Origin of the sequence: Polaribacter vadi (genome assembly GCF_018861005.1) — a bacterium.
Taxonomy (GTDB): domain Bacteria; phylum Bacteroidota; class Bacteroidia; order Flavobacteriales; family Flavobacteriaceae; genus Polaribacter; species Polaribacter vadi_A.
Genome location: NZ_JAHKQL010000023.1, coordinates 1 through 57,671, shown reverse-complemented (window position 1 = coordinate 57,671; position 57,671 = coordinate 1). Strand labels below are relative to the sequence as shown.

Genomic DNA, 57,671 nt, shown 5'->3' with positions numbered 1-57,671 from the left:
TGTGCCCAAACTTGAGATAAATGACTTCTTCTAGAATTATGAGTACAAATAAAATTGATTTTAATTGCTTCTTTTTTATTAATTTTCTCTTGAATATAGTCTGTTAAAGTCTGTAAAACTTCTTTACGTTCTTCAGAGATTGTTTTTGTATCTAACTTAGAAATAAAAGTCTCAATTTCTGTAAATAGTGTGGTTGCTGTAGTTGTCATTTTTATATTAATTTGTTAATTGCAATTTTTCGATTAATGTTTCTGGTTTTTTTAATCAATTCTTATTTTATAACTATTGATATAATTTTTCCTTCATCAATTATTATATTGCAATATTACGATTAATATTTAAATTGAAAAAAACATTTTTAATTTATTGACATTTAAATAACATTAAAATTACCCCATAAAAAAACTCAAGCCAATGCTTGAGTTTTTAAAATTTATAAAAAATAAAAAGCATTTTACATTGCTCCCCATTCTTTTAATGAAGCTGTATTCATTTTAATATAACCTGCGTTATTTGCTTTTTCTGCATATTTTAAAGATTCTTTTGCAGCTTTAATAGCACCTTGTTTATCTCCTGCTTTAGCATAAATTAAAGCTTGTCTACGTAAAAACCAAAATTTAGGAGCATCAGCAGTCATTTCTACAGCTTTGTCAATCCAAGTTTTTGCTTTCTCAATATCTTTATCTGCACTTAAATTATAAGCAGCAGCAGCATAATAATCATCAGCAGAAGGTCCTTGCATAATTTTTTCTATACCAGCAGAAACCATAGCATCTGTAGGCGTTTCAAATTCTAAACCTACATAAGTGTTTTCCCACATAATACCTAAAACAGCAGAATTGTTTGTTAAATCATCAAAAGAAATGGTTAACGTTTCAATTATCATAGGTATTTCTATAACAGGTACATTTACTTTTACAACAACTTTAGAATCATCCCATTTTCTAGGATTTCCCCAGTTTGTAGCATCAGAATATAACATAATATCCCAAGTTTTTTCTCCTGGAATTGTGTATAAAGCATAAGTACCTTTTTTTACTTTTGTACCAGAAACAGTTACATCTGTACTAAAGGTTACTTTAGTGTTTTCATTAGCACCAGTTCTCCATACTTTTCCATAATCTTCTAAAGATCCAAATATTTTTCTTCCTTTTACACCTGGTCTTGAATATGCAACAGTTACATCTGTTAAACCTACAATTTGTTCAATTTTTTGAAACGGACTTGGTGCTGGAGTTTTAATTTGTGCATTTACAGAAAATGCCATTGTAACTACAAATAATGATAATATAATTTTTTTCATAAATAAGTGATTTAGTTTTTAACTACTTTCAAAATTACAATTTCAAAAAGTGACTAATGTTAACAAAACCTTAAAAAGGGATTGTATATTTGTATAATTAATGATATAATTAAATGAAAAATATTAGCATTTTAGGTTGTGGTTGGTTGGGTAAACCTTTGGCTGTTTCTTTTTTAGAGGATGGTTTTTCTGTTAAAGGTTCAACTACATCCGAAGAAAAAATAGATGTTTTAGAGAGTTTAGATATTGATACTTATTTGGTTGATGTTTCTGAGAATGAAGAATTTGATGCTTTTTTAGATTCAGATATTTTAATTATTGCAATTACGTCTAAAGATATAGATGGTTTTGAAAACTTAATTGCTCAAATACAAGAATCATCAATTCAAAAAGTGATTTTTATAAGTTCTACTTCTGTGTATGGACGAATTAATAAAGTGATGACTGAAGAAGACGAAGTGCTAAAAAATCATCCTTTAGTAGAAATAGAAAATTTATTTAGAGAAAATACATTTTTTGAAACTACAATTATTCGTTTTGCAGGTTTGTTTGGTGGTAACAGACAACCATTTAATTGGTTTAAAAATGGTAGAAAAATTCCACAGCCAAAGGGTTTTGTAAATATGATTCATAGAGAAGATTGTATAGAAATCATTCACGAAATTATAAATCAAAATTCTTGGAATGAGACTTTTAATGCTTGTTCTAACCATCACCCAACAAGAAGAGAATTTTACACTTTAGCAAAACTGAGTGCTGGTTTTGAGTTACCAGAATTTGAATTTAATGATGTTTATGAATGGAAAATAATTTCTTCGGATAAAATTCAAAAAGTTTTAAATTATGAATTTATTCACGATGATTTACTTTCATTTTAAGTTTCAAAGTTTCAAAGTTTCAAAGTTTTTAAGTTTTTAAGTTCGAGTAATTTTTCATTTTTGCTAACAGCTAACAGCTAACAGCTAACTATACTTCCTTTTTCGTAAATAATTAAAACCAAAACCAAATACAAACAATACAATCAAAGGAAAAACAACATTTAAAAATTGCCAAAAAGTACGTTCTTTAAATGCTTTTTGCTTGTCTAACATTCTAATTTGTAAAGTTTTATTTCTAAGGTTGATTAAGCCTGAATCGTCTAATAAATAATCTACAGCATTAATTAAAAAATCTTTGTTTCCAAATTGTTGATTGGTCCATTTGTCTGTAGATAAATCTGTTGGTTGCCCTTTTAAAAGTTGATTTTTTCCAACATCACCATCAGCAATAACAATCATTTTATTGTTAGTTGCATTGTCTTTAAAAAGTGGGCTTTTAAAAGGTTTTACTCTGTTTTTATATGCCGATTTAAAATTACCTTCTAACAAAACACCAAATAATTGATTTCCAGAAATATAATCTTTTTCCTGTGGTTCATCAGCAATAGATTGTAACTCGATTATTGTTGGTGTTCCTACTTTTTGCGTTAAAGTAGAACTCATCAATAAAGGTGTTTTTTTAATATTATTTTTTAAAGTATCTATCTGATTTGCAAATTGCAAACGAACAGGAGCTACATTTTTGGTAATTGGATGATTTGGATTAGCACCAACCAAAGGATGAAAAAACCAATCGAAATTTTGAAATTGAGGCTGATTGCCAATATTACCAGTTGCTAAAGGAATTTGAGCAGCATATAAATCTTTAATTAAGCTTGTGTTTATTCTAATTCCGTAAGAAAATAGCAAGTCTGTTAAGTTTAAATCTCTTGGGTAAGCCAACATTTTACCTCCATTAAATAAACTGTCTTGATCTGCTTGTACATTGTCTAACATCCACAAAGTTTTACCTCCATTTGTAATGTATTGATCTATAACTAGCTTTTCTTTTTCTGTAAATTTTTGAGTTGGTTTTGCAATAATTGCCAAATCTAATGAGCTTAAATCTTGTAAAGTTTGCTGCGGATTTGTAGCAACAGAATCTAAAGTAAATTTTGCCAATTTGTATTTCTTAGCAACTTCACTTAAAAAACTATATTGATAAATGTCTTGTAATTCCCCATTTCCTGTAAGTACAGCAACACTTTTTTGCTTTTTTTGATTGATACTATTTATGGCATTAGAAAAACTGTATTCTAAATTTTCTATTGCTTTTTGCAATTGTTCTTCTTGGCTAGCAACAATTCCTGTTGGTAATAAAGAAACGATTTCTGATTTTTCTCCAAAAATGATTTCTGCCCAAGGAAAAATAATAGCTTCAGATAATTTACCATCTTCTTCTACTGTTAATTGGCTAGGCATCATTCCTTTTTTAATCAAATCTTCTCTTTGATCATCTGGGTTTTCGAAATGGATTTTAATTTGATTATTTTCTGCTGATAATTCTTCTAAATATTGACGCGTTTCAACTTGTAATCTTTTAAATTCTGATGGAAAATCGCCTTCTAAATAAACCGTTATAAAAAGTGGTTTTTTAACTTTTGATAAAATCGAATTCGTAGTTTCTGATAATGTATAACGTTTATCTGCAGTTAAATCGAAACGTTTGTAAAAAGATTGATTTGCAATGTTTAAAACAATTAAACCAACGATTAATAAACTTATATTTTTGATTTTTTTATTCATTGTCTAAACGTGTTTTAGTGATGAATAAAAAGAAAAACGTAACACTTAAAAAGTAAATAATATCTCTGGTATCAATTACACCTCTAGAAATACTTTTAAAATGTTCGTTAATACCTAATTGTTGAATGGTTAAACTACTGTTTCCAAAAGAAGTTGCAATTGCGTCAAATCCGTAGAACAAAAAAAACGTAATAAAAACACCTAAAATAAACGCAACAATCTGATTTTTAGATAAAGTTGATGTAAATAAACCCACAGAAGTGTAAGTTGCTGCTAAAAATAACAAACCAATATAAGAACCAATTGTACTGCCAAAATCTATATTTCCAACTGGATTGCCTAGTTGATAAACTGTATACACATAAATAAAAGTAGGAACAATAGCAATGCAAACCAATAGGAGAGAAGCCCAAAATTTACCTAGAACAATTTGCCAATCAGAAATTGGTTTTGTTTTTAAAAGTTCTATGGTACCTGTATTAAATTCATCAGCAAAACTTTTCATTGTTATTGCTGGAATCAGAAATAAAAACACCCAAGGTGCTAAATAAAAAAACGGAGTTACATCTGCAAAACCAGCATTTAAGATGTTAAAATCGTCGTTAAATATAAATAGAAACAAACCATTAATCAGCAAGAAAACTCCTATAACCAAATAGGCAATTGGGCTTGCAAAAAATGAGTTGAATTCTTTTTTTAGAATAGGATACATTTAGTTTATTTCTAATTTATAGATTCTATTAAAATCATAAGTATTACATTTTCTGTTAGGCTGAAAAACAAAATCTAATTTCTCTAACAAAGCAATTGAAGCTAAATTATTTTTATGCGTAAAAGCTTCTATGGTTTTTAATTTCATTTTAGATTTTCCAAAAGTTAAAACTGATTGCATTGCTTCTGTCATTATTCCTTTTTTATGAAATTCAGGTTTTAATTTATAACCAATTTCTGAGTAATTTTTATCAATATCAATTTGATGTAAAACAACACTACCAATCACTTGATTTTGATATTCTATTAACCAAAATATTCTTTTTTCTTTTTGATATAAACTTTTACAAACTTCAATAAAAGCTTTAGCTTCTTCTAGATTTTGTACTCTTTTTGTGCCAACAAATTTATTAATTTCTTTAGAAGAACGTAATTCAAAAACTGAATTTATATCCTTAAAAGTAGCTTCTCTTAAAAGTAATCTTTTGGTTTTAAATTCAGGAAAATTCTTAAAGTTGAAATTCATTTTTAAATTTGCTTTCTGCTTAATGAATACTTACTCTTTTATCTACACTCCAAGCTTCAGGTTTGGCATTAAAATAACCTTTAGTTTGTTTCCAAGTGGCTTTAAAAAAATCAGAATTTCTATAATTTTCTAAATCACTTTCATTTTCCCAATAAGAGTATGTAAAAAATATTTCAGGATTGTTTTTATCTTGATATAGTTCTAGCAACTTACATCCATCAGAATTTCTTATTGTAGCTTTTTTTTCATCAAACATTTCCTGAAATTCAGCAATATATTTAGAGTGTAAACTCATTTTTACAATTCTAACAAACATAAATAATTAAGATAAAGACGAGTATTCTGGTTTAGATTCTGTGAAAAAATCAATAATAATTGGATCTCTATATTCTAAACCTAATAGAGTAGAAGCACCACCAACTGTTTTTAAATTACTTCTATAAATGGCAATTTCTAGAAAATCTGCAGAGTTAAAAAGGGCAAGTTTATTGCCATCAAACTGTCTTGAGTCTTTAGAATTATCGCCAGTAATTTCGTTGTATTTATTATAGATTTTGGTAAATGAATAACGAGATGCATTAATTTTAAAATCTCGTCCTTTACCAATATCGCTAAACATTTTTTTACTGATGTTGGTTATTAAATTTCCATAATTATCAATATATAAAACTCCACCAATAATTTGATTTTTTGCTTGATTTACTTTTGGCTGAATTTCAACTAACTTTTTAAAATCAAAAATTTCTCTACCAATAACCGTTAAATTTCCACCTCTGGCAATAAAACAGGCTACTTTTACAAATACATCTAAAACAGGAAAACTGCTTTCAATTCTATCGTGAATATTAATTTCTACAATTTTTGTAGGATTAATTTCTGATGCAATCATTGAGATTAACCCATTATCTGGGCACACAAAAAAATGATCGTCTAAAGACATAGCAATATGCTTGTTATCTTTACTCAACTCAGAATCTACACCAATAATATGTATAGTGCCTTTAGGAAAACTTTTGTAAGAATTTTTTAAAATATACGCAGTTTCTGTAATGTTAAATGGAGATATTTCATGTGTAATATCTACAATTCTAGCATCTGCTAATTCTGAGTAAATAGCCCCTTTTACAGCACCTACAAAGTGATCTTTAGTTCCAAAATCTGTTGTTAAAGTAATTAAAGACATTGCTACCTACTGTTAATTAATTGTGTAAAAGTTGTTAACTATTTTAAGCAAATCTAATCATTTTAGTAGTTTTAATTACTACTTTTAGTTGAAATAAAATTGTAACAAACTATAAAATATAATCATTTGAACGAACGCATTATAGAGTTAACGGAAATTAACCCAAAAGATTTCTTTGGTACACAGAATAGTACAATAGAGCAATTAAAAAGATACTTCCCGAAAATTAAAATTGTTGCTCGCGGATCTAAACTTAAAATTTATGGAGAAGCAGATATTTTAGATGAATTCGAAACACGATTAGAACGTTTAATTAAATATTTTAATCGCTACAACAAGTTAGATGAAAATAGCATTGAGCGTATTTTAACATCTACAGGTAACGAAGAAAAAACAACTGCAGCAAGAAACGCAAAAGATATTTTAGTGCATGGTGTTAGTGGTAAATTAATTAAACCACAAACAGAAAATCAGCGAAAAATGGTATCATTAATGGAAAAAAATGATATGCTTTTTGCTGTTGGTCCTGCAGGTACAGGTAAAACGTATACTGCTGTTGCATTGGCTGTTAAAGCGTTAAAAGAAAAAGATGTTAGACGAATAATTTTAACTAGACCTGCTGTAGAATCTGGAGAAAATCTTGGTTTTTTACCTGGAGATTTAAAAGACAAACTTGATCCTTATATGCAGCCTTTATATGATGCTTTACGAGATATGATTCCGCATGAAAAATTAGAATCGCATTTAGAAAAAGGAGTTATTCAAATTGCACCTTTGGCATTTATGAGAGGTAGAACTTTAGATAGTGCATTTGTTATTTTAGATGAAGCTCAGAACACAACCCATAATCAAATGAAAATGTTTTTAACAAGAATGGGTAAAAGTGCTAAATTTATTATTACAGGAGATCCAGGACAAATAGATTTACCAAGAAAACAAGTTTCTGGTTTAAAAGAATCTCTTTTAGCGTTAAAAAATATTGAAGGAATAGGTCAAGTTTTTCTTGATGATAAAGATGTTGTAAGACACAGACTGGTTAAGAAAATAATTACAGCATATAAAAGTATAGAAACTGAATGATTAAGATAGAAAAAGAGAAATTAGGCTTACAAGACTACTTTTACATTGGATATTTATATCTAATTATTTTAGGTATTGTAAGCGATGCCATTTTTTATGGAATTTTCGGAGTTTCTTATTTAAACTATACCACAATTTTAGATGCTTTAATTTCTCCTATCAGTTTGTTAACCAATAATTGGAAAATATCACTCTTTTTAGGTTTTATGTTTTGGTTAATGTATTTGTACTTTACAAAATGGATGTTTAGTTTTTACGCTTATTTAAGAGAAAAAAAGTGGTACAGAAAAATGTACAACATAGAAAAATGGGATAAAAAGTACGCGTTATTAAAAGAGAAGAAAAATATAATTCCTGGTATGATGTTTATTTTCTTTTTATTATTTATTTCCATGAGAACTGGTATGGGAATAGGAATGAAACATAAATATACCAATAAAGAAATTATACCTAATTACACTTTAATTTTTAAAGATAACACTAGATTAGATGTTCGTAAAATAGGCCAAAATTCTGCTTATTTTTTCTATTTTATTCCTGGCGAAAAAGTAATTACAGCAACACCAATTACAGATAATTTAAAGCAAATAAAAGTATTACAAAAGAAAAAAGAATAAGTTAAGAAAAGCTTATTTTTGCAGCAACAACAACATAACTAAAATAATGAATACCATAAACGAAACCAATTTTAAGTTTCCAAAACAAAAGTCTGTTTACAAAGGCAAAGTAAGAGAAGTTTATAATATAAATGATGAACTTTTAGTAATGATTGCTTCTGATAGGCTTTCTGCTTTCGATGTAATTTTACCACGTCAAATTCCTTTTAAAGGGCAAATTTTAAATCAGATTGCAACCAAAATGATGAACGAGACAGCAGACATTGTTCCTAATTGGTTAATAGCAAATCCAGATGAAAATGTGGCAGTTGGTCATTTGTGCGAACCTTTTAAAGTAGAAATGGTCATTAGAGGTTACCTTTCTGGTCATGCAGCTCGTGAATATAAATTGGGTAAAAGAGAATTGTGTGGAGTAGTAATGGCAGAAGGTTTAAAAGAAAATGATAAATTTCCAGAACCTTTAATTACACCATCAACCAAAGCAGATAATGGCGAACATGATGAAGATATTTCTAGAGAGGACATTTTAGCAAAAGGTATTGTTTCTGAAGAAGATTACATCATTTTAGAAAATTATACAAAAGCTTTATTTAAAAGAGGAACAGAAATCGCTGTAAAAAGAGGCTTAATTTTGGTTGATACTAAATACGAATTTGGTAAAACAAAAGATGGTAAAATTGTTTTGATTGATGAAATTCATACTCCAGATTCTTCTCGTTATTTTTATGCTGATGGTTATCAAGAAAGACAAGACAATAACGAAGCTCAAAAACAATTATCTAAAGAATTTGTGCGTCAATGGTTGATAGAAAATGGTTTTCAAGGAAAAGAAAATCAAGAAATACCAGAAATGTCTGATGAAAAAATCATCGAAATTTCGAACAGATACATAGAATTGTACGAACAAATTACTGGAGAAACCTTTGTAAAAGCAGCTACAGAAAATGTGTTACAAAGAATTGAAGAGAATGTAAATTCTTTTTTATCAAAATAAGTAGAATTACATAGACCTTACAGGTTTTTAAAACCTGAAAGGTCTTCATAAATTAAAAAAATGATTATAGAACCAAGAACAAGAGGATTTATTTGTTTAACTTCACATCCAACTGGTTGTGAGCAAAACGTAATCAATCAAATAGAATATGTTAAATCTAAAGGTAAAATAGAAGGCGCAAAAAAAGTGTTAGTTTTAGGGGCATCAACAGGTTTTGGATTAGCATCTAGAATTACAAGTGCATTTGGTTCAGATGCAGCAACAATAGGTGTTTTCTTTGATAAACCACCAACAGAAGGTAGACCAGGTTCTCCTGGTTATTACAATACTGCAGCTTTTGAAAAACACGCTCACAAAGCAGGTTTGTATGCAAAAAGTATAAACGGAGATGCTTTTTCTAATGAAATAAAAGAGCAAGTTGTAAATCTAATAAAAGAAGATTTAGGTCAGGTAGATTTGGTAATTTACAGTTTAGCATCACCAGTAAGAAAACACCCAAATACAGGCAAAAGATTTAAATCAGTTTTAAAACCAATTGGCGAAGTTTTTACTAATAAAACAGTAGATTTTCATACAGGTAATGTATCAGAAATATCAATAAATCCTGCTGAAGGAGATGATATTGCAAATACAGTTACAGTAATGGGTGGTGAAGATTGGAAAATGTGGATGGATGCTTTACAAGCAGAAAACCTACTTTCTGAAGGCGCAACAACTGTGGCTTATTCTTATATTGGCCCAGAAGTTACAAAACCAGTTTACAGAAATGGGACAATTGGTGCAGCAAAAGACGATTTAGAAAAAACAGCTTTTGAAATTACTAATGATTTAAAATCGATTAACGGAAATGCTTATGTTTCTGTAAATAAAGCTTTGGTAACTCAAGCTAGTTCTGCAATTCCTGTAATTCCTTTATATATTTCGTTATTGTTTAAAGTGATGAAAGAAAAAGGAATTCACGAAGGTTGTATTGAGCAAATAGAACGTTTGTATAGTGAGCGTTTATTTGGTGGTGACTTATCTTTAGATGATAAAGGTAGAATTAGAATTGATGATTGGGAAATGCGCGAAGATGTACAAGCAGAAATTGCTGAACTTTGGAAAAAAGCAACTACAGAAAATTTATCAGAATTAGGAGATTTAGAAGGTTACAGTAATGAATTTTTTAACCTATTTGGTTTTAAAGTTGATGGTGTAGATTATAATGCTGATGTTAACGAGGTTGTAAAAATACCTAGCGAACAGTAAAAATATTTTCCTGCAAGGTTTTCAAAACCTTGTAGGTTTTTCCTTTTTTCATCTTAAACTTATTATCATAAGTTAAACAAAATTATATTTGAAAGCAGTAACTATAAAACAACTCAAAGACGAATTATCTCATAAATCTGCAGATGAGTTAAAAGAGTTGTGCTTGCATTTATCAAGATTTAAGAAAGAAAATAAAGAGTTATTAACTTATTTATTATTCGAATCTCATAATGAAGAAGGTTATATTCAATCTATTAAAGATCAAATGGATGAGCAGTTTTCTGATATAAATACCAAGAGTTATTTTTACATCAGAAAAAGTGTGCGTAAAATTTTATCGCTTACCAAAAAGTTTATCAGATATTCTAAAAAGAAAGAAACAGAAACTGAATTGCTTTTGTATTTCTGCAAGAAATTAAAAGAAATGAAACCTTCTATAAACAGAAGTCAGCGTTTGCAAAATGTGTTTGACGCTCAAGTAAGAATGATAAAAAAAGCGATTGAAAAATTACACGAAGATTTGCAATATGATTATCAATTGGAATTAGATGAATTGTTAGATAGATGAAAAAAGAAAGACCAATTTTATCGGATTTAGTTAGTGAAAGTACTACAGAAACAGAAACTTTTCAAAACACGGTTTTAAGACCAATTATTAAAATGCAACACACATTGTTAATTGCTTTTTTTAAAACGTATTTAATAAAAAGAAAAGTTGATTTTTCAATATTATCAGAACAAAAGAAAAGAGGAAAAATAAAATCTGTTTTAGAAAAAGATTTACAATTTAAAAATCAAATTTTAGGTACAATTTTAGGTCATTTTTCTATGGATGAATATGAAATTTATCAAAACAATTCATCCGAATTTAATAGAAGAATTAAACAAATCATCATAAAAAGACTACAAGATTCTATTGATGAAATACAATAAAAAAACCGTTACTAAGTAAGTAACGGTTTTTTATTAATTATTATTTTTTTTCAGAAAGTAATTTCTTTTGATATCTACCTTGTACAACATCTACAATAATTAAAATAGCCAACACAAAATAGAACGTTGTTTTACTCATTGGTACAATTTCGTTTCCGAAAAGTTTTAAATGTGCTAAATGGCCACCTTCTGTAACTAGCATAATTCCAACAATAAATAATATAAACAAACCTAAAACCTCATACATTCTATTTTTAGATAAAAAAGTAGAAATTCTATCAGCCATAATAAGCATTAATAAACCACTTATTACAATAGCAATAGCCATCACTATAAAAGCGGTTGTAGGATTTTCAATTTCGCTGGTTAAACCAATTGCAGCTAAAATTGAGTCGAAAGAGAAAACTAAATTCATAATTACAATACTAGTAATTACTGCATTTGCAGATTTAGATTTTTTTTCAGTAGCCATATCATCAACCTCTAAACCTTTGGTAGAAATCATATGCCAAATTTCTTTAATGGCTGTATAAATAATAAAACCACCACCTAAAAGAACAATAATACTGTGACCATTAAATGCAAAATGGATAATATCTTCAATTTCACCTGATAAAAAAGAAAAAGGTTCTTGAAAAAAGTCGATAATAGAAACAAGTACAAATAACAAAACAATTCTAAGAACAATGGCAATTAAAATTCCTGTTTTTCTAACTTTTTTTTGATCTGCTTCTGGTGCTTTTTTAGATTCTAAAGAAATGTACAATAAATTGTCGAATCCTAAAACGGCTTGTAAAAGCACTAGCATTAATAAGGTAAAAATAATTCCTAACATTTTATTTTTTTTTGATGCGTTAAATTGAGATTTCAAATATATTTAAAAACCTCTATAAATGAATTTTAAAGTGAAAGATATTTAAATAAAATTCTAAGACTTACAAAGGCTATCAAAATAGCGGTTGCTTTTTTTAGTTGAATAGGTGTAAAATAATTATTGCTCATTCTGCTACCAATTTGACCGCCAATAAAAACGGTAATTAATAAAACAGAAGTTAAGTGCCAATCAATTATAAAATCTGGGTTTGAATATTGGCCCAATAAACCAGCTATTGAGTTCACTAAAATAAAAATACTAGCAGTTGCTGCAATTTTTTTAGGAGTATCCCAATTTGTTAAATGTAAAAGAGGAGCTAAAAAAATTCCACCTCCAATACCAACCATTCCAGAAATAAAACCAATAATTCCACCAAAACTCGCATTTTTAATTGAGTTTGATGTTGATTTTTGTTTATCCGAAGTAAGAATTTTTTTAGAAATCCACATGGTAATTGCAGCAAAGAGCAAGGTGAATCCTAAAAGAATAAAAAATAAATTTTGATTGATTTTTAATTTTCCACCTAAAAAAGCAAGCGGAATACTTAATAAAACAAGCGGTATTATTTTTTTCCAATTAATTTTTCTTTGTTGATGGAATAACAAAACATTGCTAGATACCACAACAATATTACATAAAAGAGCAGTTGCTCTAATTTGTGTAAAAACGATGCTTGTTAAGGCTAAAATAGCTAAATAACTAGATCCACCACCAAAACCGACTGAAGAATAGAGCAGTGCAACTAAAAAAAAAAGTACAATAATATACCAGTATTGTACAAAGACATCAAAAATCAATAAAAAACTAATTATATTTATAATCTTCAATATAAAATAAAAAAAGTAGATATTTAAAAATAAATTAATAATTTAACCTTAATTAGAAGTAATGAATAAACTAAAAGAGAAAAAATATTGGAAAAAGAATTTAAAATATTTAACGATACTTTTAAGCATTTGGTTTTTTGTTTCATTCGTATTCGGAATTTTATTGGTTGATCAATTAAATAATTTAAGAATGGGTGGCTTTAAATTGGGTTTTTGGTTTGCACAACAGGGATCAATTTATGTGTTTGTAATACTCATTTTTGTTTATATAAAATTGATGAATAAGTTGGATAAAGAATTTGGGTTTAACGAAAAATAAAATTTAAAATTATGAGTATTCAAGTTTGGACATGGATTTTAGTAGGAATCACTTTTACACTATATATAGGTATTGCAATTTGGACAAGAGCAGGATCTACAAAAGAATTTTATGTTGCTGGTGGTGGTGTTTCTCCATTAGCAAACGGTTTAGCTACAGCAGCAGACTGGATGTCTGCAGCTTCCTTTATTTCTATGGCAGGTTTAATATCCTTTAATGGTTATGATGGCTCTGTTTATTTAATGGGTTGGACAGGAGGTTATGTTTTATTAGCACTTTTACTAGCACCTTATTTAAGAAAGTTTGGCAAATTTACAGTGCCAGATTTTATTGGAGACAGATATTATTCTAATGTAGCAAGAAGTGTAGCTGTTTTTTGTGCGCTTTTAGTTTCATTTACATATGTAGCTGGTCAAATGAGAGGAGTAGGCCTGGTTTTTTCTCGTTTTTTAGAGGTTGATATCAATACAGGTGTAATTATTGGGATGATAATCGTTTTGTTCTATGCAGTTTTAGGGGGTATGAAAGGAATTACATACACGCAAGTTGCACAATATTGTGTGTTGATTTTTGCATTTATGGTGCCAGCAATTTTTATATCAATTCAAATGACTGGTAATCCAATTCCGCAGTTAGGTTTTGGTGGTGCAGATGAAAATGGAGTTTATTTGTTAGATAAATTAGATGGTTTGCATAGAGAATTAGGCTTTGAAGAATATACTTCAGGAAGTAAATCTACTTTAGATGTTTTCTTAATTACAGGAGCTTTAATGTTTGGCACAGCAGGTTTGCCACACGTAATTGTTCGTTTTTTCACAGTTAAAAAAGTGGCTGACGCTCGTAAATCAGCAGGTTGGGCATTGTTATTAATTGCAATTCTATATACAACAGCACCAGCAATTTCTGTGTTTTCTAGAACAAATTTAATTGAAACTGTAAGTAATAAAGAATATGAAAAAATGCCAGAATGGTTTGGGAACTGGGAAAAAACAGGATTAATACAATTTGAAGATAAAAATAATGATGGTTTAGTTCAGTATCTGGCAGATGCTAAAAAAAATGAATTAATTGTTGATAAAGACATTATGGTTTTAGCAAATCCAGAAATTGCAGGTTTACCAAACTGGGTAATAGCTTTAGTTGCAGCAGGAGCTTTAGCAGCTGCATTATCTACAGCAGCAGGTTTGTTATTGGTGATTTCTGCATCAGTTTCTCATGATTTAATTAAGAAAATGATTAACCCAAACATTACAGAAAAGGGTGAGTTAATTGCAGCAAGATTATCTGCAGTAGTTGCTGTTTGTGTTGCAGGGTATTTTGGAATCAATCCACCAGATTTTGTGGCAGCAACAGTGGCTTTGGCTTTTGGTTTGGCAGCTGCTTCTTTTTTTCCAGCAATAATTTTGGGTATTTTTGATAAAAGAATGAATAAGGAAGGCGCAATTTTAGGAATGATAATAGGAATTTTACTGATGCTTTTCTATATGCTAAAATTTAAATTCGATTGGTTTGGAGGAGGAACAAAAGAAGATTGGTGGTTTGGAGTATCACCTGAAGGATTTGGAACAGTTGCAATGGCAATTAATTTTATAATTTCGATTATTGTTTCTAGATTTACAGTAGCACCTCCAAAAGAAGTACAAGAGATTGTAGAAAATATTAGAATACCAAGTGGAGCAGGAGAAGCACATAATCACTAAAACTATAAACTAAGTAATGAGTAATTATCACATAAAACATTTAGAAGAATATTATCAAGTATATAGAAAATCTGTTAGAGAACCTGAAAATTTTTGGGAAGAAATAGCAGAAGAACATTTTTTATGGCGTAAAAAATGGGATAAAGTTCTAGAATGGGATTTTACAAAACCTGAAGTAAAATGGTTTGAAGGAGCACAATTAAACATTACAGAAAACTGTATTGATAGGCATTTGGCAACAAGAGCCAATAAAACAGCTATTTTATTCGAGCCTAATAATCCTGATGAAAAAGCGCAACATATTACTTATAAACAATTACATCAAAGAGTAAATCAGTTTGCGAATGTTTTAAAAGAAAACGGAATTCAAAAAGGCGATCGAGTGTGTATTTATGTACCAATGATTCCTGAATTGGCAATTGCAACTTTAGCTTGTGCAAGAATTGGAGCCATACATTCAGTGGTTTTTGCAGGGTTTTCAGCATCAGCTTTAGCAACAAGAATTAATGATGCAGATTGTAAAATGGTAATTACAGCAGATGGTTCTTTCAGAGGTTCTAAAACAATCGATTTAAAAGGAATTGTAGATGATGCTTTAGAAAACTGTACTTGTGTAGAAAATGTTTTGGTTGCAAAAAGAATTAATTCAGATATTGTAATGAAAGAAGGTAGAGACCAATGGTTACAACCTTTATTAGATAATGCTTCTATAGAGTGTGAAGCAGAAACTATGAATGCAGAAGATCCTTTATTTATTTTATATACTTCTGGTTCTACAGGAATGCCAAAAGGAATGGTACATACAACTGCAGGTTATATGGTTTACGCTGCTTATACTTTTAAAAATGCGTTTCAATACAAAGAAAATGATGTGTACTGGTGTACAGCAGATATTGGTTGGATTACTGGTCATTCTTACATTGTATATGGTCCTTTAGCAAATGGAGCCACAACAGTAATGTTTGAAGGTGTACCAAGTTATCCAGATTTTGGTAGATTTTGGCAAATTGTAGAAAAACATAAAGTCAATCAATTTTATACAGCACCAACAGCCATTAGAGCATTAGCAAAACACGGAACAGAATTGGTTGATAAATACGATTTATCATCCTTAAAAGTATTAGGTTCTGTAGGTGAACCTATTAATGAAGAAGCTTGGCATTGGTATAATGATAATGTTGGTAAAAAGAATAGCCCAATTATAGATACTTGGTGGCAAACAGAAACTGGTGGAATGATGATTACTCCAATTCCTTATGTAACTCCTACAAAACCAACGTATGCAACCTTACCTTTTATAGGAATACAACCAGCTTTAATGGATGAAAATGGACAAGAATTAAAAGGAAATCAAGTAGAAGGTAGATTGTGTATCAAACATCCTTGGCCAAGTATTGCTAGAACCATTTGGGGCAATCATCAACGTTATAAAGAAACCTATTTTTCAGCTTTCGAGAATAAATATTTTACAGGAGATGGCGCTTTACGAGACGAGGTTGGCTATTACAGAATTACAGGTAGAGTAGACGATGTAATTATAGTTTCTGGTCATAATTTAGGTACAGCACCAATAGAAGATGCTATTAATGAGCATCCAGCAGTTGCAGAATCTGCCATTGTCGGTTTTCCACACGATATTAAAGGAAGTGCATTATATGGTTATGTAATTCTAAAAGATACAGGCGAAAGCAGAAATCACGATAATTTGCGCAAAGAAATCAATCAAGCCATTTCAGAAAAAATTGGTCCAATTGCCAAACTAGATAAAATTCAGTTTTCAGAAGGATTGCCAAAAACACGTTCAGGAAAAATTATGCGTCGTATTTTGCGTAAAATAGCTTCTGATGATATGAATAATTTAGGAGACACAAGTACATTGTTAAATCCTGAAGTTGTGCAAAGTATTATAGACAATCGTTTGTAATGGTTACCTGCAAGGTTTTTAAAACCTTGTAGAGTTTTGGTAATTAAAGGTCAATTCTATTTTAGGGCGTGTTTTTGTGAAAAACAAAAACTGCGCTATCCACTATATCTTTTTGCTGAAAAAGCAAAAAGGATGTCGTTTCTATCGCTCACGCAGGCTAGTTTGCTAACGAATTGAATCATCAAAAAAAAGACTTGTCAGATTTTTAAAACCTGACAGGTCTTTTTTGGTAAGTTTGCACATCTGTCATAATAATTTCTAATGGCATATAAATTGACAATTAAAAGTTTATGCAGCATTATAAAGAATCATCAAAAGAAAAAAAGAAACCAAAAGTTACTTTAAAACAAGCTTTTAAAACCATTATTTGGCCCAGAAGAAATCTTGTTTTTTTAGGGTTAATTTTAATTATCATTAGAAGTTTATCTGGTTTTGTATTGCCCTTACAAAGTAAAGTTTTGTTTGATGAAGTAGTGCCAAATAAAGACTTTAATCAATTGTATACATTAGTAGCCATTGTACTTGGGGCAATTTTAATACAAGCAGTTACTTCTTTTTTGTTGACAAAAGTATTAAGTATTCAAGCACAATATTTAATATCAGAATTAAGAGCAGAAGTGCAAAAGAAAGTATTAACACTGCCAATTAGTTTTTTTGATAACACAAAATCTGGAGCATTGGTTTCTAGAATTATGAGTGATGTAGAAGGGGTAAGAAATTTAATAGGTACTGGTTTAGTACAATTAATAGGTGGTTCTTTTACAGCAATAATTACATTAGTAATTCTAATAAAAATGAATGTTTGGATGACACTTTTTACATTCGTGCCTTTGTCTATTTTTGGTTTTATTGCATTAAAATCTTTCAAATACATTCGCCCTATTTTTAGAGCTAGAGGTAAAATTAATGCAGAAGTTAAAGGGCGTTTAACAGAAACTTTAGGCGGAATTCGAGTAATAAAAGCTTTTAATGCAGAAGAGCAAGAAAGCAAGATATTTGAAAAAGGAGTTGCAGATATTTTTACCAATGTTAAAAAAAGTATGACAGCTACTGCTATTATGACAAGTTCATCTACTTTTTTAATAGGTGTAGCCACTACAGGAGTTATGGGCATTGGAGGTTATTATATGATTCAAGGTACAATGACCTTTGGTGATTTATTTAAGTTTACAACTCTTTTGGCATTTATGGTAGCTCCAATTGTGCAAATGAGTAATATTGGTAGTCAATTAACAGAAGCTTTAGCTGGTTTAGACAGAACAGAAGAGTTAATGAATATGACTGCAGAAGAAGACAATGAAAACAGGACAATTGCTTTAAAAAATGTAAAAGGAGAAATTAATTTTGATGATGTTTCATTTGCTTATGAAGCAGGAAAACAGGTATTGCATAATATCAATTTTAAAGTTCCTGCAGGTTCTGTAACAGCTTTAGTGGGTAGTTCTGGTTCTGGTAAATCTACCATTGCTGGTTTGTCAGCCACGTTTTTAAATCCGAAATCAGGTGTAATTACTATTGATAATCAAGATATGTCTAAAGTAAAATTATCTAGTTATCGTAAAAATTTAGGTGTTGTTTTACAAGATGAGTTTTTGTTTGAAGGTACAATCAGAGAAAATATTCTATTTCCAAGACCAAATGCAACTGAAGAAGAATTGCAAAATGCTGTAAAAGCAGCTTATGTAAACGAGTTTACAGATAGATTTGACAATGGTTTAGACACATTAATTGGTGAAAGAGGTGTAAAATTATCAGGAGGACAAAGACAAAGATTAGCAATTGCAAGAGCAATTTTAGCTGATCCTAGAATTCTTATTTTAGATGAAGCTACTTCTAGTTTAGATACAGAAAGTGAAGCTTTAATTCAGAAAAGTTTATCAGAATTAATAAAGGATAGAACTACAATTGTTATTGCTCACAGATTGAGTACCATTAAAAAAGCAGATCAAATTTTGGTAATTGAAGCTGGTAAAATTGCAGAAAGAGGTAACCATGATGAATTGATTGCTAAAAAAGGTAGATATTATGACTTGTATACTTATCAAGCAAAAATTTAACATTTAAATTTTACTTTTTTTGTAAAGACTTACAATAAAAACGACCTTTTGTACTATTGAATTTAAATATATAATCAAATTATGAAAAAAGTACTTTTATTGTTAATTATTGTAATCGCTATTTCTTGTAAGAATGAGCCTAAAAATGAAGTGAAAGCAGTTGTTAAAAAAGTTGAGGTTAAAAAAGAAAGTTTCCCTGAAGAATTAGGACAAGTTTTTAAAGCTCATGGAGGAATTGATGCTTGGAGAAATGCAGAAATTTTATCATTTAAAAAAGGAGAAGAAGTGCATACTGTAGATTTACAATCTCGTATTAATGTAATTAATGCGCCAAACTACGCTGTTGGTTTTGACGGAAAAGAAGTGTGGTTAGATGAAACAGAAAAAGGAACTTTTAAAGGTAATCCTGCTTTTTATCACAATCTTTTCTTCTACTTTTATGCTATGCCTTTTGTGTTAGCTGATGATGGAATTTCTTATGAAAAAATTGATCCATTAACTTTTGATGGTGTAGCATATCCTGGTTATAAAATGTCTTTTAAGGCAAATATTGGTAGCTCTCCTGATGATAACTATAAGTTGTATTTTAACCCAGAAACACATCAAATGGAATGGTTAGCTTACACAGCCACATTTATGTCTAAAAAACCAAGCGATAAATTTAATATTATTAAATATGGTAAATGGAATGATGTAAATGGATTGATTTTACCATCAGAAATCACTTGGTATAAAAAAGATGAAAATGGTGTGCCAACAGAACCTGCTAGACCAGCAACAGTATTTACAGATGCAACATTCAGAAAAAATGATTTAACAGAATCGTTTTTTTCAAAGCCAGTAAAATAAATATATTTGCAACTAAAATCTTAATATAAATTATGAAAAGAATACTTTTATTATTGATGATTGTTTTTGTGGTTTCATGTAAAAATGAGCCTAAAAAAGATGCTAAACAAGTTGTTAAAAAAGTTGAGGATAAAAAAGAAAATTTCCCAACAGAATTAGGGAAAGTTTTTGAAGCTCATGGAGGAATTGAAGCTTGGAGAAAAGTACAAACACTTTCTTTTAATAAAGAAGATGAGGTACATACATCAGATTTACATTCTCGTAAAATAGTTGTAAATACACCTAAGTATTCTTTGGGTTTTGATGGTAAAGAAATATGGTCTTTAGAAGAGGTGAAAGGAAGCTTAAAAAGAGATCCTGCTTTTTATTATAACTTGTATTTTTACTTTTATGCTATGCCTTTTGTCTTGGCAGATGATGGAATTATTTACGAAAAAGTAGACGATTTTCTGTTTGAAGAAACAAGTTATCCTGGTTATAAAATTTCTTACAAAGCAAACGTAGGCACATCTCCAGATGATAATTATATTGTGTATTACAACCCAGAAACCTATAAAATGGAATGGTTGGCTTATACAGTAACTTTTAGGTCTAAATCACCAACAGATAATTACAAGTATATTAGATACAATTCTTGGGAAAACGTAAGCGGATTTATTTTACCAAATCAAATTACTTGGTATAAAAAGGATAAAGAAAATAAATTTGTACCAACAACAAAAATTGTTGATTTTAAATTACCTTTAATAAGTCAGGCAAAATTAGCAGATTCATTTTATACAAAACCAACTGAGTAAATCAATCAGTTTTAAAAAAAATAGACCTTAGAAACCAATGTTTTTAGGGTCTTTTTTTTGTGTATTTTTAAGAGTACAACAACAAAATCAAGATAAAGTATTTTGTATTTGTTTATTAATTTTATCGTAAACCGAACAATAATAATCATGAAAACGAGAAAGTAATACGTTTTCGAGGTTTTTTGTGTCTTTTAATATTGATAAATCAAACAATTTTATAGCGTCAACTTCTTCTTCTTGAATGGTTAAATCAGAAACAGGAACTTTTAATTCTGCAACAAAAACATGATGATGTTCGTTATCTTGAATTCCATTTGGATGCGAAATTTCATGAATTCGTGTACCAATTTTTATAAGCTCTTTTGAATCTAGTTCTAGTCCAATTTCTTCAAAAACTTCTCTTTTTGCTGATGATAAAATAGACTCACCAGCACCAATATGTCCTGCAACAGAAATATCCCACAAACCCGGAAATACTTTTTTAGTCAATGCTCTTTTTTGAAGCAATATTTTTTCATCCGAAGTAAATAACCAAATATGTACAGTTGCATGAAACCATCCATTTTTATGAGCTTCCGATTTTAAAGCGGTTTTTCCTGTAGGTTTTCCATCAGGAGTTAAAATGTCTATTAATTCATCCAAAGAAAAAAGTTTAAGTAAGTTCAATTTTAGAATTACTACCTTCAAAAAGGTGTATGTATTCTTCTATTTTAAAAGCATCTTCGTAAAATCTAGAAATTCTTTTTTTACCTTGTTGTTGCCTAACAATACTTCTTGCAAAACGTCTAATACTATCTTTTGTTGTTAAAATAATACCAGGTACAGCAACGCTTTTACCATTTTCATCTTTAGCAACCATTGTAAAATAAGAAGAGTTACAGTGTTTAATTTCGCCAGTTCTAATGTTTTCTGATGTAACTCTTAAGCCAACTACCATAGATGTTCTTCCTGTATAGTTTACAGAAGCTTTTAAGGTTAATAATTCACCAACTTCTATTGGGTTTAAAAAATCTACTTTGTTTACAGAAGCTGTAACACAATAATAGCCAGAATGTTTAGATGCACAAGCAAATGCAATCTGATCCATTAGATTTAAAATATGTCCACCATGTATTTTACCACTAAAATTAGAATGAGAAGGAAGCATTAACTCATTGATTGTTAATTGAGATTCACTTATGTGTTTATATTTCATATTGCTAAAAGTTATGTTTCAAAAATACAATTCTTTTTTTTTGGTATTTTTTAGATATCTCTAAAAAGAGGATATTTTTAAGTAATAATATTCCTTTTTAGAGGTTGTTTTTTCCCTCTTAACTACTATTTGTTTGTTTTTATTTGTCTAATTGCTTTATTTACAGTGTTATTTAGAAAATAGAATTAATTATTTAACAATAATCTGTTTTCTAGTAAATGTTTTAAAATTAACGATAAAAGTATAATCAACTAAATTCAAAACAAATGAAAAAACACTACATTTTTAAACTTTTTTTATTACTAATACCAGTTTCAGCTTTTTTATTAATGTCTAGTTCTGGAGGTAGAACAGATGCTAGATCTGGCTCTCCAGGAGATGGAGGTGCAACTTGTGCTGCATGTCATAGTGGAGGTAATTTTAATGCATCTGCTATAATAACGTCTAATATTCCTGTTACTGGTTATTTGTTAGATACAGATTATACAATAAATGTAAACACAACTTCTAATTCTTCTGCTCATGGTTTTCAACTTACAGCTGAAAGTAATTCGAATGCAAAAATTGGTACTTTTACTGCAGGTTCTGGCAGTAGAACTGTAAATAGTAATAAAGCAGTAACACACACTTTTCCATCAAATTCTGGAGATTGGTCTTTTACCTGGAGATCACCTTCTACAGATTTAGGTAATGTAACATTTTACACTGCTGTAAATGCAGCTAATGGAAATGGAAGTGCTTTTGATGGGGGAGATCAAGTAGTAACAGCAAGTACATCTTCGCCTTCATTAAGTATAAAAGAAGCACAACGTTTAAACTTTGATTTATATCCAAACCCTGCTGTAGAAAATGTAACGATTCAATTACCTTCTGGTTCAAGTAAAGCATCTGTTCAATTTTATAATTATATAGGTAAATTAGTTTTAACACATAATGTTACTGAATTAAATAGTAAAATTAACGTAAGTGATTTATCAAAAGGTGTTTATATCTTAAAAGTGGTTTCTGATGATAAAATTGGAAGTCAGAAATTTATAAAAAAGTAAAATCTTTTCAGTTCAAATGATGAAAACCGGTTGTATTTATTGCAATCGGTTTTTTTTTGTGCTTTAAAAAAACTAAATTCGTTTATCTATAAAACCCAAGAAATGAATTATATTTTATTTGATGGAGATGTTAGAAAATCCCTTTTACCATTTACATACACAAAACCAGTTGCAGACTTAAGAGTAGGAATTTTATCCATTAGAGAAAAATGGGAAAAATATTTAAGCTTAACTACAACTACAGTTACAGAAGAGTATTTAGAAGAGAAATATCCTATGGTAGAAATGGCAGAGAATATTTTAATAAATGCCTCTTTTTGCCCAACAAATAGTTTGGTAGAAAAAGTTAAAAATTTATCAGAAAATGAAGCTATTTTTAAAGGTGATGATGTAATTGCTTTTTTTACTTCGGATACACAAGAAGAAGTAAATTTCGAAGAATACACTGCAATTGAATTTGATGAAGATATTATTCAAATAAAAAATACTTGGGATATTTTTTCATTAAACAACAAAGCCATTCAAGAAGATTTCGATTTGATTACAGAAGGCAGAACGTCTCAACCAATTCCTGATACTGTACAATGTGTAAACAAAGAAAATATTTTTATAGAAGAAGGAGCTAAAATATCTTTTGCTATTTTAAATGCTTCTAATGGACCAATTTATATTGGTAAAGATGCAGAAATAATGGAAGGTTGTGTTGTGAGAGGTGCTTTGGCAATGTGTGACCATTCCGTTTTAAAATTGGGTGCTAAAATTTACGGAGCTACCACATTAGGACCATATTGTAAAGTAGGAGGTGAGGTTAATAACTCAGTTTTAATGGGCTATTCTAGTAAAGCACATGATGGCTTTTTAGGAAACTCAGTTTTAGGAGAATGGTGTAATTTAGGTGCAGATACTAACAACTCTAACCTTAAGAATAATTATGCTGAGGTGAAATTATGGGATTATGAAACTGGTAGATTTGCAAAAACCGGATTGCAATTTTGTGGTTTAATGATGGGAGATCATTCTAAATGTGGTATAAATACAATGTTTAATACAGGAACTGTAGTTGGTGTTTCTGCTAATATTTATGGAAGTGGTTTTCCAAGAAATTTTGTACCATCTTTTAGTTGGGGAGGTGCATCTGGATTTACAGAATATAAAACTAATAAAGTTTACGAAGTAGCTACTGTAGTTATGCAACGTAGAAATTTAGTTTTTGATGATGTAGAAAAACGAATTTTACAACATGTTTTTGAAGAAACGCAACAATACAGAAACTATTAAAAATTAGTAACTGATTTTTAAAGTTATAAAATAAAAAAGACCCAAAAATGAATTTTCATTTTTAGGTCTTTTTTATTATTAAAATGATATTTCTCTTTAATTTCTATCAATTACATCACCAGAACCTACAGATTTAGAATCTACATATTTAGGATTTCCTTTGTAATAAATGCTTCCAGAACCTACTACTTTTGCTTTAATTTTGGTTTTTACTGTAGTTCTTATAGAACCAGAACCTGCAATTGTTGCATTTAAAGTATCTGTACTTAATTCATAAGCCTTTATACTTCCAGAACCTGCAATTGAGCAACTTAATTCATTAGAAATTCCTTCTAATTTAATGTTTCCAGAACCACCAATGTTTGCACTAACTTCATCAGCATCTATTTTTAAAGTAATGTTTCCTGATCCACCTAAAGAAGTTTTTAAATCGCTAGCTTTTATAGTGCCTTCGTTAGAAATATTACCAGAACCACCTAAAGAAACTTTATCTATATCTCTATAAGTTACGGTTACAGTAAGTCTTTTTGTAGTATTAATATTAATGTTTTTTTCATATTTAATTTTAAGTGTATTTCCACTTACTTCTGTTTCTACATAAGGGATAATATTTTCTTCACCTTCAATTTTTATGTTTCCTTCTTTACCTTCTACAAGAATAACATCAAAAGAACCGCCAACTGAAATTCCATCGTAATCTGAAGTTGTTCTATTTACAGTAACAACATTTCCATTTCCTTTTATTTTTTTATTACTCCCCCACCAACTTTGTGCATTGGTAGATAAACTTAAAGTAATTGTAAATAGTAATAAAGTAATTTTTTTAAGCATAATTTTATTTTTTAAATTGATTTGATTAATAGTTTTCTTTGATGGATACACCACCATATTGAGATCTTATTTTTATTCTAGCATCAGAATTTCCTTTACCAAATTTACCTTCGTAATATTTTTTTGTTGATTTAGATATTTTCTTGTAAAACTCAATTTGGTCATCATCATATTTAAAACCAGCATATTGTAAGTCTAGTACAAAATCGAAAACAGCATCTTCATCTACACCAATTTTAATACCTGCATATTGTCCGTCAATTTCTACACTTTCAAAACCTTTTGCCAATCTTTTTACAGAAACACTTCCATAATCAGTTTCTATGGTTAAATTTTTATAAATAGTACCAATTCGCATACTTGCATAATCTGAGTTACCATCTACATTTACAGCTTCATCAATAGTTACAGAACCATAATCTGCGTTAAAATTGATGTCTTTAACTTTACCAAATTTAATAGTAGAGTAATCTTCATTTACTTTTAAATCTTCAGCTTCATCAATAGTAATTTTAGAATAATCAACATTTACATTTCCACTTTTCATGTAACTTATGGTAGATGAAGAGCAGTAGTCTAGATTAATATTGTTATTACTTGCAGATAGTTCACCAACAATAATTTTACCATAATCGCAATTTATATTTGCTTTACCAGACAAATCACCTAAAAAAATACTACCATAATCATTGTCTAAATCAACAGTATTAGTTTTTGGCATTTTTACTTTGTAATTTATTTTATAGCTAACATTATTACTTTTTTTCCAGAAAGACCAACCATTTTTTTGCTGTTTTTCAAAAATTGTTTTTGCTGATATAAAATTAGAAGACGTTTCAAATTCTACATCAATACTAGCTAGCTTATCCTCTAAACTTTCTAAGTTATCACCTTTTACAGTAATGGTAACTTCAATTTCTACCTGGTTTTTATCCCAAGTGGTTATGTCTAAATTTCCATACCTGTTGTTAATAGCTACTTTAGCATTAGCATTTACTTTGTATTCTTTAGTAATAACTTTACTTTTTTCTTGTTTTTTACCATCACTATTTGCGAATGCTATGAGTGGAAAAAGTAAAAATAGGAATGTAATTTTATATATAGATTTCATCATTTAAAAGGTTTGGATTCTTAATCTGTTCAATTTGTTGCAATACATTTTCTAAAATTTCTAAACGTTGTTGATAGTTTCTAATCATAGAATTGATGATTGTTGTTTTATTAACATCAGCATTTAGTTCTAAAATAAAAAGTCTGTAATTATCTTCTAATTCTTCTAAATGATCTAAAGCTTCTTCTATTATAGATTCTGTTTCTAAACTTCTGTTTTTTTCTACCGTTTTTAATTCTTGATTAATAGTCGTTACAAAATAGTCTTGTACTTCTTCTAATTTAGGAGAAACGTCTGCTAAATCTATCATTCTTTTTTGATGAGTGCTACCTAACCAAAAGCCAAGAACTAAAACTACAGATGCTGCTACAGAAAGCCATTTCCAAGAAGTACGGTTTACTTTCTTAGGTGAATTTAGTTTACGTTCAAAACGCTCTAAATGGCCTGAGTGTGGTTCTTGAAAATCGAAACCATTTTCAGAAAAAAAGTTATGTAATTTATCTTCCATAAGCTTGTGCTTGTATATTTTGGGCAAGTATAACTTGCTTTAATTTTTTCTTTGCTCTAGAAACTGTGGTTCTCACATTTTCATTTGTGTAATTTAATATTTGTGCAATTTCCTCATAATCAAAACCTTCTATTAAATTAAGAGTGAGCACAACTCTATAATTATCTTTTAATCCTTGTAAAGTGTTTAAAACCAATTTAGGATTTAAACCTGTGTAATTTATTACTTCATCTTCAATTTCATCATTAGGTACAACCTCTAGTTTTACTTCTTCATAACGATTGTTTTTCTTAAGTTGTGTTAAACTTTTATTGATAACAATTCGTTTTAACCAAGCACCAAAAGCAACTTCCCCTTTGTAGGAATTTAGCTTTGTAAACGCTGTTAAAAATGCTTCTTGCATAATATCTTCAGCTTCGTAACTGTCTTTTAAAATTCGGTGGGCTGAGTTATACATTGCTTTGTAATAAGCATTGTAAATTTTCAGTTGCGCGTTTTTATCAGACGATTTACAGCGTTCTAAAAGGTTGGTTATATGTGGTTGATTAGCTTCCAATTAAAAACTTCTATACTAAAGACAAAACTATTTTTGAGTTGTGACAGTTTTGTGAAAATAAAATTTTTTTTTTTAAATATATATTATACTTTTTTGATTTACAATTTGTTAAGGAGTTGTTCTGCTTCTTGGTGGTTGCTTAGATTAACTAATTGCCAACTTAAATCATAACGTATTGTTTCATTAATTTTTAATTTCTTTTCAGGGCTTAAACATTCTAATTCTGTAAATAAATGATTACCAAAAATGGTTACTGAAGTTCCATTATCAGGATATGTTTCTTGTTTATCATAGATAAATTTTTCTACAAACAAAGTATTGTTTGAATAACCTGCTACCCAATTTCTTGAATCCGTACCAATTTTTTGAGGAAACTCATCAGAAGATTTTAATGCTAAAAGATTGTTTTTTACGGATGCATTTTCTTCTGCATAATTCTTGGCATCTGGCCATTTAGAAATTGTATATCCATTTTTAAAAATACTGTTTTCTGCTAATTTTGCATAACTAATATTTGAAGTTTTAATTTTTGATAAACTCCAAATTGTAAGCGGTATTTTTTCTAATTCAATATTTTTTGCGGGTTTTATTTTAATTAATTCCTGTACTATATTTACGTTAGTACCTAAATCATTAATAGTAATTTTTCTTTTGATTTGTATGCCAAGTAAATTACTAACAGGACTTTTAAGAAGAATACCATTTTTTAAAAAGGTAACTTTATATTCACTTGCATTTATAAACGGATCTGGTATATGCCTAGAACCTGTAATTAAATGAAAATAATCTTCAGAACAGGGTAAAACTCTATTGCCACCAATATTAGGAGCTTGTTTTATACCTTTTTTTATATAATAGTTACCTTTTATAAATTCTAAACCTTCTAACTTTTTATTTTCATAAAAAATATTATCAGAATTTATAAAACTAAAATGTAATATTCTACCAACTTCTGGCACTACAATTAGCTTTATTGTTAAATTTGTTATTTCAATTGCATTTTTCCAGCCTTTATACTTAATAGTCTTTATTGTAATATTAGACATTTATTTTTTTTACAAAAATGATGAAAATTAATGAAGTAATTTAAATTTATATTAATTGGCACAACAATTGTTTTTAGTAATTATGGTAATCAATAATATTATTTTATATTTTTGATTATCAGTATTTTAATTTTACAAGAAAGATGTTGATTTTCGATTTATATTTTAATCAATGTCAGAATGACAGATATATAGCATATGAGCAAATCAAAAATTATAAAGTTAGACAGTTTGTCTTTTCAAGATATTATGAGTGAAGATTCTGAGTTAATCCCTTTAATGACAGCTGAAGATGAGGAGATTATCAATAAAGAAAGTGTACCAGAAACTTTACCAATATTGCCTTTAAGAAATACTGTTTTATTTCCTGGAGTTGTAATACCAATTACAGCAGGTAGAGATAAATCGATTCAATTAATAAAAGATGCTAATAAAGGCGATAAAATAATTGGAGTTGTTGCACAACGTAATGAAGAAGAAGAATTACCTACTTTAAAAGATATTCATACAACAGGAGTTGTTGCGCAAATTTTACGTGTTTTAAAAATGCCTGATGGTAACATAACTGTTATAATTCAAGGTAAAAAACGTTTTGAAATTGACGAATTAATTCAAACAGAGCCTTATTTAAAAGCAACTGTAAAAGAAGCTGTAGAAAATAAGGAAATAGAAAATATTAAAGAATTTGATGCAATTATCGATTCTATTAAAGAGCAAGCATTAGAGGTAATTAAAGAAAACCCAATGTTGCCAAGTGAAGCTTCTTTTGCCATAAAAAACATTCAATCTAATTCGTTTTTGGTAAATTTCATTGCCTCAAATATGGATTTATCAGTAATGCAAAAACAAGTGATTTTAGAAAAGGATAATCTAAAAGAACGTGCATTATTAACGTTAAAAAACTTAAATAAAGAGCTTCAAAAACTACAATTGCGTAATGATATTCAGTCTAAAACTCGAGAAGATTTAGATCAACAACAACGTGAGTATTATTTAAATCAGCAATTAAAAACTATTCAAGAAGAATTAGGAGGCGTTTCTAACGATCAAGAATTAGAAGAAATGCGTAAGCAAGCCAAAACTAAAAAGTGGACCAAAGAAGTTGGTGATACTTTTGATAAAGAATTGGCGCGTTTAAAGAGAATGAATCCACAAGCTGCTGAATATGGTGTGCAAAGAAGTTATTTAGAGTTGATGTTAGAATTGCCTTGGGGAATTTTCTCTGAAGATAAATTCGATTTAAAACGTGCTACTAAAGTTTTAGATAGAGATCATTTTGGCTTAGAAAAAGTAAAAGAAAGAATTATAGAACATTTGGCCGTTTTAAAGTTAAGAAACGATATGAAGTCGCCAATTATCTGTTTATATGGACCTCCAGGAGTTGGTAAAACCTCATTAGGGAAATCTGTAGCAGAATCTTTAGGACGTAAATATGTACGTATGTCTTTAGGTGGTTTACGAGATGAAGCTGAAATTCGGGGTCACAGAAAAACATACATTGGTGCAATGCCTGGACGTTTAATTCAGAATCTTAAAAAAGCAGGAACATCAAACCCAGTTTTTGTTTTGGATGAGATTGATAAGTTAGGGCAAAGTCATCAAGGAGATCCATCTTCTGCAATGTTAGAAGTATTAGATCCTGAACAAAATGAAGCTTTTTACGATAATTATTTAGAAGTTGGTTACGATTTATCGAAAGTACTTTTTATTGCAACAGCCAATAACTTAGGACAAATTCCTTGGGCTTTGCGAGATAGAATGGAAATTATAAATGTTACAGGATATACTATTGAAGAAAAAATAGAAATAGCCAAAAGACATTTATTGCCTAAACAATTAAAAGAACACGGTTTGTCTTCTAAAGACTTAAAATTAGGTAAAAAACAAATTGAACAAATTGTAGAAGGTTATACTCGCGAATCTGGTGTACGTGGTTTAGAAAAGCAAGTAGCTAAAGTAGTACGTTTTGCTGCTAAATCTATTGCTTTAGAAGAAGAATATGAGGTTAACTTATCATCAGAAAAAGTTGAAGCAATTTTAGGTACACCAAGAAACAGAGATAAATACGAAACAAATGATGTTGCTGGTGTTGTTACAGGCTTAGCTTGGACTTCTGTTGGTGGAGATATTTTATTTATAGAATCTATTTTATCTAAAGGAAAAGGAAATCTTTCTATTACTGGTAATTTAGGTACTGTAATGAAAGAATCTGCAACAATTGCGTTGCAATACATAAAATCTAATGCAGAAGAGTTTGGTATTAAACCAGAAGTTTTAGAAAAATACAATGTACATATTCATGTACCTGAAGGAGCAACTCCTAAAGATGGGCCAAGTGCAGGTATTACCATGTTAACTTCTTTAATTTCTTCTTATACACAAAGAAAGGTTAAGAATAAATTAGCAATGACTGGCGAAATTACTTTACGTGGAAAAGTGTTGCCTGTTGGCGGAATTAAAGAAAAAATATTGGCTGCAAAAAGGGCAAATATTAAAGAAATTATTCTTTGTGAAGAGAACAGAAAAGATATTCTAGAAATTAAAGAAAGTTACTTAAAAGGATTAACTTTTCATTATGTCTCTGATATGAAACAAGTAATTGATATTGCCTTAACAAAGCAAAAAGTTAAAAATGCTAAGAAATTAGTTTAGTGTATTTTAATACAGATAAATTTAAAGAAAACTCTTATTCTAACTAAAGAATAAGAGTTTTTTAGTTTTTATTAAAAAGCAATTTGAATTTTTATTTGCTAAAGTTTTTTCTTTTTAGTCTGTAAAACCCAAGTAGCATTAAATCCAAAATGGAAATTACCATCTTTAGCGTTAAAATTATTTCGAGTTTGAGTAATAAAAGTATCTTCTGCAAAATTTCTAGCATTTGTCATTTGAAATTGTAGTAATAAATGACTCAACTCCCAATTAAGACCAATCATAAAAGCATTATAGGTTTCAATAGATTTTAAAGGATTTGTTACATAAAAATATTCTGATACAATAGATGCATGGCCACCTATTTTATGCCTACCTCCAAAAGCAATTGCAAATTGATTTTTAGTATCATCAATTAAAGGATTTTCTGCTCTTTGTATAAAAGTAGGTGCAACTTGTAAAGAAAGTTCTGTATTTATTTTTCTTGCAATTAAAACTTGACTGGTAAAAGCATATCTACTCGAACTTGAAGCATTATTTTGTTCGTAATTATCATTATAAATGCCTTCTACTTTTCTGTGAGAAATACCTTGAATCAAGGTAATACTAAACAATCCTTTGTTGGAGTTTTGACGTTGTTTTAAAAGTTTATATTTAAAAAAACCGTCAGAAATTTTATCGTGATTTGTGTAACCTAAACCTAAAGTAAAATTATCAGAAAAAGCATAATCTAAACCATAACGTATACTAACCACATCAGCTAAAAAACGTTGTCCTTTAAAGTCTGGAATGTTCCAGTATCTATTATATAAAGAAATTTCTAAAGCTCCTTTTTTACGTGTTTCAATAGAATGCCCTAAACCAATTCTAGTAGTTTTAAACGTAGCAATTTCGTAAACAGGTTTGTCTGGAAATTCGTTTTCTAATTTGTCTAATAAACCCTGTGCGTTTAGAGAAGAATGCACTAATAGCATACACAACAAGAACAGTTTAAATATGTTTTTATTCTTCATAAGGTTCGTATTTAAAGTTGAATTGTATGGCAATTGTTTTGGCAATGTTGCTAGAGAGTATTGGCGGAATTTTAATTTCAAAATCATTAACAATTAGGTTAAATTCTCCTGTTAAATTATAATTTCCATTATTATTTTTGATAGTTGTTTTAATGTCTATTTCTTTAGTAATTCCATGAATTGTAATTTTTCCACGTATAATTTTAGTTTGAGGTTCTTTAGTGTTTACATCAAAATCAATAATTTTTCCTTCAAAATTTGCCTTTGGATAAATGTCAGATTCAATATAGCTTTCATTAAAATGTTCATACATTAAATCCTTTTTAAAAACAAAAGCACGCATTAACATACTTATTGCAATTTCTTGTTTTTCTATATCTAATATACTAAGAACTTGATTGTTTTTAGCTTCAATATTTTCTACATTAGTATAAGAAAAAAAAGAAATTTGGCCTTGCCTTGCAATAAATTGATTTTGTTTTTCATTAAAATCTGCAAAAGAAATCGCAAGAAAAAAAAGCGGTAATAATTTATTCATTGGTTGGTAAATCGATTGTGCAATTTAGTAATATAACATCTTTTAAAAAACCTTTGCAAATACCTTTTACTTTAATTTTTTGATGTTCTTTTAGTTGATCTATTTTTCTTTTTTGATTTGGGTTGATGTCGCAAATTACTCCAAATGTTTCAAAGTTACTATTTAATATAATAGTAATTCTATCATTTAAAAATGTAATTTCTTTAATAGTACCAGTAACTTCTAAAATTTTACCTGTATATAAATAATTAGATTTATCCTCATTATTTGAATAGGAGTTTACCAATTCACCAGCATTTAAGCTAAGCTCTGCTAGTTCGTTTTCTAGGTTTTTATTTGATGAGTTTAAAAAAGGGTTAGAAAAGTAAACAACACCTATTAAAATCAACAAAAATAACATTATCAGTAAAAACTTATTTTTAGTTTTCATATATCATCAAAGAAAATAAAAACTATTGTTTTTAGAAAAAAAAATGATATGAAAGCGAAAAAAATCACTTAAAGAGGAATAAAATCTTGACTACAAATTAAGAATAGTAGTATATTTCGGCTTTCTTTATGTAAAATGAAAAAAGACAAACTTTATTTTTTAACCTTTTTATCTATAGCAGCTATTTTTTTAATGGTTGCCTTATTTGCATCTAAATACTTTATAAAAGTAAGTGCAAACCAATTAATAGAAGTTCAAGTAGAATCTAGCAAAAGAGAAGCAAATGAAGTCGCAAAACTTATTGATTTTCAATTATCTTCTGGTATAAAAAAAGAAGCTATTGTAACAAATATTCAAGAAATTATAGAAAGTTCTAATGCCAATAGTTGGTTTATTAGTGTATTTAATTGGAGTGGTAAAGAAATTGCAAACCCTGATAAAACAAAAGTTGGGCAGTTGGTTAATTCTAATCAAACTTTATTAACCTCTTTAAAAGAAAAGAATAATTCTGATGATTTATATGATTTATTAGTGAATAGTAATGCTGATTCTCAATCAGAAATTATTCACATATCACCCATTAAAAATGCTGATTTAATTGTTGCTGCCAATGTAAATATTAAGAGTATTTCTACTCAAATGAATACTTTAAAAAGTAATTTTCATCTTATTTTTTTAATAATGGGTATTCTTGTTATTGTACTTTCTTTTGTTGCAGTAAGAATTATTGGTAGTGCCTACGAAAAACAATTAGAATTAAGAAATTCTAATTTAACATCAGAAGTTGTAAACCTTTCTAAGCTGAATACAGATTTAGTTTCTTATAAAGAAAAAGTGGCAGAAACACCATTAGAAACTATTAAAGAAGAAACTACAGAAAAAGAAAAAGAGAGAATTCTTACGTATGTTAGAAATGAATTAGTGCCAATTGCAACCAAAGATATTGCCTATATTTATACAGAAAATACAATAACTTATGTTGTTTGTTTTGATGGTAAAAGATCTACAACAAATTTGAGTTTAGATGACATGTATACCAATTTAAACTCCACTTTATTCTTTAGAGCAAACAGACAATTTATTATAAGTATTACTGCTATTGATAAAATTATTAAATACGGAAATAGTCAGTTAAAAATTTTATTACAGTCTAAAACATCCGAAGAAATAATTATCAGTAAAAACAAAGCTGCAGAGTTTAAACAATGGCTTAGTATTTAGTTTTTCAATTAAAAATACTTTTCTTTTAACTTATTTTTTTCCCTTTTAACCTTTTTTATTTCTCTTTCAAAGAACTTAATAGTTTATAAACAGTTGTAAATCATTTATTTTACGGTAATTCTAAAACCAACTATAAATGAAAGTCAACTCACAATTTAGAAAAACATTTTTACTGTTTTCTTTTTCATTTTTTTTAGCTTCTTGTTTAACAAATGTAGAAGAAACTATTATTGAAGATGAACCAGAAACAGATCCTTGTACAACTATTACTTACACAATTAACGTAAAGCCGATTATTGATAATAATTGTATTCAATGTCATGGTTCAGGAGGTAATTTTCCTAATCTTACTACTTACAATGGCATAAGTGCAAATGCTACAAGTGTAAAAGCAGAGGTTGTTAGTAGAAGAATGCCACAAGGTGGTTCTTTAACAACTACAGAAATAGAGGCTATTACTTGCTGGGTAGATAATGGAGCATTAAATAATTAAAATAATTGAGTATGAAGGTTAAGAAAATTATTTTAGTTATTCTTATTTTAGGAATTGTTGGTGCTATTATAGGCTATAAAACATACAATAAACCCCATTTAAACATTGTTGCTACTAAGGCTGATTTTAATGTTTCTGCAAACAAAATTATTGAAGATTTTTCTACGGATGAAACTACTGCAAATTCTAAGTATTTAGAAAAAATTATTGCTATAAAAGGAATTATTTCTGATATAAAAATTGAAAAAGAAAAAGGAATTATAACCTTAAAAACAAATGACGATTTTGCAAGTATTCTGTGCCATTTATCAGAAGAAGCTACAAATAAAATGAGTGATTTAAAAGTTGGAGAAAGCATTACCATAAAAGGTATCTGTACTGGGTATTTAATGGATGTTATTTTAGTGAAATCAGAATTCTAATATAAAAACCAAACCAAATATGAAATTAATAATAACAATAGTTACTTGCTTTTTATTTGTTGCAATAACTTACAGTCAAGGAAAATATTTAACAAAAAGTGGTGCTATTAGCTTTTATTCTAAAGCAACAATGGAAGATATTTCTGCAGATAATAATCAGGTGTTAAGTATTATAGATACTGATAATAGCAAAATGGCAATTTCAATTTTAATGAAATCATTTTTGTTTGAAAAAGCTTTAATGCAAGAACATTTTAATGAAAACTATGTAGAGTCAGACAAATACCCAAAAGCTACATTTAAAGGCGAAATTTTAAATTTTGATACTGTAAATGATATGGTAAGTAAAAAACAAGTAAAAGGTTTTTTAACAATTCACGGAGTTTCTAAAGAAATTACTATTGATGCTAATATGACTAAAAAAGAAAACAGCATTTTAGTTACTGGAGATTTTATGATTAGTTTAGAAGATTTTAATGTAAAAATACCAGCTGTAGTTGCAAAAAACATTGCTAAAAAAATAAAAGTAACTTTTAATTTAAATCACCAATTTTATAAAAAATAATACCTAAAAAATGAAAAAAATACTACTAGCCATTTTTCTTGTTTCTATTAATGTTTCTACCTTTTCACAAGATGATTTGTTAGATATTTTAGATAACGAAACACCAGAAAATAAAACAAAAGATATTGTTACAGCAACTTTTAAAGGAACAAGAATTTTAAATGGGCATTCTATAGAAAATAGAAAAGACAGTGAATTAGAATTTATAATTTCTCACAGATTTGGTGCTATAAATCTAGGTTTTGATGAACTTTTTGGCTTAGATCAATCTAATATACGTTTTGCTCTAGAATATGGAGTAACAGATAATTTAACTGCGGGTTTTGGTAGAAGTAGTTTTGAGAAAACCTATGATTCTTTCTTAAAATATAGTTTAATAAAACAACAAAATGGCGAAAAACCTTTTCCTTTTGCAGTTTCACTTTTTAGTAGTATTGCTGTAAAAACCATTAAAGATTATGATCCTGCAGATAAAAGAACTTTTGCAGAAAGTTTATCTTATGTTTCTCAAGTATTAATTGCCAGAAAGTTTAGCGAGTCTTTTTCGTTTCAAGTAACTCCAACTTACATCCATAGAAATACGGTTAAAATTGAAGCAGATCCTCACGATATTTTTGCGCTTGGTTTTGGAGGTAGATTAAAATTAAGTAAAAGAGTTTCTTTAAACAGTGAATACTATTATGCTTTTGATGAATCAGAATCTATAAATGCTAGAAATTCATTGGCTTTTGGTGTAGATATAGAAACTGGTGGGCATGTATTTCAATTAATTTTGTCGAATGCAATTACTATGATAGAAAAGAGTTTTATAGCAGAAAATACTGGTAATTTCTTTGGTGGTGATATTCATTTTGGTTTTAACATTTCAAGAACATTTTAAATCAAAACTAAAACTATGTTTCAAAGAAATTATAAAGTTAATGGTAAAGATGTAAACGATTTTATGGTGATGCAAAATGCAGCTTATTTAAGTTATTCTTCAAAATTGTTAGAAACTTTTTTATTTGTAAAAGGATTTACAAGGTTAAAAATGAATGCTTTAAAGGTAGGTTTGCAAAAGAAAAATGATAAAATTATACAATATAAACCTTTATTATTTACACAGTCTTTTTCTGTAGATTTAGAGTTTAAGAGCATTGCTTTTTCAAATCAAAAAATGAATGTTTGCATACATTTTTATAATGATAAAAAAGAATTATGTACAACAATAACTAGAGAATTATTTTGGTTCGATTATACTTCTTGGCAAACGATATCTCCACCAAAAACAATCATAAAATATTTTGTAGAAGATAAAGAGTTTAGGGAAGTTGAGTAAACAATTTAAATAAATATAATTTACTCTAAAGTTTTTACTTCAACCTTGTATAAATTATCAAAAATATCAAAAATTGTTTGTGCTTCTTTTTTTCTGATGGATATTGTGTATTCACAAGAAAGTTCCATTTTTTGAGCTACAAGGTTGATGTTTTTCTCTTTAATAATGCGCATTACTTTATTCATTAAATCATAACCAAAATTCAATTTATAAAAAACATCAATTGTTTTTTCTACAATTTCGGATGCTTCTAAAGTAATTTGAGCAGATGTTTTGTAAGCACTAATTAAACCACCAACACCAAGTTTTGTGCCTCCAAAATAACGAACAGAAACAATTAAAATATTGGTAACCTCAAAAGACTGAATTTGTCCGTAAATTGGGAGTCCTGCAGAATTATTAGGTTCTCCATCATCATTAGCTCTGTATTTTATAGTTTCTGTTCCTAGTTGATAAGCATAACAAAAATGACGTGCAGAATGATGTGTTTTTCTTAAATTTTCTAAACAGTCTTTAACATCATCTTCATTTAAAACAGGAAAAGCATAGCCAAAAAACTTACTTCCTTTTTCTTTAAAAAGTGTTTCTGTAGATGATTTTAGAATTGTTTTATAACTATCATTTTCCATTAAGCCAAAGCTACAATTACAATTCCTAAAATAGCCAAAGCAACTCCAATTTTATTTTTGATGCTAAACTGTTCTTTAAAAACTAAAATACCAACTATAGTAGATACAATAACAATAGCAACATTATTAATGGTAAATAAAGTGGAACTTTCAAAACCTTCAGTTTGCAAAGCTTTAATTAAAAATACAATCGAAAAATAATTTGGGATTCCTAAAACAATACCTGCTATCACATTTTTTAAACCAAAGGCTTCTCTTTTTTTAATGCTTTTTATAATTAAAACGATTGCAGCAAAAGTAGCTGCAATACCAAATAAACTACCAGAAAAAATAGAAACATCATCATTTGTTACGTAATTAGATTCTATAAATTTTAAAATAGTATCAATAGCACCAGAACCTAAAAATAAAAGCACAGGAAAAAGTAAACCTGCATTTTTAGAAGCTGTAGATTTTTCTTTTACAGAAGCTAAATAAACAGCAATTAAAGCAATAATAATTCCTGCTATTTTTAAGACGGTTACAGATTCATTGTATAAAAATACTCCAAAAAATACAGGAATAACAACCGACATTTTACCTGCAACAGAAGTTACAGAAACCCCATTTCTTTGAGCAGTCATTGCCATTACAAAAAAAATAGAAACAAATAATGCACCTAAACATGTAGCACCAATAAACCAAGGTTTATTAGGGAGTTCAGAAAAAGTAAAACTACTTTCAGTTAAAGCAAAACCCATAATAAAAGCAACAATATAATTTATAAAAATTGCTTTTAAAACATCAACCTTAAAAATGCCAAAATATTTAAAAATAACAAATAACCCTGTAGAAAAAAGGATGCTTAATAAAAGGTAAATCAATTAAATATTGGTTTTAGAGAATAATTCAGTTACATCTTCTTGTTTTGGAGTTAAATTCCAAGTTTGGATGCCTAGTGTGTTAGCAGAATCTGTATTTTCTTTTAAATCGTCTACAAACAAAGTTTCTTCTGCAATTAAGTTATTTTCGTTTAAAACAAACTCATAAATTTCTGAATCTGGTTTTCTAAAATGAATTTCATGTGATAAGTAAAATTGCTCAAAACAATCTTTAAACTCGTTAAAAAAAGTTTCGCCAACTGTATCTATAACTGATTGTATGTGCAACTCATTAGTATTACTTAATAAAAATAATCTGTATTTTTTACTAGCAGCCAATTCTTTTAAAAAGTCTAAACGCCTTTGAGGAAAATCTAACAAAACAGCATTCCAAGCAGCTACTAAATCTGTTTTATTGATTTTAAATTTATTGTAGTAGAAGTTGATAAAATCTTCTGTTGTCATCAATCCTTTTTCATATTGATGGTAAACTTCTATCATTTCTGGAGTAATTTCAGTTACGCCTAAAGCAGCCATCGCTTTGTAAGTTCCTTCTTTATCTAAGTTGATAAATATGTCTCCAAAATCGAAAATTATGTTCTTAATCATTGTTGTAAATTTTTAAAATATCTTTTTTTATTTTTCTTTCTGATGTAATTTTTGCTGATAAAATTGGTGCTTTTATTCCTGTTTTAAAAGTGTTGTCACCAATAAAAACTTTAGCTTCATCCCAAAGATTGGCATCAATAAAAGTTTGTAAAGTTTGTGTGCCACCTTCTATAATTACAGATTGAATTTTATGTTTTTGTAAAACATCACAAATTTCTTGGGCTAAATTTTGATTAAAGTCAATGTTTTCAAAAACCAGTTGATGTTCTTTCGTTTCATCTATTAAAGAAACATCATTTATAAAATCACTTTTTTTAAGCGCCAAACTTTTAGCATCGCATAAAATGATGGTTTTTACGCTTTTGTCATAAATATTCGCTTCTTTTGGTATGCGTAAATTTTTATCTAAAACAATTCTAATTGGGTTGTTGCCAGACCAAGTTCTAACATTTAATTTAGGATTATCTGCAATAACAGTATTTGTACCTACTAAAATAGCATGTTCTTTTGCTCTTAGTTTGTGTACAATTTGTTGCGAATATTTGTTAGAAATCCAAACTGGTGCTTGCGTGTTTTTTTCTAAAGGAGCAACAAAACCATCTTTGGTTTCTGCCCATTTTAAAATAATATAAGGTCTTTTTTTATCTTGAACCGTAAAAAATCTTTTATGGTGTTCTCTGCATTCATCTTCTAAAACACCAATAATAACGTTAATTCCTGCTTTTTGTATACGTTCAATTCCTTTTCCTGCAACTAAATCGTTTGTGTCTTTGCAACCAATAACAACATTTTTAAATTTATATTTGGCTAATAAATCTGCACAAGGTGGAGTTTTACCAAAATGAGAACAAGGCTCTAAGGTTACATAAATTGTTGCATCTCTTAAAACGGATTTATCGTTTACAGCATTCACAGCATTTACTTCTGCATGACTTTTACTATACTTAGAAGTAAAACCTTCTGCAATAATTTTATTATTTAAAACAATTACAGCACCAACACTTGGATTTGGTCTGGTAGTTCCAATACCATTTTTGGCAATTTGTAAACAGCGTTTTATGTAAATTTCGTGATTGATAATTATTTTATTTTAGGTGAGATAAAAAAGATAAAATTTAAAACTTAATTTTTATTTCTTCGGTTTTATCAACAATAAATTCTTTTTTGAAACCAAAAACAACATACTCTAAATTCCCTTTTATTCTAACATTTACTTTTTTAGTGATAAAAGAATTTATTAAACCACCTAAAACCCCATTCTTATCAGAATTTAAAAGTTTTTTAGTAGGCACATTTGCAGTTAACGGAATCGTAAATTTATCTCTTGCAGGCACTTTAAATTCATCAGAAAAAACTTGAGCAATTTCAATATCATTTACAAATATTGCAATGTCATCAGTAGAAATTTTACCACCAACATCATTTGGGTTTTCAAAAAAAGCATTTGCACGCAGTTTAAGAGTATCAGCTGCAAAACTTACTATTTTTACATCATCAACTTTTATAAAAATGGGTTGTTTTTTTACAGAACAACTGTAAAATATTAAAAATAAAGCTAAAAAATAGAATGCCTTTTTCATCAAATATATATAAAAAAAATAGGTAACTTGCTCTTGCAAAAATACAGTAATAAATGACAAGTACAGATTTTATCATTAGAGAAATAGAATCAAAAGATAATTTGCAAATGGCAAGTGTAGTAAGAAATGTTATTCTAGAAATGGGCGCACCAAAAGTGGGTACTGCTTATGAGGATAAAGCTACAGATGCCATGTTTGAAACTTATCAAAAAGAAAAAGTGGCTTATTTTGTTGTAGAATATAATAACGAAGTTGTTGGTGGAGCAGGGGTTGCTCAATTAGATAATTTTGATGGAAATACTTGCGAGCTACAAAAAATGTATTTTTTGCCAATTGCTAGAGGTAAAGGTTTGGGAACAAAACTAATTTCGGTTTGTTTAGAAAAAGCCAAAGAATTTGGTTTCGAAAACTGTTACTTAGAAACCTTACCTTACATGGAAGCTGCAGTAAAATTGTATAAAAAATACGGGTTTAAAAATTTAGATAAACCTATGGGCAATACTCGCCATTATTCTTGTAATGTTTGGATGCTAAAAGAAATTAAATAATATGATTTTTTATGTTTTAGGAATTTTACATTTTATTTTATTCAGTTGGGCATTTTACAATGTATTGTATTTTGGTGTAAAACCTTCTAAATCTTTAAGTTGGATTTTAATTACCTTTTTTCTTCCATTTTTAGGTGTTTTTGTCTTTGTTTTATTTGGTATTAATAGAAGAAAAATTAAGTTTTTTGAACTTAAAGAAACCAAGAAAAGAAAAAAACATATTAAGAAATCTTTAGAAGATGATGGTGATGCCAATCTACAAATTTTAGAAAACACCAAACAAAAGAAAATTTCTCAACTTATTTATTCTTCTACAAAAAGTAATGTAGAAGATAAAAATGAAGTGGTTTTACTTAAAAATGGAAAGGAAACTTTTAAAGCATTAAATGAGGCGTTTAAAAATGCAAAAAAGTTTATTCACCTTCAATATTATATGATTGAAGATGGTGAAATTTTATCAGAAATTATTAATGTTTTAGAACAAAAAATTAAAGATAATATTGAGGTTAGAATTATTTATGACACTTTTGGTAGTTATAATTTAAGTAATAGTTCTAAAAGAAAATTAAAAGATATTGGAGTAATATTATATCCAGAAACGCCTTTTAAATTTGGTACTTTTTTATTCTCTTTAAATTATAGAAATCATCGAAAAATTGCTGTAATAGATAATGAAATTGGTTTTGTTGGTGGTGTTAATATTTCTGATGAATATATTACAGATGATGATTTTTTAGGCATTTGGCAAGATACACATATACAAGTAAAAGGTTGTGCAGTAAACAGAATTCATAAAACATTTTTAAAAGATTATTACTATGCAACCAATAAAGATTTAACACAACACAAAAACTATATTACACCTTGCAATGCTAAAGGTAATACAAAATTACAATTAGTTTCTAGTGGGCCAGATTATGAGCAATCTGTGGTTATGCAACAATATTTAAGTTTTATAAACTTGGCAGAAAAAAGTATTTGTGTTCTAAATCCTTATTTTATTCCTACTTTTTCAATTTTAGAAGCCTTTAAAATGGCGGCTTTAAGTGGCGTAAAAGTAACGTTATTGTTGCCAGAAAAAAGCGATTCTAAAGTAGCCAAATACAGTATGTATTCTTACTTTGAAGATTTATTAAAAGCAGGAGTACATATTTACCTAAGAAAAGATTTTTCTCATAGTAAAGTTATTTTTATTGATGATGAAATTATTTCAATTGGTTCTACAAATTTCGATTGCAGAAGTTTTGAGCATAATTATGAACTAAATGCAATTCTTTTTGATAAAAAAATTACTCTAGAAGTAAAAGAAGAATTCGAAGAGCGAAAAAATAAAGCCAATAAATTAGACTATGCAACCTTTAGAAAAAGATCTATTAAACAAAAAACATTAGAGCGCCTTTGTCGTTTTTTTAGTCCATTATTATAATTTATATGATATTAAAACAATTCAGAACTCATTTTAAAAATGAACTTTCAGAAATTTATCCCACAACAGAAATCGATTCTTTTTTCTTTTTGTTGATAGATGAATATTTAGGTTTACAAAGAATTGATACTGTTTTAAAACCTGATTTTAAAATTGATGAAGTTAAATTATCAACTTTAAATAAAGTTTTAAAAAGATTAAAAAAACAAGAACCTTTACAATACATTATTGGTAAAACCGAGTTTTATGGTTATCCTTTTTTGGTTGATGAAAATACTTTAATTCCAAGACCAGAAACAGAAGAATTAGTAGAATGGATTTTAAATGAAGTTGATAATTTAGATTTAGCAAAAAATAAAAAACTAAACATTTTAGATATTGGTACAGGTTCTGGTTGCATACCAATTGCATTGGCTAAAAATTTAAAAAATGCTACAATTTCTGCTATTGATGTTTCTTCTAAAGCTTTAAAAATGGCTAAAAAAAATGCAGAATTAAATAAAGTAAACATAAATTTTATTGAAAAGGATATTTTAACTGCTGATAATTTATCAGAAAGTTATGATATTATTGTATCCAATCCGCCTTATGTAAGAGAACTCGAAAAAGCAGAAATACTAAATAATGTTTTAGAAAATGAACCACATTTAGCGTTGTTTGTTTCAGATGATGATCCTCTTGTTTTTTATAATAAAATTGCTCAATTGGCAAAAACTCACCTTACTAAAAATGGAATTTTATTCTTTGAAATCAATCAATATTTAGGATTAGAAACTGTAAGTATTTTAAAAGAAAAAACTTTTAAAAATATCGTATTGAAAAAAGATTTGTTTAAAAATGATAGAATGATTAAAGCTAGTAATTAATAATTCTTAGCTTTAATATCCCAAACTTTCTAATAAATAATCAGGGCATCTTGTTGGTCTTTTAGTTTTCATATTCATAAAAGCCAATACAGTATTTCCTGTACAGATTAATTCATTATTTTGGTTTGTTATTTTATAATCAAACTCAATTTTTACCATGGGTTTTTTTACCAAAAAAGTTTCAATTGTTAAAAGATCATCATATAAAGCAGATTTTATAAAATTACAATTTAAAGAAATAACCGGAAGCATTATCCCACTAATTTCCATACCTTTGTAAGTGACCCCCAACTTACGTAACCATTCAGTTCTGCCTAATTCAAAAAATTGTGCGTAGTTTCCATGATAAACTACACCCATTTGGTCAGTTTCTGAATATCGAACTCTAGTCGTTGTTGAATATTTTTTCAAACTATGTGTTAAATTTTAGCTGCATTCTACGTAAAAAATAATTAATAATCAATAGTAATTTCATTTTTTTATGATGAAATTTATTCACACTTTTGTAGTGCTTAAGAAAAAGGTTCAAAAGGTTCTACAGATGAACCAAAATTAAGAGTTTAAAAAAAATTACACAGTAAATTAAATGAGTAACACTGCTGAATCCGTTTGGACTGACTGTCTGACCTTTATAAAGGACAACATAAAGCCACAAGCTTATAAAACTTGGTTTGAACCTATAAAACCGGTAAAACTTTCTGGAGAAGCATTAACTATTCAAGTGCCTAGTAAATTTTTTTATGAATGGTTAGAAGAGCACTATATTAAACTTTTAAGAGTTGCATTAGTAAGACAATTGGGTAATGATGCCAAATTGATTTACGATGTGAAAATGGAAAATAATTACAGTAGTAATAGACCACAAATTGTTAAAATTCCGAGTTCTAACAGAGATCCTTTAAAACCTCAAAAAGTTACAGTTCCTTTAGAATCTAATAAAAGAGAATTAAGAAATCCTTTTATTATTCCAGGTTTACAAAAAGTAAAAATTGAGTCTCAATTAAATCCTAATTATAGTTTTGCAAACTTTATAGAAGGTGATTCTAATAGATTAGCACGTTCTGCAGGTATGGCTGTTGCCAATAAACCTGGTGGCACCTCTTTTAATCCATTATTAATTTATGGAGGTGTAGGTTTAGGAAAAACACATTTAGCACATGCTATAGGTGTAGATATTAAAGATAAATATTCAGATAAAACTGTTTTATATATTTCATCAGAAAAATTTACACAACAGTTTATAGATTCTGTAAAATCGAACACTAGAAATGATTTTATTCACTTCTATCAAATGATAGATGTTTTAATTATTGACGATGTTCAGTTTTTATCAGGTAAAGCAGGTACACAAGATGTATTCTTTCATATTTTTAACCATTTGCATCAAAATGGAAAACAGGTAATTTTAACTTCGGATAAAGCTCCTGTAGATATGCAAGATATTGAACAACGTTTGTTGTCTCGTTTTAAATGGGGTTTATCAGCAGAATTGCAATCGCCAGATTACGAAACAAGAATATCTATTTTACAAAACAAATTGTATAGAGATGGTGTAGAAATGCCAGAAGATATTGTTGAGTATGTAGCAAAAAACATAAAATCTAATGTTAGAGAATTAGAAGGTGTTTTAATTTCTATGATTGCTCAAGCTTCTTTTAACAGAAAAGAATTTTCTTTACAATTGGCAAAACAGATTGTAGATAAATTTGTTAAAAACACTAAAAAAGAGGTTTCTATAGATTATATTCAGAAAGAAGTTTCTAAGTATTTTGATATGGATGTGGCTACTTTACAATCTAAAACGCGTAAACGTCATATTGTACAAGCACGTCAATTAGCAATGTATTTTGCTAAAAGATTAACTAAAACTTCTTTAGCAAGTATTGGTAATCAAATTGGGCAAAGAGATCATGCAACTGTATTACACGCTTGTAAAACTGTAGATAACCTTACAGAAACTGATAAACAATTCAGAAAATACGTTGATGATTTAACAAAGAAGTTAACCTTCTAAAACTTACATTTTAAATGATAAAAGTACTAATGGTTTGCTTGGGGAATATTTGTCGTTCGCCATTGGCAGAAGGTATTTTACAATCTAAAATAAATACAGATAATTTTTTTGTAGATTCTGCAGGTACAGGAGCATATCATGTTGGTAATTTACCAGATGAACGTTCTATAGAAGTAGCTAGAAAATATGGTATTAATATTACCAACCAAAGAGCAAGAAAATTTACAGTATCAGATTTTGATAATTTCGATCTTATTTATCCTATGGATGAAAGTAATTATCAAAATATTTTAGCTTTATCAAGAAATAAAGAGGATGAAAATAAAGTGCAAATGATTTTGAACGAAGTTTATCCTAATGAAAATGCTTCAGTTCCTGATCCATATTATGGAGGAAAACAGGGTTTTGAGAACGTTTATAAAATGTTAGATGAAGCTTGTGAAATTATTGCAAATAAATTGTCTTAATATATTTGCTTAAATTAGTATCTTAAAATTACAAAATGACTGGTAAACTCTATTTAATTCCAACAACTTTAGGAGAAGAAACTGAACCTTTAGAGGTAATGCCAATATCAGTTAAAAAAATAATAGAAGAAATCAATTATTACATTGTAGAAAATGAGAAGTCTGCAAGAAGGTTTATTAAAAAAATAGCTCCTAAAAAACCACAGCCCAATTTAACTATTAAATTAATAGATAAATATGCAGTTGAAGAAGAAACGCAAACTTATTTAGATGTTTGTGCACAAGGTTTTAATGTTGGTTTACTCTCAGAAGCAGGTGTGCCAGCAATAGCAGATCCAGGAGCAAGTATTGTAAAATTAGCGCATCAAAAAAATATACAGGTTGTGCCTTTAGTTGGACCAAGTTCTATTTTAATGGCAATGATGAGTTCTGGTTTTAATGGGCAAAACTTTGCGTTTAATGGTTATTTGCCTATAGACAAAGGTGAAAGAAAAAGGGCTATTAAAGATTTAGAAAGAATTTCTATCGATAAAAATCAATCTCAAATTTTTATTGAAACTCCATATAGAAACGAAAAAATGTTTGCAGATTTAAAAGCAAATTTATCTCCACAAACTAATTTATGTATAGCTGCAGATATAACATTATCATCAGAATATATAAAAACTATGGCTATTAAAGATTGGAAACATCAACAGCCTAATTTACACAAAAGACCTGCAATTTTTATAATTCAGAAGTAATTATGAATAAGAGAAAAATAAACTACATTTTATATTTTGTTACTTTTTTAATTGTTGTTTATTACCTCTTAAATTTATCTGGAATATTAGTTTTATATAATAATCCAACTCCTTCAAATGAACCTAATATTCCACAAGGTTCTAAAAGTTTGGTAACTAATTTTGCTACTCCCAAAAGAGGCGATTTTGTTTCTTATAACTTTAGTGATCAATATTCTGGAAAGCATAAAAGAGTTCATAGATTAATTGGTCTTGAAGGTGATAAAATTGAAATTAGAAATGGGCTTGTGTTTGTTAATGATGTAAATTTTGATAAAAATTTAAGTCTTGTTCATTATTATAAGTTTTCTAAAAATAACCTAGAAAAAATATATGAAACTACACCAGATTATGCTTTTTCTTTTATTACTAAAGTAGATTCTATCAGTTTAAAAACGTTAATAAAAGATTCTGAAATATCGAAATTAAAATTTAAAGTAGATAGGCTAATTGAAAGCAAGAATTTTGTTGATGCAGAAATTCAATCAATTTATAATAAGCCTTGGAATAAAGATAATTTTGGGCCTTTAATTGTACCTAAAAATAAAGTTTTTATTTTAGGTGATAATAGAGACGCAACTTTTGATTCTAGAAATATTGGTTTTATAGAAAAAGATGAAATTGTTGGTGTAATTATAAAAGTATTTTAAACCTTAGCCAATCTATCTGCTTCTATATTAGAAACATCGTAATTAGAGAATTTCTTTAGGTAAGACTGTATTGTTGCACCATAAGCATCAGCAAAACGTATATTACCATTACTTCTTAAAAACTTCTTAACATTACCAGCACCACTTAAATGGGCAGCTGCTAAAATACCAGATTCAGTAATTTTAATACCATTAATAGTTTTACCTACAGAACTCTTGATATCTTTTCTCAAAATCCATTTATTAACTTTACATAAAGCTAAGAATGCTTTTTCTTGTTGTTCTGGGTTTTTTAAAAAAGCTTCAGTATCGTATATTTTAAAACGCTGTAAAGTAGTTCTACCAAACTGATATTTACCTAGATAACCTAATGTGTTTACTACGTAATATTTACCTTGAGATTCTTTAAAAGCAACAGCTTCTTTAAAGGCAACATAATTATTCTGTAAATAAGGAATATTATAATCCATATTAACAGGTAATATCTTTGTTTCTTTTGTAACAAAAGTTGTATAAACAGTAGTTTTTTTATCAGAAGAAATATTTACTGAAGTTGCGTTTACAAATAATGTAAACACCAATACTAAAAATATAAACTTTTTGATCATAAAATAATCCTTTTATTTCGGCTGCAAATGTATGACATAATTTGAATCTACTGAATATCAGTGTATTAATTTCGTCGAAATTGTAAATTAGATAGGTGAAAGGTCTTTTTATTAAGAAAATTGGAAAACTATTACGTTTTTCATTATGAATAAAATATTTTTTCTTGATATTTTATGAAATTAATTATTGAGTAATTTATCTATTTACCCCTTTTTTGTTTAACCAACTTTGATATTTAGCTGCATTTCTGTTATGTTGTGCTAAAGTTTTAGCAAAAGAATGGTAACCAAACTTATCTATATTTACACACATATAAAAATAATTGTGTTTTTGAGCGTTTAAAACTCCGTCTATAGAAGAAATATCTGGCATAGAAATTAAGGCAGGAGGTAAGCCTCTATTTTTGTAGGTGTTATATGGAGAGTTTATTTCTAAATCTACATTTAAAACACGTTTTACAACGTAATCTTGACCCTTAACTTCTTTAATACAATATATAATAGTTGGGTCTGCTTGTAAAGGCCATCCGTTTTTTAATCGATTTAAATACAAACCAGCAACAATTGGGCGTTCTACTTTTTGCGCAGTTTCTTTTTGTACAATAGAGGCTAAAGTTATTACATCATCTTTAGATAGCTTTAGATTTTTTGCTTTTGCAAGCCTAGAAGCATTCCAGAAACGATTGTATTCTCTTAGTAATTTGTTCCTAAATTTATCTGCAGAAACTGTCCAATAAAACTCATAACTATTAGGTATACATATTTGCAAAACAGATTTTTCATTCAGTTTGTTTTTGGCTAAAAAATCTTTGTTTGTAAAAGAATTGATAATAGCAATAGAATCTAGTTCTAATTGTTCAGCAATTCTACCTGCAAATTTTTCTAAAGTATCTTGGTTGTTGAATGAAACTTTTAAAGCAGTTTGATTTCCACTTCTTAGCATATTTACCAAATCGTTATTAGACATCCCTTGCTTTATTAAATAACGACCAGTTTTAGGTGTTGAAAAGTTTTTCTTAGCTGCAACCCAAAGAAATGTATTTGGGTTTTTAGAATAATCTGCTATTTTTTCTTTTACATCAACCAAACTATCTGTACTATTTATAAATAATACGTAATCTTTAGTAATGGCTTCACCAAATATTTTTTGATAATAATTATAACCTAAAATGGCTCCTAACAATAAAACAAAACCTACTGCGTATAAAATTTTTTTACCCAATTTACTTATATTTTTTTATGGTTGCAAAACTACTCTTTTATCAATTGAAATAAAATTTCATCTTTAAACTTTCTGTTTGATAAAATCCAATCTTTTTTAAGACCAACTTCTGCAAAATTATGCTTTTTAAATAAAGCTAAACTCTTCTCATTATCAGAAGTAATATTCGCATATAATTGATGCAAGTTTAAATAAGAAAAAGAATAATTAATTAATAAGGATAAAGCTTCTGAGGCATAACCTTTATTTTGATAAAAAGGATGAATTAAAATTCCAATTCCTGCTCTTTTATGTTGTGGATTAAAATCGAACAAATCAATCATACCCACTTGTTCTTTTTTTGATGTTTCTTCTATTACCAAACGTAGTTGTTTGGTTTCATAAATATCTAAATGCGCATTTTCTAAATATTGCTTTAAAACATACCTAGAAAAAGGAGCTTGAGTATGGCTAACTTCCCAAAATAATTCATTGTTTTCTATGGTATGTAGAAAATTTAAATCTTGGGGTTCTATTGCTCTTAAATTAAGATGTTTACCTTTTAACGTTTTCATTTATTTTATTATGATTTCATAGAAGTAATCTATATTTATTATAGACATAAATTTAAATCTATTCAGTCTAAAAGATGCATTATTTATTAAACAGTAATTATTCCTTCAAAAACAAATTTAGCAGGTCCTTTTAAAAATACATTAGTATAAATACCATTATTTTCGTTAAAAGAAACTTGTAAAATACCACCTTCTACAGGCAAAGAAATCGAATTACTTTTTGTTTTGTTTGTTTTGTGCATTGCAATTGCAACAGCAGTTACACCTGTTCCGCAAGCCAAAGTTTCATCTTCCACACCTTTTTCATAAGTTCTAACTCTAAAAGTGTTTTCATTAATTTGTTGCGCAAAATTTACATTACTACCAGGATCTGCATAAGAATACCTAATTTTTTTACCATTATCAAAAACTGGGTAATTATCTAATTCGTCAACCATTTCTACATGATGCTGAGTTCCTGTATAAGTAAAAATAGAATTTTCTTTTTCAACAATTTCATCAACATCAATCATATGAAGGCTAACAATACCTTCATTTATTTCTGCAAAATGTTGGCCATCATAAGCTAAAAAAGTTGTTTTGTCTTTAATAATGTTTAAATATTTTGCAAATGCAACTGCACATCTACCTCCATTACCACAAAAAGTCTGACTACCATCAGCATTAAAATAAATCATTTTAAAATCGAAATCATTATCATTTTCTATTAAAATAATGCCATCTGCACCAATACCAAAATGTCTGTCACAAATTTGTGAAATCTTGTCAGTATTGGTTTTTGGAAAGATTTTTGTTCTGTTATCTATCATAACAAAATCGTTTCCTGTTCCTTGATATTTATAAAATGTCAAATTCATATGGCAAAGGTAATGATTTCGTTAACAAAAATTGGCTGTTAAAACGTGGTTAAAATCCGTTAAAAACGAGTTAAACAGAATTTTTGAAAATGTTAAAATTGTATATTTGAATAATAAAAATTTAGAATTATGAAGAAATTTTTTAGTTTACTAGGAATGGCAATTTTGGGAGGAACCTTAACTTTAGGAGGTTACAAATTGCTTTTTAATGATGCTGTAGTTGTTGAAAGAACACTACCAAACAATGCACAAACAGTGCAAACAAATTTTAATAATGCTTATGAATCTAGTTCACCAACACTAAATGCAGCTACTATAGATTTTACTTTGGCTGCAGAAAAAACAGTGAATTCTGTTGTTCATGTTAAAAACACAACTTTAAGAACACAATCTAATCCTTTAGATATTTTCTTTGGTAATGGTAATGGACAAAGACAATTTGAGCAAGTAGGTACAGGAAGTGGAGTTATTATTTCATCTGATGGTTATATTGTAACAAATAATCACGTAATTGATAATGCAAGTGATATTCAGATTACATTAAATAATCAAAAGAAATACAAAGCAGAATTAATTGGTGCAGATGCAAGTAATGATATTGCTTTGTTAAAAATTGAAGCAGATATTGACTTGCCTTATACACCTTTTGCAAATTCAGACAATATTAAAGTTGGTGAATGGGTTTTAGCAGTTGGTAATCCTTATAACTTAACATCAACAGTAACAGCAGGTATTGTTAGTGCAAAAGGTAGAGATTTAGAAGGTAATAGAAATATTGAATCTTTTATACAAACAGATGCAGCTGTAAATCCAGGAAATAGTGGTGGAGCTTTAGTTAATATTAGAGGAGAATTAGTAGGTGTAAATACTGCAATTTCATCTAAAACTGGTTCGTTTGTAGGGTATTCTTTTGCAGTACCTTCTAATATTGCAAAGAAAATTGTAGATGATTTGTTAGAATTTGGTACAGTACAAGAAGCTATTTTAGGTATTGCAATAGATCCTAATTTTAATAATGAAGGTGTTAAAGTAGGTGATGTTTTTTATGAAGAAGGTGCTAACAACTCAGAATTAAAAAAAGGAGATGTAATTAAGAAAATTAATAATGTAAAAATTTCTAAGTTTTCTGAGCTTAAAGGGCAATTAACATCTAAAAGACCTGGAGATAATGTAAATGTTTTAATTGATAGAGATGGAGAATTATTAACCAAAACTGTAGTTTTAAATAAGAAAAGTACATTCATAGCAAGTAGTTTAGGTATTTCTTTAAAAGATTTATCAAGTAAAGAATTAAAAAAATACGATTTAAAAGGTGGTGCTAAAATCATTGAAAATGCAAACAGAACTTTATCTTATTATGGAGTTAAAAGAGGTTTTATAATTACTAAAGTAAACAAGAAACCTGTTTTAAGTGCATCCGAAGCAAAAAAGGTTATAGACAACAGTAAAATAGGTAATGGTAACCCTCTATATTTAGAAGTTATCAATTTAAATGGAGAAACAGAGAGATATGCAATAAGATAAATTATTAGCGTAATTAGTATTAAAAATCCTGATATTTTATATCAGGATTTTTTTGTGCAAAAAATTTATACGAAATCGATTTCGTATTCTCAAAAAAAGAAATACTTTTGTAGAAATTAAAAACAATAATTAAGCTATGTCATTAACCCTCAATTACGAAAACGAAGTTGTTTCTCAAGCAAAAACAAGAAAAGCGACTGTAGAGTTTATTAACATCCTAAATAATCTTTGGTACGAAAAATCCATAGAATTAGTGCTTTTTAGAAATCAACTACAAGATAAAAGAGCCAGTGAAATTTTAAATTTAATCAATTATGCTAAAGAGTTCGTAAACAAAAAAATTACAATTGAAGATGTATTAGGTATTGCACAAGCAATAGAGCAGATAGATTTACCAGCATCAAAATTAGATATTGGTAAATTGGCTTATGAATGTTATTTAAATCCTAAAAGCTGTGCAGATAAAGTTGCTTTTGTAAAAAAACAATTAAAAAATGCTAAAGAAGCTAAAAACATTACGCCAAAAGATGTTGTTTTATATGGTTTTGGTAGAATTGGTCGTTTATTAGCAAGAGAATTAATGACTAAAATGGGTAAAGGATCTCAATTAAGATTAAGAGCTATTGTAACTCGTGGCGAAATTTCGCAATCAATTTTAGAAAAAAGAGCTTCTTTATTAAATGTAGATTCTGTTCATGGAGATTTTTTAGGAACTGTAAAAACAGATATAGAAAACGAAGCTTTAATTATTAACGGAACAACTGTTGCTATGATTTCTGCAAATAATCCAGAAGATATAGATTATACAAAATTCGGAATTAATGATGCTTTAATTATAGATAACACAGGAGCTTTTAGAGACGATGTTGCTTTGGCAAGACATTTAAAAGCAAAAGGAGCAAGGAAAGTTTTATTAACTGCCCCAGGAAAAGGAGTGCCAAATATTGTACATGGTGTAAATCATAAAGACTACAACCCAGATAAAGTAGATATTTTTTCAGCAGCATCTTGTACAACCAATGCAATTACACCCGTTTTAAAAGTTTTAGAAGACAATTTCGGTATTAAAAAAGGTCATCTAGAAACCATACACGCATATACAAACGATCAGAATTTAGTAGATAACATTCATTCAAAATACAGAAGAGGTAGGGCTGCAGCTCTAAATATGGTAATTACAGAAACAGGTGCAGGAAAAGCCGTTTCAAAAGCAATTCCGGTTTTAGAAGGTAAGTTAACCTCAAACGCAATTAGGGTTCCTGTACCAAATGGATCTTTGGCAATCTTAAATTTACAATTAAGAAGACCAGTAACTACAGAAGCTATAAATGCACTAGTAAAACAAGCAGCTTTAGAAGGTGATTTAGTAGAGCAAATAAAATATTCTTTAGATAATGAATTAGTTTCTTCAGATATTATAGGTTGTACTGCACCATCAATTTTCGATAGCAAATCAACCATAGCAGATAAAGAAACCATTGTTGTGTATGTTTGGTACGATAATGAATATGGCTATTCACATCAAGTAATTCGTTTGGCAAAATACATTGCAAAAGTAAGACGATATACATATTATTAATAAAAAACGCATTCAATTTAATCATCAAACCCAAAGCATTTGTTTTGGGTTTATTTTTTTGTAGCTATTTCCAGCTTTCCATTATATCTTTTTTTGTGAAAAACAAAAAAAGGATGCCATTTCAATCTGGGCTGAACTTGTTTGCTAACTTTTAGAATTCTATTAAATTCTACTTTTTAAAAATCAAGTAAAGTAATTTTAAATCAACTTTAAATTCATTATTCTTTTACTTATTTTTATCAAAAAATTAGAAATTAATTATTCAATAAGACTTTAGTAAATGAGTGTTCAAAATAAATTACCTTATTATCAAATTCCAGAAGCACCTAAAGAATTTACAGCAGGTACAAGTGCAAGCAGAATGGTAGATGGTTTAGGATTTAGATATTACTGGGCAACAGAAGGTTTAACAGAAAAAGATTTAGATTTTAAACCAAATGCATCAGCAAGAACAACAGAAGAAACTATAGATCATATTTTTAATTTATCAATAAGAATTTTATATGCTACATTAATAAAAGTAAATGATGGTGAGCAATATAAAATGACTTTTGCAGAAAAAAGAAAAAAAACACTAGAAAACTTTTTACAAGCAAGTACAATATTTAGAGAAAGTAAAGATGTTTCTCAATTTAAAATACTGTTTCCAGAAAAAGAATTTTCTTTTTGGTGTGTAATTAATGGACCAATAGCAGATGCAATTTGGCATGTAGGTCAAATAGTTTCCTTTAGGAGATCTTCAGGCAACCCTTTTCCAGAGGGAGTAAGTGTTTTAACAGGAACAAAGCAAGATTAATTTTTTTATCAAAAGAATGACCATTCAACAAAAAATAGAATCACTTCGTGATGAGTTAAACACACATAATTACAATTATTATGTGTTAGATAATGCTACAATATCAGATTTTGAATTCGACATCAAACTCAAAGAATTAGAAAAACTAGAAAAGGAAAATCCAGAATTTTTCGATGCAAACTCACCAACACAAAGAGTAGGAGGTACAATAACCAAAAACTTTAATACAGTTACTCATAAAAACAGAATGTATTCTTTAGACAATTCTTACTCAAAAGAAGATTTGTTAGATTGGGAAAAAAGAGTACAAAAAGTTTTAGGAACAACAGAAACAGAATATACTTGCGAGCTAAAATATGATGGAGCATCTATCAATTTAACTTACGAAAATGGCCAGTTTGTAAAAGCAGTAACAAGAGGAGATGGTTTTCAAGGAGATGAAGTTACCAATAACATAAAAACAATTCGTTCTATTCCATTATCCATAAAAAAAGACTTTGTAAAAAACTTTGAAATGCGTGGCGAAATCATTTTGCCAATAGAAGGTTTTAGTAAAATGAATGCAGAACGTGTTGCAAATGGAGAAGAAGAATATAGAAACCCAAGAAACACCGCAAGCGGGAGTTTAAAATTACAAGACAGTACAGAAGTTGCAAAAAGACCTTTAGACTGTTTATTATATCAAGTAGTAACATCCGAAAGAAAATATAAAACACATTTCGAGAGTTTAGAAAACGCAAGAAAAGTAGGTTTTAAAGTTCCAGAAACAATCACTTTAGCAAAATCAATAGATCAAGTTTTTCAATTTGTGAATTATTGGGATGTAAAACGACACGATTTACCTTATGAAACTGATGGTGTTGTTATAAAAGTAAACAATTTACAACAACAAGAAGAATTAGGATATACATCAAAAGCGCCAAGATGGGCTATTGCTTATAAATTTAAAGCAGAACAAGTATCAACTATTTTAAACGAAATTACATATCAAGTTGGTAGAACAGGCGCAATAACTCCAGTTGCGAATTTAGAACCAGTGCAATTGGCAGGGACAACTGTAAAAAGAGCTTCTTTGCATAATGCAGATCAAATAGAAAAATTAGACATTAGAGAAAATGATACTGTTTTTGTAGAAAAAGGAGGAGAAATTATTCCAAAAATTATTGCTGTAGATTTTACAAAACGTCCAGAAAATTCAGAACCTACAATTTATGCTACAAATTGCCCTGAATGCAATACACCTTTAATAAGAACAGAAGGCGATGCAAAACACTATTGCCCAAATGAATTTGGTTGCGCACCTCAAATAACAGGTAGAGTTCAGCATTTCATTTCAAGAAAAGCAATGGATATTGATGGTCTTGGAGGCGAAACTGTAGATTTATTACGTAAAGAAGGTTTAATTCAAAATTATGCAGATTTATACGATTTAAAAGTTGAGCAAGTTGTTCCTTTAGAAAGAATGGCAGCAAAATCTGCACAGAATTTGATTAATGGAATTGACAAATCAAAAGAAATTCCGTTTGAAAAAGTATTATTTGCACTCGGAATTCGTTTTGTTGGTGAAACTGTTGCCAAAAAATTAGCGAAACATTTTAAGTCAATAGATAATTTAATGACAGCCGATTTCGAAACTTTAATTGCTGTTGATGAAATAGGAGATAGAATTGCACAAAGCATCATTAATTTTTCAAATGATTTAAATAATATTCAATTAATTGAGAAATTAAAATTAGTAGGTGTCCAATTAGAAATATCAGCAGAAAGTTTAGAAAATCAAACAGATAAATTACAAGGACAAATATTTGTGGTTTCTGGAGTTTTTCATCAAATGAGTAGAAACGAATTAAAAAAAGCAATAGAAGATAATGGAGGTAAAGTAAGTTCTTCAATATCTAAAAAGACAAACTTTATAGTTGCTGGCGATAATATGGGGCCTTCAAAACTAGCAAAAGCAGAAACTTTAGGTATATCTATTATATCAGAACAAGATTTTATAGATAAGATAAACAGTTAATAATACTTTTTAGAACATATATAAAGTCTATATTTTCTGTTATTTTTAAGTGTTAAATAAATAAGAGATTGAAAAACTTCCTATACATATATATAATACTATTTTCCCTAACTACTTTTTCGCAGAAAAAAGAAGAATTAGACTCTCTACCTAATAATTACGATGATTATATATTCGTAAAACCAGGAGATAGTATAACTATAAAGTTAAACGAAATCACTTTATTTCCAAAACACAAATTCAAATCCAGAAAAGACATACGTTATTATATATGGTTTAGAAAAAAAGTTTTTAAAGCCTATCCTTATGCAAAATTAGCATCAGAAAGATTAGACTCATTAAATGTGCGTCTAAATAAAATTGATTCTAAAAGAAAAAGAAAGAAATACACAAAGCTTGTTCAAAAATACATTGAAGGCGAATTTACAGATCAAATAAAAAAGATGACTAGAACAGAAGGTCGTATACTTATAAAGTTAATTCATCGTCAAACAGGCAAAACAGCATTTCAAAACATTCAAAATTTAAGAAGTGGCTGGAAAGCATTTTGGTACAACACAACTGCAAATGTTTTTAAACTGTCGCTTAAAACAGAATATCATCCAGAATTCGAGAACGAAGACTTCTTAATAGAAGATGTTTTACAGCGTGCTTTTCAAAATGATAAGCTGAAAAAGCAAGATTCTAAACTTAATTTCGATTTTTCAAAAATAATTTTTGAAAGAAAAGCAGAAATAGACGTTGAAATTTACAAACAGATGTTCGCTAAAATGAGAAAAAAGAAAAAATCTATTAAAAAGAAAAAGGAATAATAGACATTTTTTTATGGTGTTCCCCTTCTTTTAGTCGGGTCAGGCTTTGCGCGCTCGCTTTTTTTTGTTTCTTTTTGGAGTATTGAGTTATCTTATTATAGATTAATTTACATAAAACGAACTAAAATTTCCTTAGATAACAAAAAAAGAGCTCAGACAACTGCTACAATCCTTAACACAAGGTTAGTCGTTTGAGCTATGCTTGTGTTAAAGAAAAACACTATGTTAAAAAAAAGGATTAAATTTTTAAAAATAATTAAGGACTTAATAGTCTTGTTTTAATGCAGTTATAGAAAGGTTAAGAATAAATTTAAATTTTTTTCATAAAAACACTTGTGAGGTTAAGAATGGGTTGTATATTTGCACCCGCTAAGCGAAAAACGAAATACATTTTTATGTTAGTTTATTAGTTTATCAGAGTTCATTGAGAGATTGTTTTTGTTAGATGAAGTTTAACTGTTTTAATTTTTAATTTAAAAAAATAAATATTAAAAAAAGTTTAAATT

General features: G+C 28.4%; 63 protein-coding genes (1 of these 63 running past the window's edge). 34 read left to right on the top strand and 29 right to left on the bottom strand.

Annotated features, from left to right (window positions below):
- Together KO506_RS12090 and KO506_RS12085 are read right to left on the bottom strand one after the other, a co-directional pair.
- Positions 1 to 209, bottom strand: partial view of a low molecular weight phosphatase family protein gene (locus KO506_RS12090; protein ID WP_215995173.1) — the 5' end (the start) only. The gene continues 424 nt to the left of window position 1, outside the view; the window shows 209 of its 633 coding nt (coding positions 1–209); the start codon lies at positions 207 to 209; its stop codon lies beyond the left edge, outside the window.
- A 245-nt stretch (positions 210 to 454) separates the two neighbouring features.
- Complete coding sequence (locus tag KO506_RS12085) at positions 455 to 1,303, bottom strand: DUF2911 domain-containing protein (RefSeq protein ID WP_215995172.1); 849 nt, start codon at positions 1,301 to 1,303, stop codon at positions 455 to 457.
- Positions 1,304 to 1,416: 113 nt separating this feature from the next.
- Here KO506_RS12085 and KO506_RS12080 point away from each other — a divergent pair, with 113 nt between their 5' ends.
- Positions 1,417 to 2,181: an NAD(P)H-binding protein gene (locus KO506_RS12080; protein WP_215995171.1), complete on the top strand. Its 765-nt coding sequence runs from the start codon at positions 1,417 to 1,419 to the stop codon at positions 2,179 to 2,181.
- Positions 2,182 to 2,265: 84 nt separating this feature from the next.
- On the opposite strand, the gene gldG is transcribed toward KO506_RS12080, so the two are convergent.
- The 5 genes from gldG to KO506_RS12055 are packed head-to-tail and all read right to left on the bottom strand — an operon-like array spanning position 2,266 to position 6,326.
- Positions 2,266 to 3,906 (bottom strand): gliding motility-associated ABC transporter substrate-binding protein GldG, encoded by a 1,641-nt coding sequence (gene gldG, locus KO506_RS12075; protein WP_215995170.1) that lies wholly within the window; start codon positions 3,904 to 3,906, stop codon positions 2,266 to 2,268.
- Entirely contained in the window at positions 3,899 to 4,618 is a 720-nt protein-coding gene (gldF, locus tag KO506_RS12070) for a gliding motility-associated ABC transporter permease subunit GldF (RefSeq protein WP_215995169.1), read from the bottom strand. Before gldF ends, gldG begins: the two co-directional genes overlap by 8 nt.
- Complete coding sequence (locus tag KO506_RS12065) at positions 4,619 to 5,143, bottom strand: GNAT family N-acetyltransferase (RefSeq protein ID WP_215995168.1); 525 nt, start codon at positions 5,141 to 5,143, stop codon at positions 4,619 to 4,621.
- A gap of 19 nt (positions 5,144 to 5,162) precedes the next feature.
- Positions 5,163 to 5,459, bottom strand: a complete 297-nt coding sequence (locus KO506_RS12060; RefSeq protein ID WP_215995167.1) for a putative quinol monooxygenase — start codon at positions 5,457 to 5,459, stop codon at positions 5,163 to 5,165.
- Between the two features lie 6 nt (positions 5,460 to 5,465).
- The gene (locus KO506_RS12055; protein ID WP_215995166.1) at positions 5,466 to 6,326 is read right to left on the bottom strand and encodes an SAM hydrolase/SAM-dependent halogenase family protein; all 861 of its coding nucleotides are present in this window, start codon (positions 6,324 to 6,326) and stop codon (positions 5,466 to 5,468) included.
- Positions 6,327 to 6,452: 126 nt separating this feature from the next.
- Here KO506_RS12055 and KO506_RS12050 point away from each other — a divergent pair, with 126 nt between their 5' ends.
- From KO506_RS12050 to KO506_RS12025, 6 genes are all read left to right on the top strand, one after another.
- Positions 6,453 to 7,406, top strand: coding sequence for a PhoH family protein (locus KO506_RS12050; RefSeq protein ID WP_215995165.1), 954 nt, complete (start codon positions 6,453 to 6,455; stop codon positions 7,404 to 7,406).
- Positions 7,403 to 8,023: a hypothetical protein gene (locus tag KO506_RS12045; RefSeq protein ID WP_215995164.1), complete on the top strand. Its 621-nt coding sequence runs from the start codon at positions 7,403 to 7,405 to the stop codon at positions 8,021 to 8,023. Before KO506_RS12050 ends, KO506_RS12045 begins: the two co-directional genes overlap by 4 nt.
- Positions 8,024 to 8,069: 46 nt before the next feature.
- Entirely contained in the window at positions 8,070 to 9,017 is a 948-nt protein-coding gene (locus KO506_RS12040; protein ID WP_215995163.1) for a phosphoribosylaminoimidazolesuccinocarboxamide synthase, read from the top strand.
- 60 nt (positions 9,018 to 9,077) lie between these two features.
- Positions 9,078 to 10,265 (top strand): enoyl-ACP reductase FabV, encoded by a 1,188-nt coding sequence (gene fabV / locus KO506_RS12035; RefSeq protein ID WP_215995162.1) that lies wholly within the window; start codon positions 9,078 to 9,080, stop codon positions 10,263 to 10,265.
- An 88-nt stretch (positions 10,266 to 10,353) separates the two neighbouring features.
- Positions 10,354 to 10,833, top strand: a complete 480-nt coding sequence (locus KO506_RS12030; protein ID WP_215995161.1) for a hypothetical protein — start codon at positions 10,354 to 10,356, stop codon at positions 10,831 to 10,833.
- Positions 10,830 to 11,198: a glyoxalase gene (locus KO506_RS12025; RefSeq protein WP_215995160.1), complete on the top strand. Its 369-nt coding sequence runs from the start codon at positions 10,830 to 10,832 to the stop codon at positions 11,196 to 11,198. The genes KO506_RS12030 and KO506_RS12025 overlap by 4 nt, the downstream gene beginning before the upstream one ends.
- A gap of 40 nt (positions 11,199 to 11,238) precedes the next feature.
- Here the strand turns inward: KO506_RS12025 and KO506_RS12020 are convergent, their stop codons facing one another.
- On the bottom strand, positions 11,239 to 12,033 hold the full coding sequence (locus KO506_RS12020) for a TerC family protein (protein WP_215995159.1): 795 nt from the start codon (positions 12,031 to 12,033) through the stop codon (positions 11,239 to 11,241).
- 65 nt (positions 12,034 to 12,098) lie between these two features.
- Positions 12,099 to 12,899, bottom strand: a complete 801-nt coding sequence (locus KO506_RS12015) for a sulfite exporter TauE/SafE family protein (protein WP_252726856.1) — start codon at positions 12,897 to 12,899, stop codon at positions 12,099 to 12,101.
- A 61-nt stretch (positions 12,900 to 12,960) separates the two neighbouring features.
- Here KO506_RS12015 and KO506_RS12010 point away from each other — a divergent pair, with 61 nt between their 5' ends.
- From KO506_RS12010 to KO506_RS11985, 6 genes are all read left to right on the top strand, one after another.
- Positions 12,961 to 13,218, top strand: coding sequence for a DUF4212 domain-containing protein (locus KO506_RS12010; RefSeq protein WP_215995158.1), 258 nt, complete (start codon positions 12,961 to 12,963; stop codon positions 13,216 to 13,218).
- An 11-nt stretch (positions 13,219 to 13,229) separates the two neighbouring features.
- On the top strand, positions 13,230 to 14,918 hold the full coding sequence (locus tag KO506_RS12005) for a sodium:solute symporter family protein (RefSeq protein WP_215995157.1): 1,689 nt from the start codon (positions 13,230 to 13,232) through the stop codon (positions 14,916 to 14,918).
- A 16-nt stretch (positions 14,919 to 14,934) separates the two neighbouring features.
- On the top strand, positions 14,935 to 16,842 hold the full coding sequence (gene acs, locus KO506_RS12000) for an acetate--CoA ligase (RefSeq protein ID WP_215995156.1): 1,908 nt from the start codon (positions 14,935 to 14,937) through the stop codon (positions 16,840 to 16,842).
- A 290-nt stretch (positions 16,843 to 17,132) separates the two neighbouring features.
- Positions 17,133 to 18,899, top strand: a complete 1,767-nt coding sequence (locus KO506_RS11995) for an ABC transporter ATP-binding protein (protein WP_215995155.1) — start codon at positions 17,133 to 17,135, stop codon at positions 18,897 to 18,899.
- Between the two features lie 81 nt (positions 18,900 to 18,980).
- A complete protein-coding gene (locus KO506_RS11990; RefSeq protein WP_215995154.1) occupies positions 18,981 to 19,748 on the top strand; it encodes a DUF6503 family protein in 768 nt (255 codons plus the stop codon).
- A gap of 32 nt (positions 19,749 to 19,780) precedes the next feature.
- Entirely contained in the window at positions 19,781 to 20,545 is a 765-nt protein-coding gene (locus KO506_RS11985; protein WP_215995153.1) for a DUF6503 family protein, read from the top strand.
- Between the two features lie 87 nt (positions 20,546 to 20,632).
- On the opposite strand, the gene KO506_RS11980 is transcribed toward KO506_RS11985, so the two are convergent.
- Both KO506_RS11980 and KO506_RS11975 read right to left on the bottom strand, forming a co-directional pair.
- Positions 20,633 to 21,211, bottom strand: a complete 579-nt coding sequence (locus KO506_RS11980; RefSeq protein ID WP_252726855.1) for an NUDIX hydrolase — start codon at positions 21,209 to 21,211, stop codon at positions 20,633 to 20,635.
- On the bottom strand, positions 21,198 to 21,740 hold the full coding sequence (locus KO506_RS11975) for an acyl-CoA thioesterase (RefSeq protein WP_215995152.1): 543 nt from the start codon (positions 21,738 to 21,740) through the stop codon (positions 21,198 to 21,200). The genes KO506_RS11980 and KO506_RS11975 overlap by 14 nt, the downstream gene beginning before the upstream one ends.
- A gap of 266 nt (positions 21,741 to 22,006) precedes the next feature.
- Here KO506_RS11975 and KO506_RS11970 point away from each other — a divergent pair, with 266 nt between their 5' ends.
- A complete protein-coding gene (locus KO506_RS11970) occupies positions 22,007 to 22,786 on the top strand; it encodes a choice-of-anchor V domain-containing protein (RefSeq protein WP_215995151.1) in 780 nt (259 codons plus the stop codon).
- A gap of 102 nt (positions 22,787 to 22,888) precedes the next feature.
- Complete coding sequence (locus KO506_RS11965) at positions 22,889 to 24,064, top strand: GlmU family protein (RefSeq protein ID WP_215995150.1); 1,176 nt, start codon at positions 22,889 to 22,891, stop codon at positions 24,062 to 24,064.
- Positions 24,065 to 24,160: 96 nt separating this feature from the next.
- Here KO506_RS11965 and KO506_RS11960 read toward each other — a convergent pair whose 3' ends face one another.
- From KO506_RS11960 to KO506_RS11940, 5 genes are all read right to left on the bottom strand, one after another.
- On the bottom strand, positions 24,161 to 24,895 hold the full coding sequence (locus KO506_RS11960) for a head GIN domain-containing protein (protein ID WP_215995149.1): 735 nt from the start codon (positions 24,893 to 24,895) through the stop codon (positions 24,161 to 24,163).
- Positions 24,896 to 24,920: 25 nt separating this feature from the next.
- Positions 24,921 to 26,009, bottom strand: coding sequence for a DUF4097 domain-containing protein (locus KO506_RS11955; RefSeq protein ID WP_215995148.1), 1,089 nt, complete (start codon positions 26,007 to 26,009; stop codon positions 24,921 to 24,923).
- Complete coding sequence (locus KO506_RS11950; protein WP_215995147.1) at positions 25,990 to 26,514, bottom strand: hypothetical protein; 525 nt, start codon at positions 26,512 to 26,514, stop codon at positions 25,990 to 25,992. The genes KO506_RS11955 and KO506_RS11950 overlap by 20 nt, the downstream gene beginning before the upstream one ends.
- The gene (locus tag KO506_RS11945; protein ID WP_215995146.1) at positions 26,504 to 27,070 is read right to left on the bottom strand and encodes an RNA polymerase sigma factor; all 567 of its coding nucleotides are present in this window, start codon (positions 27,068 to 27,070) and stop codon (positions 26,504 to 26,506) included. Before KO506_RS11945 ends, KO506_RS11950 begins: the two co-directional genes overlap by 11 nt.
- Before the next feature lie 98 nt (positions 27,071 to 27,168).
- Positions 27,169 to 28,116, bottom strand: a complete 948-nt coding sequence (locus KO506_RS11940; protein ID WP_215995145.1) for a hypothetical protein — start codon at positions 28,114 to 28,116, stop codon at positions 27,169 to 27,171.
- 198 nt (positions 28,117 to 28,314) lie between these two features.
- On the opposite strand from KO506_RS11940, the gene lon reads away from it, so the two are divergent.
- Positions 28,315 to 30,768, top strand: a complete 2,454-nt coding sequence (lon, locus tag KO506_RS11935) for an endopeptidase La (protein ID WP_215995144.1) — start codon at positions 28,315 to 28,317, stop codon at positions 30,766 to 30,768.
- A gap of 98 nt (positions 30,769 to 30,866) precedes the next feature.
- Here the strand turns inward: lon and KO506_RS11930 are convergent, their stop codons facing one another.
- From KO506_RS11930 to KO506_RS11920, 3 genes are read right to left on the bottom strand one after another with little or no spacing between them, the layout of a single operon-like run.
- Positions 30,867 to 31,778, bottom strand: a complete 912-nt coding sequence (locus KO506_RS11930) for a DUF5777 family beta-barrel protein (RefSeq protein ID WP_215995143.1) — start codon at positions 31,776 to 31,778, stop codon at positions 30,867 to 30,869.
- Entirely contained in the window at positions 31,768 to 32,316 is a 549-nt protein-coding gene (locus tag KO506_RS11925) for a YceI family protein (RefSeq protein ID WP_215995142.1), read from the bottom strand. The genes KO506_RS11930 and KO506_RS11925 overlap by 11 nt, the downstream gene beginning before the upstream one ends.
- Positions 32,309 to 32,746, bottom strand: a complete 438-nt coding sequence (locus tag KO506_RS11920; protein WP_215995141.1) for an OB-fold putative lipoprotein — start codon at positions 32,744 to 32,746, stop codon at positions 32,309 to 32,311. The genes KO506_RS11925 and KO506_RS11920 overlap by 8 nt, the downstream gene beginning before the upstream one ends.
- Before the next feature lie 135 nt (positions 32,747 to 32,881).
- Between KO506_RS11920 and KO506_RS11915 the strand changes: the two genes are divergently transcribed.
- From KO506_RS11915 to KO506_RS11890, 6 genes are all read left to right on the top strand, one after another.
- On the top strand, positions 32,882 to 33,967 hold the full coding sequence (locus tag KO506_RS11915; protein WP_215995140.1) for a LytR/AlgR family response regulator transcription factor: 1,086 nt from the start codon (positions 32,882 to 32,884) through the stop codon (positions 33,965 to 33,967).
- Between the two features lie 136 nt (positions 33,968 to 34,103).
- On the top strand, positions 34,104 to 34,460 hold the full coding sequence (locus KO506_RS11910) for a c-type cytochrome (RefSeq protein ID WP_215995139.1): 357 nt from the start codon (positions 34,104 to 34,106) through the stop codon (positions 34,458 to 34,460).
- An 11-nt stretch (positions 34,461 to 34,471) separates the two neighbouring features.
- The gene (locus KO506_RS11905) at positions 34,472 to 34,882 is read left to right on the top strand and encodes an OB-fold putative lipoprotein (RefSeq protein ID WP_215995138.1); all 411 of its coding nucleotides are present in this window, start codon (positions 34,472 to 34,474) and stop codon (positions 34,880 to 34,882) included.
- 19 nt (positions 34,883 to 34,901) lie between these two features.
- Positions 34,902 to 35,447, top strand: a complete 546-nt coding sequence (locus KO506_RS11900) for a YceI family protein (RefSeq protein WP_215995137.1) — start codon at positions 34,902 to 34,904, stop codon at positions 35,445 to 35,447.
- A 10-nt stretch (positions 35,448 to 35,457) separates the two neighbouring features.
- A complete protein-coding gene (locus KO506_RS11895) occupies positions 35,458 to 36,327 on the top strand; it encodes a DUF5777 family beta-barrel protein (protein ID WP_215995136.1) in 870 nt (289 codons plus the stop codon).
- 15 nt (positions 36,328 to 36,342) lie between these two features.
- Positions 36,343 to 36,765, top strand: a complete 423-nt coding sequence (locus KO506_RS11890) for a thioesterase family protein (protein WP_215995135.1) — start codon at positions 36,343 to 36,345, stop codon at positions 36,763 to 36,765.
- 20 nt (positions 36,766 to 36,785) lie between these two features.
- Here the strand turns inward: KO506_RS11890 and KO506_RS11885 are convergent, their stop codons facing one another.
- The 5 genes from KO506_RS11885 to KO506_RS11865 are packed head-to-tail and all read right to left on the bottom strand — an operon-like array spanning position 36,786 to position 40,443.
- Positions 36,786 to 37,394 (bottom strand): IMPACT family protein, encoded by a 609-nt coding sequence (locus tag KO506_RS11885; protein WP_215995134.1) that lies wholly within the window; start codon positions 37,392 to 37,394, stop codon positions 36,786 to 36,788.
- Positions 37,394 to 38,257 (bottom strand): EamA family transporter, encoded by an 864-nt coding sequence (locus tag KO506_RS11880; RefSeq protein ID WP_215995133.1) that lies wholly within the window; start codon positions 38,255 to 38,257, stop codon positions 37,394 to 37,396. Before KO506_RS11880 ends, KO506_RS11885 begins: the two co-directional genes overlap by 1 nt.
- Positions 38,258 to 38,863, bottom strand: a complete 606-nt coding sequence (locus KO506_RS11875; RefSeq protein WP_215995132.1) for an HAD family hydrolase — start codon at positions 38,861 to 38,863, stop codon at positions 38,258 to 38,260.
- On the bottom strand, positions 38,856 to 39,944 hold the full coding sequence (ribD, locus tag KO506_RS11870) for a bifunctional diaminohydroxyphosphoribosylaminopyrimidine deaminase/5-amino-6-(5-phosphoribosylamino)uracil reductase RibD (protein ID WP_215995207.1): 1,089 nt from the start codon (positions 39,942 to 39,944) through the stop codon (positions 38,856 to 38,858). The genes KO506_RS11875 and ribD overlap by 8 nt, the downstream gene beginning before the upstream one ends.
- Positions 39,945 to 39,978: 34 nt before the next feature.
- On the bottom strand, positions 39,979 to 40,443 hold the full coding sequence (locus KO506_RS11865) for an LEA type 2 family protein (RefSeq protein ID WP_215995131.1): 465 nt from the start codon (positions 40,441 to 40,443) through the stop codon (positions 39,979 to 39,981).
- A gap of 53 nt (positions 40,444 to 40,496) precedes the next feature.
- Here KO506_RS11865 and KO506_RS11860 point away from each other — a divergent pair, with 53 nt between their 5' ends.
- From KO506_RS11860 to prmC, 3 genes are read left to right on the top strand one after another with little or no spacing between them, the layout of a single operon-like run.
- The gene (locus KO506_RS11860) at positions 40,497 to 40,991 is read left to right on the top strand and encodes a GNAT family N-acetyltransferase (RefSeq protein ID WP_215995130.1); all 495 of its coding nucleotides are present in this window, start codon (positions 40,497 to 40,499) and stop codon (positions 40,989 to 40,991) included.
- A 1-nt stretch (position 40,992) separates the two neighbouring features.
- Positions 40,993 to 42,417 (top strand): cardiolipin synthase, encoded by a 1,425-nt coding sequence (gene cls / locus KO506_RS11855; RefSeq protein ID WP_215995129.1) that lies wholly within the window; start codon positions 40,993 to 40,995, stop codon positions 42,415 to 42,417.
- Between the two features lie 5 nt (positions 42,418 to 42,422).
- Positions 42,423 to 43,283 (top strand): peptide chain release factor N(5)-glutamine methyltransferase, encoded by an 861-nt coding sequence (prmC, locus tag KO506_RS11850; protein ID WP_215995128.1) that lies wholly within the window; start codon positions 42,423 to 42,425, stop codon positions 43,281 to 43,283.
- A gap of 12 nt (positions 43,284 to 43,295) precedes the next feature.
- On the opposite strand, the gene KO506_RS11845 is transcribed toward prmC, so the two are convergent.
- The gene (locus tag KO506_RS11845) at positions 43,296 to 43,694 is read right to left on the bottom strand and encodes an acyl-CoA thioesterase (protein WP_215995127.1); all 399 of its coding nucleotides are present in this window, start codon (positions 43,692 to 43,694) and stop codon (positions 43,296 to 43,298) included.
- A 175-nt stretch (positions 43,695 to 43,869) separates the two neighbouring features.
- Here KO506_RS11845 and dnaA point away from each other — a divergent pair, with 175 nt between their 5' ends.
- The 4 genes from dnaA to lepB are packed head-to-tail and all read left to right on the top strand — an operon-like array spanning position 43,870 to position 47,196.
- Positions 43,870 to 45,297, top strand: a complete 1,428-nt coding sequence (gene dnaA, locus KO506_RS11840; protein WP_215995126.1) for a chromosomal replication initiator protein DnaA — start codon at positions 43,870 to 43,872, stop codon at positions 45,295 to 45,297.
- A gap of 14 nt (positions 45,298 to 45,311) precedes the next feature.
- Entirely contained in the window at positions 45,312 to 45,764 is a 453-nt protein-coding gene (locus tag KO506_RS11835) for a low molecular weight protein-tyrosine-phosphatase (protein WP_215995125.1), read from the top strand.
- A 35-nt stretch (positions 45,765 to 45,799) separates the two neighbouring features.
- Positions 45,800 to 46,507 (top strand): SAM-dependent methyltransferase, encoded by a 708-nt coding sequence (locus KO506_RS11830; protein ID WP_215995124.1) that lies wholly within the window; start codon positions 45,800 to 45,802, stop codon positions 46,505 to 46,507.
- A 2-nt stretch (positions 46,508 to 46,509) separates the two neighbouring features.
- Complete coding sequence (lepB, locus tag KO506_RS11825) at positions 46,510 to 47,196, top strand: signal peptidase I (protein ID WP_215995123.1); 687 nt, start codon at positions 46,510 to 46,512, stop codon at positions 47,194 to 47,196.
- On the opposite strand, the gene KO506_RS11820 is transcribed toward lepB, so the two are convergent.
- The 4 genes from KO506_RS11820 to dapF all read right to left on the bottom strand — a co-directional run bounded on the left by KO506_RS11820 (position 47,193) and on the right by dapF (position 50,437).
- Complete coding sequence (locus KO506_RS11820) at positions 47,193 to 47,804, bottom strand: peptidoglycan-binding protein LysM (RefSeq protein WP_215995122.1); 612 nt, start codon at positions 47,802 to 47,804, stop codon at positions 47,193 to 47,195. The genes lepB and KO506_RS11820 overlap by 4 nt on opposite strands.
- Positions 47,805 to 48,000: 196 nt before the next feature.
- The gene (gene mltG / locus KO506_RS11815; protein WP_215995121.1) at positions 48,001 to 49,026 is read right to left on the bottom strand and encodes an endolytic transglycosylase MltG; all 1,026 of its coding nucleotides are present in this window, start codon (positions 49,024 to 49,026) and stop codon (positions 48,001 to 48,003) included.
- Positions 49,027 to 49,055: 29 nt separating this feature from the next.
- Positions 49,056 to 49,580, bottom strand: a complete 525-nt coding sequence (locus tag KO506_RS11810; RefSeq protein WP_215995120.1) for a GNAT family N-acetyltransferase — start codon at positions 49,578 to 49,580, stop codon at positions 49,056 to 49,058.
- A gap of 86 nt (positions 49,581 to 49,666) precedes the next feature.
- Positions 49,667 to 50,437 (bottom strand): diaminopimelate epimerase, encoded by a 771-nt coding sequence (gene dapF / locus KO506_RS11805; protein ID WP_215995119.1) that lies wholly within the window; start codon positions 50,435 to 50,437, stop codon positions 49,667 to 49,669.
- Positions 50,438 to 50,566: 129 nt separating this feature from the next.
- Here dapF and KO506_RS11800 point away from each other — a divergent pair, with 129 nt between their 5' ends.
- From KO506_RS11800 to KO506_RS11780, 5 genes are all read left to right on the top strand, one after another.
- Complete coding sequence (locus KO506_RS11800; RefSeq protein WP_215995118.1) at positions 50,567 to 51,961, top strand: trypsin-like peptidase domain-containing protein; 1,395 nt, start codon at positions 50,567 to 50,569, stop codon at positions 51,959 to 51,961.
- 136 nt (positions 51,962 to 52,097) lie between these two features.
- Complete coding sequence (locus tag KO506_RS11795) at positions 52,098 to 53,540, top strand: glyceraldehyde-3-phosphate dehydrogenase (protein WP_215995117.1); 1,443 nt, start codon at positions 52,098 to 52,100, stop codon at positions 53,538 to 53,540.
- 280 nt (positions 53,541 to 53,820) lie between these two features.
- The gene (locus KO506_RS11790; RefSeq protein ID WP_215995116.1) at positions 53,821 to 54,336 is read left to right on the top strand and encodes a hypothetical protein; all 516 of its coding nucleotides are present in this window, start codon (positions 53,821 to 53,823) and stop codon (positions 54,334 to 54,336) included.
- Between the two features lie 16 nt (positions 54,337 to 54,352).
- Entirely contained in the window at positions 54,353 to 56,353 is a 2,001-nt protein-coding gene (gene ligA, locus KO506_RS11785) for an NAD-dependent DNA ligase LigA (RefSeq protein ID WP_215995115.1), read from the top strand.
- Positions 56,354 to 56,421: 68 nt separating this feature from the next.
- Positions 56,422 to 57,165: a DUF4294 domain-containing protein gene (locus tag KO506_RS11780; protein ID WP_252726854.1), complete on the top strand. Its 744-nt coding sequence runs from the start codon at positions 56,422 to 56,424 to the stop codon at positions 57,163 to 57,165.
- The last annotated feature ends 506 nt before the right edge of the window (positions 57,166 to 57,671 follow it).

Coding starts and splice junctions, on each gene's coding strand:
- KO506_RS12005 (WP_215995157.1), top strand. CDS start 13,230: ATGAGTATTCAAGTTTGGACATGGATTTTAGTAGGAATCACTTTTACA.
- KO506_RS11965 (WP_215995150.1), top strand. CDS start 22,889: ATGAATTATATTTTATTTGATGGAGATGTTAGAAAATCCCTTTTACCA.
- dnaA (WP_215995126.1), top strand. CDS start 43,870: ATGAGTAACACTGCTGAATCCGTTTGGACTGACTGTCTGACCTTTATA.
- lon (WP_215995144.1), top strand. CDS start 28,315: ATGAGCAAATCAAAAATTATAAAGTTAGACAGTTTGTCTTTTCAAGAT.
- acs (WP_215995156.1), top strand. CDS start 14,935: ATGAGTAATTATCACATAAAACATTTAGAAGAATATTATCAAGTATAT.
- ligA (WP_215995115.1), top strand. CDS start 54,353: ATGACCATTCAACAAAAAATAGAATCACTTCGTGATGAGTTAAACACA.
- KO506_RS11835 (WP_215995125.1), top strand. CDS start 45,312: ATGATAAAAGTACTAATGGTTTGCTTGGGGAATATTTGTCGTTCGCCA.
- KO506_RS11960 (WP_215995149.1), bottom strand. CDS start 24,895: ATGCTTAAAAAAATTACTTTATTACTATTTACAATTACTTTAAGTTTA.
- KO506_RS11885 (WP_215995134.1), bottom strand. CDS start 37,394: ATGGAAAATGATAGTTATAAAACAATTCTAAAATCATCTACAGAAACA.
- KO506_RS12085 (WP_215995172.1), bottom strand. CDS start 1,303: ATGAAAAAAATTATATTATCATTATTTGTAGTTACAATGGCATTTTCT.
- KO506_RS11830 (WP_215995124.1), top strand. CDS start 45,800: ATGACTGGTAAACTCTATTTAATTCCAACAACTTTAGGAGAAGAAACT.
- KO506_RS11890 (WP_215995135.1), top strand. CDS start 36,343: ATGTTTCAAAGAAATTATAAAGTTAATGGTAAAGATGTAAACGATTTT.
- KO506_RS11995 (WP_215995155.1), top strand. CDS start 17,133: ATGCAGCATTATAAAGAATCATCAAAAGAAAAAAAGAAACCAAAAGTT.
- KO506_RS11795 (WP_215995117.1), top strand. CDS start 52,098: ATGTCATTAACCCTCAATTACGAAAACGAAGTTGTTTCTCAAGCAAAA.
- KO506_RS12060 (WP_215995167.1), bottom strand. CDS start 5,459: ATGTTTGTTAGAATTGTAAAAATGAGTTTACACTCTAAATATATTGCT.
- KO506_RS11820 (WP_215995122.1), bottom strand. CDS start 47,804: ATGATCAAAAAGTTTATATTTTTAGTATTGGTGTTTACATTATTTGTA.
- cls (WP_215995129.1), top strand. CDS start 40,993: ATGATTTTTTATGTTTTAGGAATTTTACATTTTATTTTATTCAGTTGG.
- KO506_RS12025 (WP_215995160.1), top strand. CDS start 10,830: ATGAAAAAAGAAAGACCAATTTTATCGGATTTAGTTAGTGAAAGTACT.
- KO506_RS12065 (WP_215995168.1), bottom strand. CDS start 5,143: ATGAATTTCAACTTTAAGAATTTTCCTGAATTTAAAACCAAAAGATTA.
- KO506_RS11975 (WP_215995152.1), bottom strand. CDS start 21,740: ATGAAATATAAACACATAAGTGAATCTCAATTAACAATCAATGAGTTA.
- KO506_RS11955 (WP_215995148.1), bottom strand. CDS start 26,009: ATGATGAAATCTATATATAAAATTACATTCCTATTTTTACTTTTTCCA.
- KO506_RS11990 (WP_215995154.1), top strand. CDS start 18,981: ATGAAAAAAGTACTTTTATTGTTAATTATTGTAATCGCTATTTCTTGT.
- KO506_RS12020 (WP_215995159.1), bottom strand. CDS start 12,033: ATGTTAGGAATTATTTTTACCTTATTAATGCTAGTGCTTTTACAAGCC.
- KO506_RS12080 (WP_215995171.1), top strand. CDS start 1,417: ATGAAAAATATTAGCATTTTAGGTTGTGGTTGGTTGGGTAAACCTTTG.
- KO506_RS12010 (WP_215995158.1), top strand. CDS start 12,961: ATGAATAAACTAAAAGAGAAAAAATATTGGAAAAAGAATTTAAAATAT.
- KO506_RS11970 (WP_215995151.1), top strand. CDS start 22,007: ATGAAAAAACACTACATTTTTAAACTTTTTTTATTACTAATACCAGTT.
- gldF (WP_215995169.1), bottom strand. CDS start 4,618: ATGTATCCTATTCTAAAAAAAGAATTCAACTCATTTTTTGCAAGCCCA.
- KO506_RS11800 (WP_215995118.1), top strand. CDS start 50,567: ATGAAGAAATTTTTTAGTTTACTAGGAATGGCAATTTTGGGAGGAACC.
- dapF (WP_215995119.1), bottom strand. CDS start 50,437: ATGAATTTGACATTTTATAAATATCAAGGAACAGGAAACGATTTTGTT.
- KO506_RS11915 (WP_215995140.1), top strand. CDS start 32,882: ATGAAAAAAGACAAACTTTATTTTTTAACCTTTTTATCTATAGCAGCT.
- KO506_RS12055 (WP_215995166.1), bottom strand. CDS start 6,326: ATGTCTTTAATTACTTTAACAACAGATTTTGGAACTAAAGATCACTTT.
- KO506_RS11905 (WP_215995138.1), top strand. CDS start 34,472: ATGAAGGTTAAGAAAATTATTTTAGTTATTCTTATTTTAGGAATTGTT.
- KO506_RS11860 (WP_215995130.1), top strand. CDS start 40,497: ATGACAAGTACAGATTTTATCATTAGAGAAATAGAATCAAAAGATAAT.
- KO506_RS11985 (WP_215995153.1), top strand. CDS start 19,781: ATGAAAAGAATACTTTTATTATTGATGATTGTTTTTGTGGTTTCATGT.
- KO506_RS11950 (WP_215995147.1), bottom strand. CDS start 26,514: ATGGAAGATAAATTACATAACTTTTTTTCTGAAAATGGTTTCGATTTT.
- gldG (WP_215995170.1), bottom strand. CDS start 3,906: ATGAATAAAAAAATCAAAAATATAAGTTTATTAATCGTTGGTTTAATT.
- KO506_RS11895 (WP_215995136.1), top strand. CDS start 35,458: ATGAAAAAAATACTACTAGCCATTTTTCTTGTTTCTATTAATGTTTCT.
- KO506_RS12040 (WP_215995163.1), top strand. CDS start 8,070: ATGAATACCATAAACGAAACCAATTTTAAGTTTCCAAAACAAAAGTCT.
- KO506_RS11920 (WP_215995141.1), bottom strand. CDS start 32,746: ATGAAAACTAAAAATAAGTTTTTACTGATAATGTTATTTTTGTTGATT.
- KO506_RS11940 (WP_215995145.1), bottom strand. CDS start 28,116: ATGTCTAATATTACAATAAAGACTATTAAGTATAAAGGCTGGAAAAAT.
- KO506_RS11930 (WP_215995143.1), bottom strand. CDS start 31,778: ATGAAGAATAAAAACATATTTAAACTGTTCTTGTTGTGTATGCTATTA.
- KO506_RS11900 (WP_215995137.1), top strand. CDS start 34,902: ATGAAATTAATAATAACAATAGTTACTTGCTTTTTATTTGTTGCAATA.
- KO506_RS11875 (WP_215995132.1), bottom strand. CDS start 38,863: ATGATTAAGAACATAATTTTCGATTTTGGAGACATATTTATCAACTTA.
- KO506_RS11925 (WP_215995142.1), bottom strand. CDS start 32,316: ATGAATAAATTATTACCGCTTTTTTTTCTTGCGATTTCTTTTGCAGAT.
- KO506_RS12045 (WP_215995164.1), top strand. CDS start 7,403: ATGATTAAGATAGAAAAAGAGAAATTAGGCTTACAAGACTACTTTTAC.
- KO506_RS11810 (WP_215995120.1), bottom strand. CDS start 49,580: ATGAAAACGTTAAAAGGTAAACATCTTAATTTAAGAGCAATAGAACCC.
- KO506_RS11790 (WP_215995116.1), top strand. CDS start 53,821: ATGAGTGTTCAAAATAAATTACCTTATTATCAAATTCCAGAAGCACCT.
- lepB (WP_215995123.1), top strand. CDS start 46,510: ATGAATAAGAGAAAAATAAACTACATTTTATATTTTGTTACTTTTTTA.
- fabV (WP_215995162.1), top strand. CDS start 9,078: ATGATTATAGAACCAAGAACAAGAGGATTTATTTGTTTAACTTCACAT.
- KO506_RS11865 (WP_215995131.1), bottom strand. CDS start 40,443: ATGAAAAAGGCATTCTATTTTTTAGCTTTATTTTTAATATTTTACAGT.
- KO506_RS11910 (WP_215995139.1), top strand. CDS start 34,104: ATGAAAGTCAACTCACAATTTAGAAAAACATTTTTACTGTTTTCTTTT.
- prmC (WP_215995128.1), top strand. CDS start 42,423: ATGATATTAAAACAATTCAGAACTCATTTTAAAAATGAACTTTCAGAA.